Source organism: Undibacterium sp. CY21W (assembly GCF_014284265.1).
Lineage (GTDB): Bacteria > Pseudomonadota > Gammaproteobacteria > Burkholderiales > Burkholderiaceae_D > Undibacterium > Undibacterium aquatile.
In genome coordinates, this window is record NZ_JACOGE010000005.1 from 1 (window position 1) to 56738 (window position 56738).

General features: G+C 48.7%; 56 protein-coding genes, 2 tRNA genes and 1 other RNA gene (1 of these 59 running past the window's edge). 27 read left to right on the forward strand and 32 right to left on the reverse strand.

All coding sequences use genetic code 11. The features are described 5' to 3' along the window. Nucleotides 1–310: 310 nt before the first annotated feature. Nucleotides 311–1696 (reverse strand): IgA Peptidase M64, encoded by a 1386-nt coding sequence (locus H8K29_RS12355; protein WP_255423382.1) that lies wholly within the window; start codon nucleotides 1694–1696, stop codon nucleotides 311–313. Between the two features lie 222 nt (nucleotides 1697–1918). On the opposite strand from H8K29_RS12355, the gene H8K29_RS12360 reads away from it, so the two are divergent. Beyond that, nucleotides 1919–2335, forward strand: a complete 417-nt coding sequence (locus tag H8K29_RS12360; RefSeq protein WP_255423367.1) for a hypothetical protein — start codon at nucleotides 1919–1921, stop codon at nucleotides 2333–2335. Nucleotides 2336–2450: 115 nt separating this feature from the next. Beyond that, nucleotides 2451–2535: transfer RNA gene (locus H8K29_RS12365), tRNA-Leu, on the forward strand. Nucleotides 2536–2997: 462 nt separating this feature from the next. Here H8K29_RS12365 and H8K29_RS12370 read toward each other — a convergent pair. Both H8K29_RS12370 and H8K29_RS12375 read right to left on the reverse strand, forming a co-directional pair. Next, nucleotides 2998–4719: a glycosyltransferase family 39 protein gene (locus H8K29_RS12370; protein ID WP_186897843.1), complete on the reverse strand. Its 1722-nt coding sequence runs from the start codon at nucleotides 4717–4719 to the stop codon at nucleotides 2998–3000. Between the two features lie 97 nt (nucleotides 4720–4816). After that, nucleotides 4817–5083: a type B 50S ribosomal protein L31 gene (locus H8K29_RS12375; RefSeq protein WP_186885000.1), complete on the reverse strand. Its 267-nt coding sequence runs from the start codon at nucleotides 5081–5083 to the stop codon at nucleotides 4817–4819. Between the two features lie 324 nt (nucleotides 5084–5407). Between H8K29_RS12375 and H8K29_RS12380 the strand changes: the two genes are divergently transcribed. Beyond that, on the forward strand, nucleotides 5408–6037 hold the full coding sequence (locus H8K29_RS12380) for a trimeric intracellular cation channel family protein (RefSeq protein ID WP_370527185.1): 630 nt from the start codon (nucleotides 5408–5410) through the stop codon (nucleotides 6035–6037). 39 nt (nucleotides 6038–6076) lie between these two features. Here the strand turns inward: H8K29_RS12380 and H8K29_RS12385 are convergent, their stop codons facing one another. Next, entirely contained in the window at nucleotides 6077–6787 is a 711-nt protein-coding gene (locus H8K29_RS12385; protein WP_186897844.1) for a TetR family transcriptional regulator, read from the reverse strand. Between the two features lie 442 nt (nucleotides 6788–7229). Here H8K29_RS12385 and H8K29_RS12390 point away from each other — a divergent pair, with 442 nt between their 5' ends. The 3 genes from H8K29_RS12390 (at nucleotide 7230) to H8K29_RS12400 (ending at nucleotide 13198) form a co-directional block, all read left to right on the forward strand. Further along, entirely contained in the window at nucleotides 7230–8495 is a 1266-nt protein-coding gene (locus tag H8K29_RS12390; RefSeq protein ID WP_186897845.1) for an efflux RND transporter periplasmic adaptor subunit, read from the forward strand. A 102-nt stretch (nucleotides 8496–8597) separates the two neighbouring features. Next, on the forward strand, nucleotides 8598–11765 hold the full coding sequence (locus tag H8K29_RS12395) for an efflux RND transporter permease subunit (RefSeq protein ID WP_186897846.1): 3168 nt from the start codon (nucleotides 8598–8600) through the stop codon (nucleotides 11763–11765). A 2-nt stretch (nucleotides 11766–11767) separates the two neighbouring features. Beyond that, nucleotides 11768–13198 carry an efflux transporter outer membrane subunit gene (locus H8K29_RS12400; protein WP_186897847.1) on the forward strand — a complete coding sequence of 477 codons (1431 nt, stop codon included), beginning with the start codon at nucleotides 11768–11770 and terminating at the stop codon, nucleotides 13196–13198. 159 nt (nucleotides 13199–13357) lie between these two features. Here H8K29_RS12400 and rho read toward each other — a convergent pair whose 3' ends face one another. Further along, a complete protein-coding gene (rho, locus tag H8K29_RS12405) occupies nucleotides 13358–14620 on the reverse strand; it encodes a transcription termination factor Rho (RefSeq protein WP_186885005.1) in 1263 nt (420 codons plus the stop codon). Between the two features lie 214 nt (nucleotides 14621–14834). Continuing rightward, nucleotides 14835–15161: a thioredoxin TrxA gene (trxA, locus tag H8K29_RS12410; protein WP_186885006.1), complete on the reverse strand. Its 327-nt coding sequence runs from the start codon at nucleotides 15159–15161 to the stop codon at nucleotides 14835–14837. Between the two features lie 437 nt (nucleotides 15162–15598). On the opposite strand from trxA, the gene H8K29_RS12415 reads away from it, so the two are divergent. From H8K29_RS12415 to ybiB, 5 genes are all read left to right on the forward strand, one after another. After that, complete coding sequence (locus H8K29_RS12415) at nucleotides 15599–15823, forward strand: DUF904 domain-containing protein (RefSeq protein WP_223826996.1); 225 nt, start codon at nucleotides 15599–15601, stop codon at nucleotides 15821–15823. Nucleotides 15824–15834: 11 nt separating this feature from the next. After that, a complete protein-coding gene (locus tag H8K29_RS12420) occupies nucleotides 15835–16146 on the forward strand; it encodes a cell division protein ZapA (RefSeq protein ID WP_186885277.1) in 312 nt (103 codons plus the stop codon). A 77-nt stretch (nucleotides 16147–16223) separates the two neighbouring features. Then, nucleotides 16224–16404, forward strand: a non-coding RNA gene (gene ssrS / locus H8K29_RS12425) — 6S RNA. Nucleotides 16405–16495: 91 nt separating this feature from the next. Further along, on the forward strand, nucleotides 16496–16951 hold the full coding sequence (locus H8K29_RS12430) for an EVE domain-containing protein (RefSeq protein WP_186897848.1): 456 nt from the start codon (nucleotides 16496–16498) through the stop codon (nucleotides 16949–16951). Nucleotides 16952–16955: 4 nt separating this feature from the next. Next, entirely contained in the window at nucleotides 16956–17948 is a 993-nt protein-coding gene (gene ybiB / locus H8K29_RS12435) for a DNA-binding protein YbiB (RefSeq protein WP_186897849.1), read from the forward strand. 105 nt (nucleotides 17949–18053) lie between these two features. On the opposite strand, the gene H8K29_RS12440 is transcribed toward ybiB, so the two are convergent. Beyond that, nucleotides 18054–20297 carry a TonB-dependent receptor gene (locus tag H8K29_RS12440; protein WP_186897850.1) on the reverse strand — a complete coding sequence of 748 codons (2244 nt, stop codon included), beginning with the start codon at nucleotides 20295–20297 and terminating at the stop codon, nucleotides 18054–18056. Between the two features lie 464 nt (nucleotides 20298–20761). Between H8K29_RS12440 and H8K29_RS12445 the strand changes: the two genes are divergently transcribed. From H8K29_RS12445 to dnaG, 4 genes are all read left to right on the forward strand, one after another. Continuing rightward, nucleotides 20762–21958: an NAD(P)/FAD-dependent oxidoreductase gene (locus tag H8K29_RS12445; protein ID WP_186897851.1), complete on the forward strand. Its 1197-nt coding sequence runs from the start codon at nucleotides 20762–20764 to the stop codon at nucleotides 21956–21958. 287 nt (nucleotides 21959–22245) lie between these two features. Beyond that, on the forward strand, nucleotides 22246–22458 hold the full coding sequence (rpsU, locus tag H8K29_RS12450; RefSeq protein WP_005877634.1) for a 30S ribosomal protein S21: 213 nt from the start codon (nucleotides 22246–22248) through the stop codon (nucleotides 22456–22458). A gap of 127 nt (nucleotides 22459–22585) precedes the next feature. Next, the gene (locus H8K29_RS12455; protein ID WP_186885012.1) at nucleotides 22586–23032 is read left to right on the forward strand and encodes a GatB/YqeY domain-containing protein; all 447 of its coding nucleotides are present in this window, start codon (nucleotides 22586–22588) and stop codon (nucleotides 23030–23032) included. 50 nt (nucleotides 23033–23082) lie between these two features. Then, nucleotides 23083–24879, forward strand: coding sequence for a DNA primase (gene dnaG, locus H8K29_RS12460; RefSeq protein ID WP_186885013.1), 1797 nt, complete (start codon nucleotides 23083–23085; stop codon nucleotides 24877–24879). Nucleotides 24880–25003: 124 nt separating this feature from the next. Here dnaG and H8K29_RS17990 read toward each other — a convergent pair whose 3' ends face one another. Further along, complete coding sequence (locus H8K29_RS17990) at nucleotides 25004–25723, reverse strand: hypothetical protein (RefSeq protein ID WP_186897852.1); 720 nt, start codon at nucleotides 25721–25723, stop codon at nucleotides 25004–25006. Nucleotides 25724–25886: 163 nt separating this feature from the next. Between H8K29_RS17990 and rpoD the strand changes: the two genes are divergently transcribed. From rpoD to H8K29_RS12480, 3 genes are all read left to right on the forward strand, one after another. Next, a complete protein-coding gene (gene rpoD, locus H8K29_RS12470) occupies nucleotides 25887–28106 on the forward strand; it encodes an RNA polymerase sigma factor RpoD (RefSeq protein ID WP_370527196.1) in 2220 nt (739 codons plus the stop codon). A 169-nt stretch (nucleotides 28107–28275) separates the two neighbouring features. Next, nucleotides 28276–28353, forward strand: a tRNA-Ile gene (locus tag H8K29_RS12475). Nucleotides 28354–28359: 6 nt separating this feature from the next. Further along, nucleotides 28360–29808, forward strand: a complete 1449-nt coding sequence (locus tag H8K29_RS12480) for a DEAD/DEAH box helicase (RefSeq protein ID WP_186885015.1) — start codon at nucleotides 28360–28362, stop codon at nucleotides 29806–29808. A 67-nt stretch (nucleotides 29809–29875) separates the two neighbouring features. Here H8K29_RS12480 and H8K29_RS12485 read toward each other — a convergent pair whose 3' ends face one another. The 3 genes from H8K29_RS12485 to H8K29_RS12495 all read right to left on the reverse strand — a co-directional run bounded on the left by H8K29_RS12485 (nucleotide 29876) and on the right by H8K29_RS12495 (nucleotide 32098). Then, nucleotides 29876–30847 (reverse strand): ornithine cyclodeaminase family protein, encoded by a 972-nt coding sequence (locus H8K29_RS12485; RefSeq protein WP_186897853.1) that lies wholly within the window; start codon nucleotides 30845–30847, stop codon nucleotides 29876–29878. Between the two features lie 238 nt (nucleotides 30848–31085). Beyond that, complete coding sequence (locus tag H8K29_RS12490) at nucleotides 31086–31505, reverse strand: organic hydroperoxide resistance protein (protein ID WP_186897854.1); 420 nt, start codon at nucleotides 31503–31505, stop codon at nucleotides 31086–31088. Nucleotides 31506–31645: 140 nt separating this feature from the next. Continuing rightward, on the reverse strand, nucleotides 31646–32098 hold the full coding sequence (locus tag H8K29_RS12495; RefSeq protein WP_186897855.1) for a MarR family winged helix-turn-helix transcriptional regulator: 453 nt from the start codon (nucleotides 32096–32098) through the stop codon (nucleotides 31646–31648). Nucleotides 32099–32257: 159 nt separating this feature from the next. Here H8K29_RS12495 and pyrF point away from each other — a divergent pair, with 159 nt between their 5' ends. Continuing rightward, a complete protein-coding gene (gene pyrF / locus H8K29_RS12500; RefSeq protein WP_186897856.1) occupies nucleotides 32258–33079 on the forward strand; it encodes an orotidine-5'-phosphate decarboxylase in 822 nt (273 codons plus the stop codon). Between the two features lie 36 nt (nucleotides 33080–33115). Here the strand turns inward: pyrF and H8K29_RS12505 are convergent, their stop codons facing one another. The 8 genes from H8K29_RS12505 to H8K29_RS12540 form a co-directional block, all read right to left on the reverse strand. Continuing rightward, nucleotides 33116–33385 (reverse strand): hypothetical protein, encoded by a 270-nt coding sequence (locus H8K29_RS12505; RefSeq protein ID WP_186897857.1) that lies wholly within the window; start codon nucleotides 33383–33385, stop codon nucleotides 33116–33118. Between the two features lie 167 nt (nucleotides 33386–33552). Further along, nucleotides 33553–34305: a LytTR family DNA-binding domain-containing protein gene (locus H8K29_RS12510; RefSeq protein WP_186897858.1), complete on the reverse strand. Its 753-nt coding sequence runs from the start codon at nucleotides 34303–34305 to the stop codon at nucleotides 33553–33555. Continuing rightward, the gene (locus H8K29_RS12515; protein WP_186897859.1) at nucleotides 34302–35375 is read right to left on the reverse strand and encodes a sensor histidine kinase; all 1074 of its coding nucleotides are present in this window, start codon (nucleotides 35373–35375) and stop codon (nucleotides 34302–34304) included. The genes H8K29_RS12510 and H8K29_RS12515 overlap by 4 nt, the downstream gene beginning before the upstream one ends. Nucleotides 35376–35390: 15 nt before the next feature. Then, on the reverse strand, nucleotides 35391–36086 hold the full coding sequence (locus tag H8K29_RS12520; RefSeq protein ID WP_186897860.1) for a LiaI-LiaF-like domain-containing protein: 696 nt from the start codon (nucleotides 36084–36086) through the stop codon (nucleotides 35391–35393). A 33-nt stretch (nucleotides 36087–36119) separates the two neighbouring features. Next, nucleotides 36120–36473, reverse strand: a complete 354-nt coding sequence (locus H8K29_RS12525) for a hypothetical protein (protein WP_186897861.1) — start codon at nucleotides 36471–36473, stop codon at nucleotides 36120–36122. A gap of 283 nt (nucleotides 36474–36756) precedes the next feature. After that, on the reverse strand, nucleotides 36757–37128 hold the full coding sequence (locus H8K29_RS12530) for a hypothetical protein (protein WP_186885026.1): 372 nt from the start codon (nucleotides 37126–37128) through the stop codon (nucleotides 36757–36759). A 176-nt stretch (nucleotides 37129–37304) separates the two neighbouring features. Beyond that, nucleotides 37305–38234, reverse strand: a complete 930-nt coding sequence (locus tag H8K29_RS12535) for a transferase spermidine synthase (RefSeq protein WP_186897862.1) — start codon at nucleotides 38232–38234, stop codon at nucleotides 37305–37307. A 22-nt stretch (nucleotides 38235–38256) separates the two neighbouring features. Then, nucleotides 38257–39102: a hypothetical protein gene (locus tag H8K29_RS12540; protein ID WP_186897863.1), complete on the reverse strand. Its 846-nt coding sequence runs from the start codon at nucleotides 39100–39102 to the stop codon at nucleotides 38257–38259. Between the two features lie 313 nt (nucleotides 39103–39415). On the opposite strand from H8K29_RS12540, the gene H8K29_RS12545 reads away from it, so the two are divergent. Both H8K29_RS12545 and H8K29_RS12550 read left to right on the forward strand, forming a co-directional pair. Beyond that, complete coding sequence (locus H8K29_RS12545) at nucleotides 39416–39661, forward strand: hypothetical protein (protein ID WP_186898064.1); 246 nt, start codon at nucleotides 39416–39418, stop codon at nucleotides 39659–39661. Nucleotides 39662–39677: 16 nt separating this feature from the next. Further along, the gene (locus H8K29_RS12550; RefSeq protein ID WP_186897864.1) at nucleotides 39678–40523 is read left to right on the forward strand and encodes a PA4780 family RIO1-like protein kinase; all 846 of its coding nucleotides are present in this window, start codon (nucleotides 39678–39680) and stop codon (nucleotides 40521–40523) included. A gap of 147 nt (nucleotides 40524–40670) precedes the next feature. Here the strand turns inward: H8K29_RS12550 and phaP are convergent, their stop codons facing one another. Further along, nucleotides 40671–41678 carry a phasin family protein gene (phaP, locus tag H8K29_RS12555; RefSeq protein WP_186897865.1) on the reverse strand — a complete coding sequence of 336 codons (1008 nt, stop codon included), beginning with the start codon at nucleotides 41676–41678 and terminating at the stop codon, nucleotides 40671–40673. Nucleotides 41679–41966: 288 nt separating this feature from the next. On the opposite strand from phaP, the gene H8K29_RS12560 reads away from it, so the two are divergent. Further along, complete coding sequence (locus tag H8K29_RS12560) at nucleotides 41967–42338, forward strand: nucleotide pyrophosphohydrolase (protein WP_186885031.1); 372 nt, start codon at nucleotides 41967–41969, stop codon at nucleotides 42336–42338. 29 nt (nucleotides 42339–42367) lie between these two features. On the opposite strand, the gene H8K29_RS12565 is transcribed toward H8K29_RS12560, so the two are convergent. Then, entirely contained in the window at nucleotides 42368–42838 is a 471-nt protein-coding gene (locus tag H8K29_RS12565; protein ID WP_186885032.1) for a hypothetical protein, read from the reverse strand. Between the two features lie 131 nt (nucleotides 42839–42969). Beyond that, nucleotides 42970–44241: an MFS transporter gene (locus H8K29_RS12570; RefSeq protein ID WP_186897866.1), complete on the reverse strand. Its 1272-nt coding sequence runs from the start codon at nucleotides 44239–44241 to the stop codon at nucleotides 42970–42972. Between the two features lie 383 nt (nucleotides 44242–44624). Between H8K29_RS12570 and H8K29_RS12575 the strand changes: the two genes are divergently transcribed. Continuing rightward, nucleotides 44625–45203, forward strand: a complete 579-nt coding sequence (locus H8K29_RS12575; protein WP_186897867.1) for an outer membrane beta-barrel protein — start codon at nucleotides 44625–44627, stop codon at nucleotides 45201–45203. A gap of 241 nt (nucleotides 45204–45444) precedes the next feature. Continuing rightward, entirely contained in the window at nucleotides 45445–46077 is a 633-nt protein-coding gene (locus tag H8K29_RS12580; protein ID WP_186897868.1) for a glycine zipper 2TM domain-containing protein, read from the forward strand. 245 nt (nucleotides 46078–46322) lie between these two features. Here H8K29_RS12580 and H8K29_RS12585 read toward each other — a convergent pair whose 3' ends face one another. After that, on the reverse strand, nucleotides 46323–46796 hold the full coding sequence (locus H8K29_RS12585; RefSeq protein ID WP_186898065.1) for a hypothetical protein: 474 nt from the start codon (nucleotides 46794–46796) through the stop codon (nucleotides 46323–46325). A 343-nt stretch (nucleotides 46797–47139) separates the two neighbouring features. On the opposite strand from H8K29_RS12585, the gene H8K29_RS12590 reads away from it, so the two are divergent. Beyond that, nucleotides 47140–47574 (forward strand): Hsp20/alpha crystallin family protein, encoded by a 435-nt coding sequence (locus H8K29_RS12590; protein ID WP_186897869.1) that lies wholly within the window; start codon nucleotides 47140–47142, stop codon nucleotides 47572–47574. 162 nt (nucleotides 47575–47736) lie between these two features. Here H8K29_RS12590 and H8K29_RS12595 read toward each other — a convergent pair whose 3' ends face one another. The 6 genes from H8K29_RS12595 to argP all read right to left on the reverse strand — a co-directional run bounded on the left by H8K29_RS12595 (nucleotide 47737) and on the right by argP (nucleotide 52574). Next, entirely contained in the window at nucleotides 47737–48162 is a 426-nt protein-coding gene (locus H8K29_RS12595; RefSeq protein WP_186897870.1) for a DUF6691 family protein, read from the reverse strand. A 13-nt stretch (nucleotides 48163–48175) separates the two neighbouring features. Beyond that, nucleotides 48176–48604 carry a YeeE/YedE family protein gene (locus H8K29_RS12600; RefSeq protein WP_186898066.1) on the reverse strand — a complete coding sequence of 143 codons (429 nt, stop codon included), beginning with the start codon at nucleotides 48602–48604 and terminating at the stop codon, nucleotides 48176–48178. A gap of 126 nt (nucleotides 48605–48730) precedes the next feature. Beyond that, a complete protein-coding gene (locus tag H8K29_RS12605) occupies nucleotides 48731–49105 on the reverse strand; it encodes a glutathione S-transferase N-terminal domain-containing protein (protein WP_186897871.1) in 375 nt (124 codons plus the stop codon). A gap of 254 nt (nucleotides 49106–49359) precedes the next feature. Continuing rightward, on the reverse strand, nucleotides 49360–49713 hold the full coding sequence (locus H8K29_RS12610; protein ID WP_186897872.1) for a FlxA-like family protein: 354 nt from the start codon (nucleotides 49711–49713) through the stop codon (nucleotides 49360–49362). A 399-nt stretch (nucleotides 49714–50112) separates the two neighbouring features. Then, nucleotides 50113–51573 (reverse strand): aminoacyl-histidine dipeptidase, encoded by a 1461-nt coding sequence (locus H8K29_RS12615; RefSeq protein ID WP_186897873.1) that lies wholly within the window; start codon nucleotides 51571–51573, stop codon nucleotides 50113–50115. A gap of 113 nt (nucleotides 51574–51686) precedes the next feature. Continuing rightward, nucleotides 51687–52574 carry an HTH-type transcriptional regulator ArgP gene (gene argP / locus H8K29_RS12620; protein ID WP_186897874.1) on the reverse strand — a complete coding sequence of 296 codons (888 nt, stop codon included), beginning with the start codon at nucleotides 52572–52574 and terminating at the stop codon, nucleotides 51687–51689. Between the two features lie 104 nt (nucleotides 52575–52678). Here argP and H8K29_RS12625 point away from each other — a divergent pair, with 104 nt between their 5' ends. Further along, a complete protein-coding gene (locus tag H8K29_RS12625) occupies nucleotides 52679–53281 on the forward strand; it encodes a LysE/ArgO family amino acid transporter (RefSeq protein ID WP_186897875.1) in 603 nt (200 codons plus the stop codon). Nucleotides 53282–53385: 104 nt separating this feature from the next. On the opposite strand, the gene H8K29_RS12630 is transcribed toward H8K29_RS12625, so the two are convergent. From H8K29_RS12630 to H8K29_RS12640, 3 genes are all read right to left on the reverse strand, one after another. Next, on the reverse strand, nucleotides 53386–54234 hold the full coding sequence (locus tag H8K29_RS12630) for an alpha/beta fold hydrolase (RefSeq protein ID WP_186897876.1): 849 nt from the start codon (nucleotides 54232–54234) through the stop codon (nucleotides 53386–53388). An 82-nt stretch (nucleotides 54235–54316) separates the two neighbouring features. Further along, nucleotides 54317–55291 (reverse strand): PHB depolymerase family esterase, encoded by a 975-nt coding sequence (locus H8K29_RS12635; RefSeq protein WP_186897877.1) that lies wholly within the window; start codon nucleotides 55289–55291, stop codon nucleotides 54317–54319. 37 nt (nucleotides 55292–55328) lie between these two features. Further along, nucleotides 55329–56021 carry an energy transducer TonB gene (locus tag H8K29_RS12640; RefSeq protein WP_186897878.1) on the reverse strand — a complete coding sequence of 231 codons (693 nt, stop codon included), beginning with the start codon at nucleotides 56019–56021 and terminating at the stop codon, nucleotides 55329–55331. A 244-nt stretch (nucleotides 56022–56265) separates the two neighbouring features. Here H8K29_RS12640 and H8K29_RS12645 point away from each other — a divergent pair, with 244 nt between their 5' ends. After that, on the forward strand, nucleotides 56266–56738 hold the 5' portion of the coding sequence (locus H8K29_RS12645; RefSeq protein ID WP_186897879.1) for a TonB family protein. Its footprint extends 244 nt past the window's final position; only the first 473 of its 717 coding nucleotides appear in the window; the start codon lies at nucleotides 56266–56268; the stop codon falls past the right edge of the window.

Here is a 56738-nt window from a genome sequence, read left to right on the forward strand (position 1 = left end):
TGCTTCGTTTCTTTACCTTCTTCTTCAGTCGCCACTCCTTATTCAGCCGTCTTCTGCTCTTCGCTCTTACTGACCAGCGGTCACTACGCCGGGTAAAGAAAAAGGAGCCCGCAGGCTCCTTTGTTTGATCTTGAGTGTCACTTCCAGGAGGGGGGGCTGTCACTCTTCGTTTTATTCCACAGTGTCGCCTCCGTTAAGTCCGTATCAGATCAGAGGCGCTTTCTGAAGCGGTGATGTATTAATCGAACATCAAAACACAACTTCACTCTTTTTATTCGTGGATAAATTTGTTGTAGTTGCGTAATCAGACTTAATTTTTTACTCCTGATTGACTATACAAATCAATAATGTCGTTGATTGCTTCGTTGCAGACGTCACAGAAAGAGTCACTACGATCGAACATAATGCATTGCATTTGCGGACGGAAATATCCAGTTGACTCATAATTCGCCCCTTCGTAAGCGCCAACATCGTTTTTATGCGACGCATTGGAAAACAATTGGCGATTAAATTGCAGATCCTTCTTAAACAAAGCGCTCATTTCGGATTCAGGTCGATTTTGTGCGCGTAGTTGTATTCGTGTTTGCTGGTATTCTTTTGCATGCTGATCAAACACAGTTTTAGGCCATGGAGTTGGTAATGGCGTCCCCGGTCTTACCTTGTGTTTCCACTTCAGATTAGCCGCGTCGCGCATGGCTGTTGCATTCGGCTCCCATGGTTCTGGCAATACCTCACTACTTTGATACGCGACAGGCGATGTGTAGTATTCATCAGCGAGGCCGGCAAAATGATGGCCAAATTCATGCACAAACAGATATTCAGCCCAATCATTTTTTGCTGCCGCAGTACTGAATTGTCCGAAAATACCGCCGCCACCATAAGTCTGATTATTAACGAGAATTTCAATGAATTCGTAAGGAGCATTCTGGGCGATGTCTCTCAACGCGCGATTATCTGTTGTAAGAATATAGCGTTCACTGCCAAAGATATCGTAACGTGTGCCGAGTGCAGATGCATGATGTACTCCGGTCGAAGGGCGTGAAACTCCCGAGTCGCTTGTTGGAACGGCGATTGCCCAGACGTTAAAGTCTTGGGCACGTTCTTTAAATGGTGAAACCTTAAAAAGATGTGCCGATAAACGACGTGCATCTGCGATAAATTTCTTCATTTCCGTGGCACTGTAACCATCCCCAAGAATTAATAAATCCACCTTTTCCGGCGACGGACCGTTGACGATTATAGGCACGGGTTTGGCGATAGCTCGCGGTTGCTTGCGTATAACGTCCTGTGCGTCTGTATCGATGTCAACGCTCCATACAGGCACAAATACATTGTTCTCATCTCGTTTCTGTATGGTGACGCGGACAGGCTTGTCCGGCTTGGGAAATCGCACCGACTCTTCAAAGCCACGATTTAACTTGCTTGCTTCATCTGTACTTTTCCATTCACCAAAAATCGTTGAAAACCCCCTCGAATAAATGAGTTCACCCGTTTTCAGGTCGCTCACTTCCACCTTATTAACTCCGCGGTTAGATGTGTCAATATTTTGTTGCAGATTGCCAGGCCAAGGCAGTGGTTCTATCAAGACGCGGCTTAAAGCATACTGTTCAGTTTTAGCATTGCCAGTATGCATATAGTCCAGCCGCACAGTTGCAGGCGTCGCTGCAAGACAAATGTTTGAAAAACTCAGCAACATAGCAATGACGCCATGCTTTAAAAAAGAACTCATTTACTCTCCCGTGATGTTAAAAAATTTGACCACCAGTTTTAATCAAGATTCATATCAGCAAAAACAGACTTGATTGTAAATTGTTCTTGCATTTCGTATAAACGGAAAATTTGAGCTCAAGCGTAATCCAAGGTTATTCCGGGATTTTCCCGATTATCGGTATGCCTAGTTTCTGGCTTCGCATTTACAATGACGAATGAGATTGCAGAACACGCAATCAGTTTATTTTTTAAGGTAACAATGAATAAATCTGAAGCTATATTGATCGCTAACGAGTCTTTACGTGCAAACATACTTAATGAGATGAATACACAGTTTTCTAATGTTGTCCGTTACGCGGGCGATGAAGGCTGGTGGCTCAATATTCCTCTGACTCACTTCCGCAAAGAAATTCATTTTCTTATTTGTAGCGATAAAGCGAGAATCATTCGTCACTTAACGATTAAGGCGAATAACATCCTGAGCCCCGCGACCAAGTTTCGTGTTAAAGATGGTGTCGCTGATATCTTTATCTCTGCGGCGAATCCCAAGCGATTGGTTGATGCGTTACAAGGTGGGACAAAATACAGCTTTAACAAGCATCTTGTTGATGAGTATAGATATTAATCGAGCGCGATTCAGTTCGCGGTAATGAGATTTATTTTTGCAGATCAGAACAAGCCTGATTGGTCGTGCGTATTGCAAGTTTTGCCTATTAATGTCATAATCCTGCTTATGCGTTGCCGAGATGGCGGAATAGGTAGACGCACGGGACTCAAAATCCCGCGCCGCAAGGCGTGCCGGTTCGATTCCGGCTCTCGGCACCAAGAGCTTGTTTAAAGCAGTAGAAAGTAGTCCAATGACCCGTGTTACTCACTATGAGAACGCGGGTTTTTTGTTTTATGCATTTCGTGATGTATCCGTTGGTTCGTCTGTAAATTTTCACAAATTGCAGCTACCAACGCTGAGAAGAAATGCATGTGCTTTTGTTGATGACACAAGACGTATCTTTGAATAGTTGCTGATCATAAAAATGTGGGGTGCGCTGATATTACCCGCAGCGTTAATTAGAATTGCCCCATGCTGTCCTTCCACGGGCTCAAGCGTTTGACATATTCAAAACAGCTATCTCTATCGCCAATTGCAGGAGGATTCAATTTTTTGATTGCATTGAGCCAGCGTTGGATAAGTAAGAGCGCGATTAACGCTGCTGAATATCCTAGGTACGCATCCCTGATCGTAATGAGCATACATGGTTGTGAATCGCCCGAAATGCTTACGCTATGTCATTACTGCAATTTGCGGCGATACAATATAAACAGTTCATCTTTATCGGCAGCGCGGTGCCCACTCCAGACGGGTTCCCATTGTTCAGCGTCAACGTGAGCTGGCATAACGGGTGTGGTGGTTTGCTTCCGGCTATTCTGCACCATCAGATAGCCGCAGTCATGGTCCGAGAATCCGGCAAATTGAATTTTGCCGAAGTAAGCAAAAGTACTTCGTTGCGATGGCCCGATATATCCCTCGATACAGTATGCTTTATTCGGTAGTTGCTGGGCGAGGTCTTCGGCAACACTGGCGTACGTCACTCGGTGATTAATCCACGGCAGCCATAATGTCAGCAGCAGCAACCAGCATAAAATAAGTCCGCCACTCGACAGTACGACTGCCCGCCAAAGAACCGATGGTTGCCGCGAAATACGCCAATAAACCAGAAGGAACCAGGCAAACGTAGCGATGAAAGCGAGCATAAAAACGAACGGATTAAAGCTTGCTTCGAAACCCGGAGCCAGCCTCAGGATTTTAGCTCCCAGGTTGCTTGGGAAGCCGGTTTGCTCTGCTATCCAGCCCAGCCAGATAAAGCCCGCAGTGCCTGTGAGTACGGTCACTGCAAACCAGTCAACAGCGTTGATCGCACTGCGCTTCATTGTTGGCAGGCCGAATGCGGCAAGAATTGCCATTGGAGGCAGCAGCGGAAGTAATAAACTTTCCTCTGCGCTTTGACTCATTAAGGCCAGAATGATAAATCCGAACAGGAATGCAACTGGTAACGCGATATGCAGCGCTTTTTCTTGCCTCCGCCACGCATAAATAGCCCACGCAGCAAAAGGCCAGGCTGGCCAAGCAAACCAGATGCTATATTTAAAAAAGTAGCTGACGCTATCGATGCCTGGCCAGTTAATCTGACGATAATTCCATAACATCCAGGCGGGGACCGGGCTGCTGTCGTATGGATGGTTAACGTGTATTGCGAGCAGCCAAATAGTTGTTGGAAGTAGTGCTACCGGTAACGCTGCAACAATAAATTTGATGTGCTGCGTTTGTTGGCGATAGACGCATAGTGCAATCAGTATAAAAAATAAGGTAACCGGCAGCACCCAGCCTTTCGTCAGTACGAGCAGACCGAGGCTAAGTCCTAATTGAGCACTAAGAGAAATTTTCGGCGTATCGAGCAGGCGGACGCAAACATACAGAGTGAATGCCACCAGTGAAATTTGCAGGGTTTCAGCACCAGTTTCATGGCTACGTATCAGTAAGCCCAGGCATCCGAGGTAGATGAGTAAAGCGCCGTCGGCAAGTGTGCGGCCGAAATCTTTGGGATCCGGTTGCCCCCCAAACGCGAGTTTCAGTGGCTGGGCTTCTGCACGGCGCCCGAGCAGATAGGTTGCATACCAGACCGAAACTGATCCGAGTAAAAAGAAAAAACCAGTAGACAGTCGAGCCGCCATAGGGGCGCCAACAATACCGCCGAATAGTTTGATGCAGATCGCACCGATCCAGAACGCCAGTGGTCCTTTTTCTGCCATGGGCAGGCCAACGATATGTGGCCACAGCCAGTCGGAAAGCGTGCCTTGTGCCATCGTCCACATGATGCCGAAACTGGTTGCATCATCGCCTTTCCATGGATCTCGTCCAATCAGGCCTGGCAGGATGTAAAGCAGACAGAGTGCCAGTATTCCCCAGCGAGGAAGGGCGATGGTGGCGGATGCAGGAAGACGAACTGGCTTCATAGCTTTAAATGTGGGTGGAAAGCGTGCTTATTGTAAGGAAAGAAGAAGTAAAAAAGGCAGCCTGAGCTGCCTTTTTTTATTTAAATCATTGCACGAATTAGTTAGCAACAGAAGTCTTGGAACCAACGCTGCCGAACTTTTTACGGAATTTGTCAACGCGACCAGCGGTGTCAACGATTTTATGTTTACCAGTGTAGAAAGGATGGGATTCTGCAGAAACCTCGATCTTAACCAGTGGATATTCTTTACCTTCAAATTCAGCTTTGTCTTTTGTGCTGATAGTTGAACGTGTGATGAATTTGAAATCGTTAGAAACGTCGTGGAACAACACTTCGCGATAGTTTGGGTGGATGCCTTCTTTCATGCTTGCCTCAATATAAAGTTGGTAGCCAATCAGCACTTCGTCGGTCGTCTCGCTTCTTGACCCGATTGCGTATCACTTGCCAGAGTTAAAGTAATTATGGATTTTGCGATTGCAAAATGCCAAGCTCGCGATTATACAATAGGATCGGTCGTTGGCGCCATATCGGATTGTTTTTCCATGTTTACTAATCAATCAATGAATGCAGGGGTGTTGATTGATTTCTTAGTTTTGTTTATCTCTATAGCGTTGCTGTTTTAGTTTTATGCAATGAATTAGCCGGACTACAGTTAAAATTTGGCATTGATTGAATGACGTGAGAAGAGTATGGCAGGAAGCTATGTAGGAATGAACGCAATGTTGCACACCATAGAAGTGGCAGGTGTCGTGGCTTTTGCCTGTTCCGGATTTATAGAGGCAAGGCGCAAGCGTATGGATCCGGTCGGTGTGTTTACTGTTGCCTTTATTACTGCTTTCGGTGGCGGCACGCTGCGTGATTTGTTACTCGATCGTCGACCGCTGTTTTGGGTGGAAAATCAGGAATATCCTATATTGATTTTTTTACTGGCATTGATCGCCACACCTTTGTTTCGTCATTTGCGCCATGCTGTTACTGAGAGTGCGATCGAGTGGGCTGATGCTCTAGGCTTGGGCTTATTCAGCGTGACAGGAACGTCGCTGGCACTGGAGTTGGATATGCCGGCTTTTGTCTGCGCCATGATGGGCGTTATTACCGGTATTTTTGGTGGTGTATTGCGGGATGTGATCTGTAATGAGATACCGATGGTGTTCCGGCGCGGGCAACTTTACGCCACCTGTGCTTTCACGGGGTGCTGGGTTTATCTCGGGATGACTTACCTTCAGTTTAACGATGCGGTAGCCTTACTCGCCGGTATTATCAGTACTTTCGCGTTACGGATGCTGGCAGTAAAGTTTGATCTGAAGTTGCCCGCTTGAATACGAGTAATACTGCCAGTAGCTGCGCTTACCCTGTACTTAGGCAGACGGGGGATTTTTTTTAAGCGGAGGGCGTGTCATTAATCCGCTTAAAAACATATCCACCATATCCTCTGCGTGCGTGTTGATGCAGTATGCATTTGGGTCCTCAAGCCATTCGCCGATGAGACCTACCAGGAAACTATGATTCGCGTGCATGGCGATCCATGTATCAGTTTCCGGGGGCAACTGGCCTGAAGCTACTGCATTGTCGATAATGACCTGCACTTTATTCAGGCATTCTGTGCGTTTTTCTTTTTCAGTTTCGAAGTAGGGAAGGTCAACATTTTTTTCGCTGCGATGAAAAATAATGTCGAATACCTTGCGTTGACGGGAATCACTGGATACCAGCTTCAGAAAGTGGATATTCAACTGGCGTAGCGCTGCGATGGGATCTTTTTGGGGAGCATCACTGATTTCGTTCAATAAGGCTTCCATAGGCAGGAAGGCGCGATCACACATCGCCTGAAACAGCGCGTTCTTATCTTTAAAGTGCCAATAGATAGCGCCGCGCGTCATTCCTGCTGCACATGCTACGTCATTCAGCGTTGTGTTGGTCACGCCTTTGGTCGAGAAGACATCTTCCGCAGCATTTAACAGAGCCGTGTGGGTTTCCTGTGCTTCCTCTTTCGTCTTTCTTGCCATGATTTTCCTTGCTAAGTCCATATCTGCCGTCCGGTCGCCGAAGGTAACCGGAAGCGCTGATATCACTCTGTCTGATGCGTCCCCGTTTTTTATAAAGAGGCGCTTTCCTCTTTTTGGTCGGCATCTTAAGAGGGGTGCGCAATTATCGCAATACCAGAATGACTCTATTTCCACGAAGTTTGCGGTAGTACACTTCTTTTTACGAAAAATTCATACTTTGTTACATGAGAAACAACGCTATCCAGATAATAATAACGGGCTCAATCTTGGTGTGCTTGTTGAATACAACCTGCCGTTAATTTCGATGATTTCACGATTCGTAATCAAGTTGTCATCGTTATCTGTGAATGCCTTGCTAATCTATAGGGTCATTTCAGAATTTCATTTACAAACATTCGTGTATGTATATAATAGCACACCGTCCTTTCATTTATAAGAAAGAATTTCTATGTACTCCTCAGGTTTCCCTTCGTCCCAGTCCTTGACCCTGTCATCACAGATATCACAATTGTTCACTCGCCGCGCAGCCAGTGCGCTGGCGATCAGTTTGTCTTTAATTGTGTTGACTGCGTGCGGCAAGCAAGCTGGGCAAAATGCTGGTCCAGGCAATATGCCTCCGCCAGAAGTCAATGTAGTTGCGCTGGAAAGTCGTGATCTTGCAGTGGATTTTGAATATGTGGGCCAGACTGCAGGCTCGAAAGAAACAGAGATCCGGGCGCGTGTTCCTGGAATTCTGGAAAATCGTTTATACGAAGAAGGCTCCCGCGTGAAAGCAGGCACAGTCTTATTTCAGATCGACCCAGCAACTTATCAGACGCAACTGGCCTCCGCCGAAGCTTCTGCTGGCGTTGCAGAAGCGAAGCTGAATCAGGCAAAACGTGAATATGCGCGTCTGGCACCTCTGGCGACAGAAAAGGCGATCAGTCAAAAAGAATTTGACGATGCGAAGTCAACGTTGGAAACCGCAGAAGCGAGCTACAAGCAAGCGCGTGCGCAGGCCAATGAAGCAAAACTGAATCTGGGCTATACCAAAGTCGTGGCGCCAATAGACGGCGTGACTGGCATGGCGGCTAAGTCGAACGGTAGTCTGATCACCAGCGCAGACAGTTTATTAACCACGATCGTTCAGACCGATACTTTGTATGTCAACTTCAGCATTCCGGAATCAGATTACCTGAAAGTTTCCAAAGAGGTGAATGGCGGCAAGGTTGCTGTACCAGGAAAAGCCGCTAAAAATGGCAGCATAGGCTTTGATGTGAAGCTGAAACTGGCCGATGGCAGTATGTTCCCGACGACGGGCAAAATGAATTTTGTCAGTGAGCGTATCAACGCTGCCAATGGCGGTTTTGATGCGCGTGCGCAAGTGGCTAATCCTGACGGTACGCTGCGTCCCGGACAATTTGTTCGCGTCATGTTGTCAGGGGCGAAACGTATAGGGGCACTCGCTGTACCACAACGCGCTGTGATTGATGCGCCGATGGGCAAGATTGTTTTTGTGGTGACACCAGATAACAAACTGGCACCTCGTCCGGTTGAGCTTGACGGCTGGTCGCACGGAGAATGGATTGTTACCAAAGGACTGAAAGCCGGTGAGCGCGTGATGGTTGACGGCGTGATCAAAGCACATGATCCTGGTATGACAGTGAAGCCAGTGCTTATTTCTGCACAGGCAGCCAATGCCGCACCAGCGCCAACAGCAGCTCCGGCTGCCGCAAAAGAAGGCGCTTCTGCATCTGGTGCTGCATCTGCCGCTTCGGCTGCCAGTGCTAAATAAATGTGTCGATACGCATTGAGAGATGCGTAGCTTATTGTTGATAGCACTCCATTCTTTATGAACATCCCACTTCTGACAGAAGCGGGCGACAAGGAATAATTCATGTTCTCTAAATTTTTTATTAACCGGCCGATTTTCGCGACTGTCGTTTCGCTGATTCTCGTGCTGGCTGGTCTGGCCGCATTACGCGTCCTGCCAATTTCTCGCTACCCGGAAATTTCTCCGCCGGTAGTTAATGTGACTGCCGTTTACCCAGGTGCTTCTGCCGAAGTGATTGAGCGCACCGTCGCCGCACCGATTGAAGAACAGATCAACGGTGTCGAACATATGCTGTATATGGATTCTGTTTCGTCAGCAGATGGTCGCGTGTCAATTAACGTGACGTTCGAAGTCGGTACTGATCTCGATATCGCTGCGGTGAACGTGAACAACCGTGTGCGTCAGGCTGACGCCAAGTTGCCGCAAGAAGTGCGTCGTCAGGGCGTGACAGTTTCCAAGAGCTCGTCGAATTTCCTGGTGGTTGCAGCTTTATATTCGCCTGACAATCGTTACGATGCTTTGTATCTTTCTAATTACGCGACGCAAAATGTGCTGGATGCGATCAAGCGGATTCCGGGAACAACGAACGTACAGATTTTCGGTGCGAAAGACTACGCAATGCGGATCTGGATGCGTCCTGATCGTATGGCGCAGCTTGGTGTCACGGTGGCAGATATTTCTAATGCGGTGAATGAGCAAAATGCGCAGTATGCTGCAGGTAAGATTGGTGCGACGCCGAATAATACCGAAGAGTTGACGATGACCGTTACCGCCAAAGGGCGTTTGCTTGAGCCGGAACAGTTTGCCAATATCATCGTGAAGTCGGATAAGAGTGGTGCCACGATACGCATTAAAGACGTGGCGCGTGTCGAACTGGGTTCAAAAGATTACAACCTCTATGGTCGTATTAATGGACATCCATCTGCCAATATCGGTGTGTTCTTGCAAACCGGCGCAAATGCGCTGGAAACACGTAAAGCGGTTGAGAAAACACTGGAAGACCTGAAGGCCAAATTCCCGGAAGGAATGAGTTACGCAACACCATATGACACGACACCGTTTGTGACCGAGTCTATTTATGAAGTACTTAAGACTCTGGGCGAAGCGATGGTGCTGGTGTTCATTGTCGTGTATCTGTTTCTGCAAAGCTGGCGCGCAACCATCATTCCAACTTTGGCAGTGCCAGTTTCATTGGTTGGTACGATGGCGGGGCTGCATCTGCTGGGATACAGTATTAACACGTTAACGCTGTTCGGTATGGTGCTGGCGATCGGTATCGTTGTTGATGATGCGATTGTGGTGTTGGAAAACGTTGAGCGTCTGATGAACGAAGAGGGCATGACCCCTAAGGACGCGGCAATTGAAGCGATGCAAGAAGTGACCGGGCCTGTGATTGCGATTGTGCTGGTGTTGGTGGCGGCTTTTGGTCCGATTGCTTTCCTTGGTGGCCTTGCCGGTGAATTATATCGTCAGTTCTCTGTCACGATTTCGATCGCGGTAGTGTTGTCCGGTATCGTTGCTTTGACTCTGACCCCGGCTCTGTGTGCGATTTTATTGAAACCCGGAGCAGAAAATCACCATCCGTTTTTCTTGTGGTTTAACGCGGCTTTTCTGCGTTTCACAAAACACTACACCAATGGCGTCAGCTTTTTCCTCAAGCGAGCCGTGTTAGGCGTTGCGTTAGTGCTCGGCATGGTGGCTTTGACTGGTGTCCTGTGGAAAACCGTCCCTGGTGGACTGGTGCCTGATGAAGATCAGGGCTATTTCATCGGCGCGACTATTTTGCCGGATGGTGCATCGCTTGATCGTACCGATGCCGTCGTCAAACAAGTTGAAGCGGCAATGAAAACGAATCCGGATATCGACACCACATTTGCGTTAGTTGGTCTGGATTTCCTTGGCGGTGGTGGTCTGAAATCATCCGCAGCGACGATGTTCTTCCCGTTGAAACCGTGGGAAGAGCGTAGTAAATCTGCGCAACAGCTGGTTGGCGAAAGCTATATGAAAACGGGTGGCATTAAAGAAGGCTTACCTTTATTTTTTGCTCCGCCAGCGATTCAGGGTTTAGGTCAAACCGGTGGTTTCGAGTTCTATCTGCAGAATGCTGGTGAAGGTGGCGTTAAACGTCTCGCAGAGATTTTGCCTTTGCTGATTGCAGAAGCGAACAAACAGCCAGAACTCGCAGGTGTGAAAACATTATGGCAAGCGAATTCACCACAATTGTACGTGGATGTGGACAATGAAAAAGCCAAATCGATGGGCGTTGCGCTGGCCGATGTTTACAGCACGCTGGCTGCTACGATGGGTAGTTACTATGTGAACGACTTCAATAAAAACGGTCGTATCTACACAGTACAGTTACAGGCAGAAGGCCAGTTCCGCGCTAAACCAGACGATATTGGCGGCATGTATGTGCGCGCTGCCAATGGTCAGATGGTACCGATCCGCGCATTTACCACGATCAAGTTCATTACCGGACCTGACTCGGTAGAACGTTTCAATGCCTTGCCTGCGATTAAACTCATGGGCGATGCTAAACCGGGCTTCAGCTCTGGTCAGGCGATCGCGGCGATGGAACGTGCAGCGAAAAATGTGTTGCCATCGGATGTCGTGTATGACTGGGGTGGTGCATCGTTCCAGGAAAAACGTAGCAGCAACGCCGCAGGTTTGGCATTGGGCGCGGGTGTCTTAATGATTTTCCTGATTCTGGCTGCACAGTACGAAAAATGGTCGCTGCCGTTCTCGGTATTGCTGGCGATGCCTTTCGGTATCTTCGGTGCGCTGCTGGCAGTGTATCTGCGTCACTTTAATAATGACGTGTACTTCCAGATCGGCTTGGTCACCTTACTTGGTTTGTCGGCGAAAAATGCGATTCTGATTGTGGAGTTCGCGGTGATGAAAGTGCACGAGGGTTATGCGCCGGTTGCAGCAGCGGTGGAAGCAGCACGCTTGCGTTTCCGTCCGATTCTGATGACGTCACTGGCGTTTATTCTGGGTGTGGTTCCGCTGGCATTCTCACACGGTGCGGGTGCTGCGGCACGTCAATCCCTGGGGACCGGTGTTTTGGGCGGTATGCTGGCAGCGACTTTCCTCGCGATCTTCTTTGTTCCTTTGTTCTTTAAACTGATTAATGACAAGCGGTTTAAAACATTCCCTGAAGACTTCCATCATCCTGATCACATCCCTTTGGGGCAGCTGATTAAAGAAAAAAAAGTAGAAGGGAAGGAGTAATTATGTTGAAAACTCAATTTGTCCTGAGCACTATTGTCGCGAGTCTGGCACTGGTGGGTTGTGCATCGGTCGGGCCTGATTATCAACGTCCTCAGCTTGAGGTTCCTGCCAAGCTGGAGGTGACTGGTGGTAAAGCGGCCAATACTGATTTTGTGCAATGGTGGAGCGCATTCAGTGACCCGGTTCTGCTTGATCTGATACAGGAAGCGGCAAAAAATAATCAGGACTTGCTGCTGGCGACAGGGCGTATAGAAGAGGCTCGCGCTCTTGCTGTTGGCGCGAAGTCGAACCGCTATCCTAGTGTTGACGCAACACTGAGCGGCTCTAAAGTCCGTACCAGTGAGACTGCCGGTAAGTTGGCCGCTGGCGCTGAGCCAGTCAGTAAAGATTTCCAGCTGGGTTTGACTGCGTCTTATGAAGTCGATTTCTGGGGGAAACTGTCTCGTGCAGATGAGGCCGCGAAAGCAAGATTATTCGCACAGGAGTACAACCGTACGACGGTGCAAACCAGTTTGTTCAGTAATCTTGCACAAAGTTATTTCGCCTTGCGTGCCGCTGACGCGCAACTGGCGTTAGCGCAGGCTACTTATCAGACGCGTACGGAAAATTTGCGTTTGCAACAGAAACGCTTTGCATCTGGCGCGACAGGCGAGCTGGATTTGCATCAAGCCGAATCTGAAGCTGCCGCGGCAGAAGTCAGCGTATCGCAAGCGAAGCTGGCTGTCTCCAATCTTGAGTCAGCGATAGCAGTGCTGCTTGGACGTAGCCCTGCAGCAGTCGCGCAGCCCGTGATCGCACGTGGGAATGATATCCAGGCGTTGTACCAACATCTGAGCTTACCTGCTGATTTGCCATCCGATGTGTTGAATCGCCGTCCTGATATTCTGGCGGCGGAACAAACGCTGGTGGCGGCGAATGCGGATATCGGACAAGCGAAGGCGGCGTATTTTCCTAGTCTGAAGTTGACGACGGGCATAGGTTACGAGTCGCGCGTATTCAAAGATCTGGTTGACCCGACATCGTTGCTGTGGAATCTCGGCGCCAATCTGGTGCAGCCGGTATTCCGTGCCGGGGCGATCGGTGCAGTGGTCTCTGGCGCTGAAGCCCGTAAAACGCAGGCTACCGCGCAGTATGTGCAAGCGGTACAAGGAGCCTTCCGCGACGTACATGATGCGTTGAGCAGCGCTGAATCGAATGAGCAGATTTATCGCGCGAATCTGAAACGCGTCAAGGCATTGAAAGATAGTCAGCGTTTAGCGGAGTTACGCTATAAAAATGGTTACAGCAGCTATCTGGAAGTGTTGAACGCGCAACGCGATCTGGCTGCCGTTGAAACAGCGTTGATTGACACTCAGCGGGCACATCTCAGCGCTGTTGTCAGCTTGTATAAAGCGGTTGGCGGTGGTTGGGAAGTGAAAGCTATCTCACAGTAAATTGTGCGCTTAAAGAAAAAGGCTTCCTGATGTAATTCAGGAAGCCTTTTTTATTTTCATGAAATTGATATCAGACAGTAAGACGAAAAAAGAGCCGACAATTTTCATTGTCGGCTCTTTTAAGTACATTCATCGCTCATTCAACAGCGATGGCCGTACTCAACCACCACGACGCATCATTTCAAAAAACTCTGCATTATTTTTGGTGGCTTTCATTTTATCGAGAATGAATTCCATCGCTTCGATCTCATCCATCGAATACAGCAATTTACGCAGAATCCAGATTTTCTGAAGCTGATCTGGTTTGATCAGTAATTCTTCACGACGTGTGCCAGATTTATTCAGGTTAATTGCCGGATAAACGCGTTTTTCCGCCAGGCGACGTTCCAGATGCACTTCCATATTACCCGTGCCTTTAAATTCCTCGTAGATCACGTCGTCCATACGGCTGCCAGTTTCGATCAGTGCGGTGGCGATAATGGTTAATGAACCACCTTCTTCGACATTACGTGCCGCACCGAAGAAGCGTTTTGGACGCTGCAATGCATTGGCATCGACACCACCGGTCAACACCTTGCCTGATGCCGGAATAACGGTATTGTAGGCGCGCGCCAGACGGGTAATCGAGTCGAGCAGAATGACGACGTCTTTTTTCATTTCGACTAAACGCTTGGCTTTTTCCAGCACCATCTCGGCGACCTGAACGTGGCGCGTTGCCGGTTCGTCGAAAGTGGAAGCAACGACTTCACCACGCACGGAACGCTGCATTTCGGTCACTTCTTCAGGACGTTCATCGATCAGTAAAACGATTAATGTTACATCCGGATGATTGGTGGTGATCGCATGCGCGATATGCTGCAGCATCACGGACTTGCCAGATTTTGGTGATGCAACTAGCAAGCCGCGTTGACCGCGCCCTATTGGTGCAATCATGTCGATAATCCGGCCTGTTGTATTCTCTTCGCCGCGCATTTCGCGTTCCAGCGTCAGCACCTTATTCGGATGCAGAGGCGTCAGATTTTCAAACAGAATACGGTGTTTCGATGCTTCTGGTGATTCACCGTTCACCTTGTCTACTTTCACCAATGCGAAGTAGCGTTCGCCATCCTTAGGAGTGCGGACTTCCCCCTCAATCGAGTCACCGGTATGCAGATTGAAACGACGGATTTGCGAAGGCGAGATATAGATATCGTCGGTCGATGCCATGTAACTGGCATCGGGCGAGCGCAGGAAGCCAAAACCGTCAGGTAATACTTCGAGTGCGCCATCGCCAAAAATTTGTTCGCCTGCTTTTGCACGTTTTTTCAGAATCGCAAACATTAACTCTTGTTTGCGCATACGTGCAGCGTTGTCAATATCAAGCCCAATAGCCATTTCCAGCAATGCGGATACGTGTAGGGCTTTTAATTCAGATAGATGCATGGTGAGTGTCCCGGGACGGGAATATGAGGTGGGGGAGTGAACAGAGGAACTGCGGAATAAACAGAATCGTTATTTGTCTTTTGAGGTCAGCGACCTGTTAAGCATTCTTTATGTATTTGTGCTTTGTGCTCAATGCGCTTACAGCGCCGGATTTTATTTTTGAAGGATTGTACACCATCAGAAAGAATATCCAGCGCAGTTGGTGAGCAAATTTTCAGATATTGCTATCGATAAAAGAGATCAGCTGACCTTTAGCCAGTGCGCCGACTTTTTGTGCGGCGACTGCGCCATTTTTAAACAGTATCAGTGTCGGGATGCCACGGATGCCAAATTGAGCAGGAACTGCCTGATTTGCATCAACGTCCATTTTTGCGACAATAATTTTGCCATCGTATTCTTTAGCAACTTCTTCCAGAATCGGCGCAATCATTTTGCATGGACCACACCATTCGGCCCAGAAATCGACCAGGACAGGTTTGTCAGATTTTAATACATCAGCTTCAAAAGAAGCATCGCTTACGTATTTGATGTTTTCGCTCATGGAATCCTCATCGAGAGGGAAAAATTAAGGGGTAACAGCGCCACAGAATATCGGTCGGGCAGTTGGGAACTCGCCGTATTCAGAGGTTGGATCTGGCGGCGATTGGCTTAAATTCAATAGCGGAGATTTATTTCTCACCTTGAATATGCCAATGAAGAACCAAGCGTGGTTAGCTATGCGTCAAATAATAACCTATTTTCAAAAAAAGTGTGATGCTAAGCGCCAATTTGTATAATTCGGTACGTAAAATCCCGGGAATGCATTCTGATTTTTCTGGATTTAAGCAGTGCGCTTTTTGTTTGAGAAGTGTTTCTGGATGTTGAATACATCGTTCAGACACTGAATTTACGTGTTTAGCTTTGATCACGATGCTGATGCCGAGGGTTTGCTCGTATAATAAGAAGTCAGGTTTGTCGCGCCCCAATACACATAAACATATGATGATTTCCGATTTCGAATTGCTTGCTGAAAAAGTAGCCAAGCTTGCTGAGCTTACCCACGCCTTGCGGGTGGAGAACGCTGCCTTGCGTAATGAGGTGACCGCGTTAACGACGCAGAATCAGGATGTCAGGGAACGTATGCAACAAGCGCATGAACGGATTACTGCTTTACTGACACAATTACCAGCAGAAGTCCTGAAGGATGAAGAGGTGTCAGCATGACTGATAAAAAATTGATTCAGGTTGACGTCAATATCATGGGACAAGCTTACAAGTTGTCCTGCAAAGAAGGTGAAGATCGGGCGTTGCGCGAAGCGGCTGCTTATCTTGATGCGAAGATGTGTGCAATTCGTGATTCTTCCCGGGTCAAAGGTACTGATAGAATTGCTGTGATGGCGGCGTTGGGTATGACAACGGAATTGCTGGCAACGAAATCTCCCGAAGGTCCCTTATCTGGATTGTCTTTGTCGGAAGTAAAACAAAAGATGACGCAGATGCATGAGGTGATGGATCAGGCGTTGACTCCGCAAGAAAATCTATTTTGATTTTTAGAGTTATTACTTAATTTAATCAAAAATGAGCAAAATAGTTCTCGCTTCAATCGCATTTGAGAGTAAACTTTAATTCCCTGCCGTGTTCGCCAATGCCATATATTCCTTGAACCATTTATGTGCATAGGCTGTGGGATATTGTTTGATGGGTGTGAGCGTCGCTAGTTCGATGAACCCGAAATTGAACTGACCGTGGCCAACTTGAACCGCTTAGGTTCAGGATGCCGGCATAGCGGCATCGGTGGGGACTTATTCTGAAACGACTGTCATTTCTGACAGTCGTTTTTTTATTTGGCGCGTCTGAATGTGCGACAATTTATTTTTACCTTCCTCTCAAACGACGATGAGTTATTGGCTAATGAAGTCAGAACCTGAAGAGATCAGTATTGATGACGTGCTGGCGATGAAGAGCGTGCCGTGGTTTGGTGTGAGAAATTATCAGGCACGAAATTTTATGCGGGATGCGATGCGAATCGGTGATGGCGTGTTGTTCTATCATTCCAGTTGCGCCCAGCCGGGCATTGCCGGTATCGCGGAAGTGAGCAGCACATCGTATCCTGACCATACGCAGTTTGATCCCGACAGTAAATATTTCGATCCTAAGTCGACCAGAGAAAATCCGCGCTGGATGATGGTTGATATTAAGGCCTTGCGTAAAACACGCTTATTCAGCCTCGCAGAGTTAAGATCAGTACACGGGTTAGAGAGTATGCTGGTACTGCAAAAAGGCAGTCGCTTATCGATAACGCCGGTGACTCCGCATGAATGGGAAACCATATTAGCTATTCTGGATAAATAAACTGATGACCGACGATCTGACTCAAACAGTTGCAACAGCTTTTCCAGCCGCCAGATTCATTAAGGAAATTGGCCGGGGAAAAGATGGTGCCCGCAGCATGTCATCTGAAGATGCTGCAAGCTTATATACCGCAATGCTGAATGGTCGCGTCAGCGACCTTGAGTTGGGTGCAATTTTGCTGGCGATGCGTATCAAAGGCGAGTCGATCGATGAGATCGCTGGTTTTTTACACGCGGCCCGCCCGTTTATGCTGGCGCTGGAAGCTCCGCTCAGCAACAACTATGTTCCGGTATTGATACCGAGTTACAACGGCGCACGCAAAAAAGCGAATCTGACGCCATTACTCGCCATCTTGTTGGCCCGTCGTGGCGTTCCTGTGCTGGTGCATGGCGTTAGTCATGACCCCGGTCGCGTGACGACTGCCGAAATTTTTTCTGTGCTGAATTTTCCCGTGTGTAGTAATGCCTCTGATATCAGCCTTGAAATGTCTTTATCGCGCCCGGCTTTTATTCCCGTTGAATTGCTTGCTCCAGCCCTCGCACGTTTGCTAGCTTTACGAAAAATACTCGGTGTCCGTAACTCGACACACACCTTGGTGAAGTTGCTGCAGCCTTTTACAACACCGGCCTTGCGTCTGACTTCTTACACTCACCCGGAATATCAGCAGATGTTGCAGCACTACTTTAGTCAGCGCGCACCGCATGAGGCTGGCGATGTCTTTTTGATGCGTGGAACCGAAGGGGAAACGGTTGCCAGTACCGGGCGTGCACAGCAGATAGACTGGATACACGAAGGTGAGGTGACAACCTTGGCTCACACCCAGTCTGTGATTGTCGGAGAGATTGAAAATATTCCAGAGCAGTTCCATGCTGCGACCACCGCAGCATGGATACAGCGCGTATTAAATGACGAAATTCCCGTACCAGTGAATATTGCGGCACAGGTAGAGCATTGTGTGCTGGTGTCGCGCCTGATTCATCAGCGATTAGCGAGGTAATTTGCCGGAGATATATTTGCCGGATATTGTGCGAAGGCACCGCTAACGATTAACGAAAAAAAACGCCGGACGATGAATCCGGCGTTTTTTATGTGCGATGGTGTATCAGAAGTTTGCTTTGAACTGCACGCCATAGCTGCGTGGTTCATTGACGATACCTGTCAGATTGTTGAAGTCGATTGCGGCGATGACTTGTTGCTTATTGGTGATGTTACGGCCATAAGCTGCGAGTTCATATTTGCCATCGGCCCAGACGTAACCAACGCGCAGACCACCTTCCAGCATAGACTTTGCTTTGTACTCTTTTGCTTCGTACAGGAACATGTTGTAGCTGTCTTTGTAAGCCCAGTCCGTATTCGCATACAGAGTACCGGCACCGATTTGCGTCGAATATTTCAACGAGAAATTTCCTACCCATTTAGGCGCACGTGGCAACGGGTTGCCGCCGATTAAAACTGTACCGGCGACAGGGCCTTTCGTATTTGTTACAGTACAACCGTTGCCACATGGAGCGACGAACAGTTTGTCATCTTTGATTTCAGTATCGTTATAGCTGACACCTACCGTCGTTTTCCAGTTGCGGTTCAGATTCGCTTGTAAATCCAGTTCAAAACCCTGACCAACGGCTTTATCTGCGTTAACCAGTTTGTTTTGATTGACGCTGCCGCTACCAGCAGTGAGCTGCAAATCTTTTGCTGTGTAATGGAATACTGTCGCGCTCACACGGGCCGTATTGTCCAGAATATCCTTTTTGATACCTGCTTCGAATGACAAGGTTTTTTCTGATTGTGCGACGGAAATAGTGTCGCCGAAAAGAACCCGGCCTTGAACGCTGGGAGCACGATAGCCGGTTGCTGCGCGGGCAAATAAAGATGTTTCTTTATCCAACGTGTAATTAGCACCCAGATCCCAACTAACGTTAGTGGAAGACGGATGTGCTTGCAGGAAATCGGTATTTTTCCCACCAAATGGCGTTTGCGTTCTCTGTGCGTCAAAATCTTTTTTATCGCTGGTGTAGCGAACACCGCCACGCAGTTTCAGTTTTTCGTTAACTGCATAATTCAGAGTACCGAATGCGGCCCATGATTTTGCGTTCTGATGTTGCACTGCATAGCCATTTTGTGGGTTGCCAGCGCTCATGGAATCAAAGTTGAAACTGTCGACTTGCAGATCTTCGCTGAAATAATACAGTCCGGTGATCCATTGCAGAGGATCTTTGGTATTGGACTCAACGCGCACTTCCTGAGTGACTTGTTTCAGATTTGGAAGGCCATCAGCAGTTTCGGATGCGAATGGAATAAATCCCGGGCCGGAAGTTGCTCCGGCGCTGTAACCACCATCAACGTCAGCGCGGCTATAGAATTTTGCTTTGTCATACGCCGTGATGGAGTGAACGCTCATGCCTGGCAAATCCCAGCGCAGACGCAGGCTGGCACCGGAGGAGGTCAGGGTTTGGGTGTTCAAACCATCGGTAGGGTAGGTTCCGTAATCAAAGCCAGGCACCAGATTGTTCGTGCCTTTCTGGATGATATTGGCGCGGAATAAGGTCGCGTTACCAGACATATCGCGACCATGTAAATTGATCAGAGCGCTGAAGTCAGATGTTTTGTAAGAGAACTGCAGGCGCGCAGCATTGTCGCGGTAGCCTTCCAGATTTTTTTCACCGGTAGAGCGTGGATTGGTCACGCGGTCATCGCGGCTTTGTGCCTGACCTGAGAAGCGCATCGCCCATTCTTTGCTGAGCGGCACGTTGATGGCACCTTCCAGATTCACCGCATTATTGTTGCCGTAACCGAGGCTGCCGTAACCTTCGAAGCGGTTCGTTGGTTTTGCTGAGTCGAATTTCAGTACACCAGCTGGCGAGTTGCGACCAAACAGTGTGCCTTGCGGGCCGCGTAAAATTTCAACCTGATCGACGTCAAAAACCGGGAAGCCTTTGAGAATAGGGCTCTCTTGTACGACATCATCAAAAATAAGTCCGACAGGTTGCGATGCATTCAGATCGAAATCAGTGTTACCCAGGCCGCGAATATAAAACCGAGGAAAAGAGCGACCGAAATCGGATTCGATATTCAGACTGGGTACGCGCGCTGAAAGGAAGCGGATATCCTGACCGCTGGCGTTATAAGTATCAAGCGCCTCGCCTTTAATGGCAGAAATGGACATCGGCACTTCTTTGATGTTTTCAGCGCGGCGGTTTGCGGTAACGATGACTGTTTCCAGTTTCGTTGTATCGTTGCTTGCTTCCTGCGCCCATGCAGCCTGCATAGGAAACGCAGATGCGATTGCTAATGTAATCAGACTGCGAGCTTGTACTTTCAGTACGGAATGAGAAGATAATTTTTGCATGAAGGGAGTCCCCGTAGTGGTTGATCAGTGACCAGATTGAGTGCATTAATGAGCCAGAAGTGTGCGTAGCGACGATGGTGTTCTTTGTTTGATCGTCGCTGCGCAAACGTTTGCTTGCGGCTGCAATTAGTTATCTCTTTTGATGTAAATCAAGTCAAGTGTTAACTCTTTTATGACAAAAATAAGTTTAGATATGAGCGAAATCGTGTGGTGAATTTCAAACAGTCGGGTACTCCGCGATCAGCAACCTCAGTTTTCTGTATTTGCAGAATCCGATGGCGCGATTTTTACGATGAGGCGATTTTGCACTGTAAAGCAGCATCGCTGGTTGAACCGCACAATCAAGCAGCTGACGTGTTGGCGTCGTCGTGTGATAGCGCCATTCTGATTCGTATTGCTGATTGTTATTGTCCGTAGCTGAAGTGGATTCCGCTACAATCACGCCTGAATTTTTTGAGGCTGCCATGAATAAACAATTTGATGTTGCTGTAATCGGTGCCGGCGCGGCAGGAATGATGTGTGCGGCGGTGGCCGGGCAGCGTGGCAAACGTGTTGTGTTGATTGATCATGCCAGCCGTCTGGCGGAAAAAATCCGCATTTCTGGCGGCGGCCGTTGTAATTTTACGAATCTGCATGCCAGCCCCGTCAATTTTTTGTCAGAAAATTCGCATTTCTGTAAAAGTGCTTTGTCGCGCTACACCCCGCAAGATTTTTTGTCTCTGATGAAGCGCTACAACATCGCTTGGCATGAAAAACACAAAGGCCAGTTGTTTTGTGATGACAGTGCCGAAGACATCATTCGCATGCTGAAGGCGGAATGTGATCTGGGTAAGGTGCAGTGGCGCATGTCTTGTGCCGTCACTGATGTACAAACGGCCGATGCTGGCTTTGTCGTGCAGACGTCGCAAGGCGACATCATGGCGGCGCAGGTCGTCGTTGCTACTGGCGGGTTGTCGATTCCTAAGATTGGTGCGACCGATTTCTCACACAAGATTGCACGTCAGTTTGGTTTGAAAATCATAGAGACCAGACCCGCTTTGGTGCCGTTGACGTTTGATGCGGCTGCGTGGGAACCGTTTGTGCCGCTGTCTGGCATTTCTCTTGAAGTCGATATTGAGACCGGCGACAAGAAGAACAAAGCGCTGTTCCGTGAAGATTTGCTGTTCACGCACCGGGGCTTGTCGGGGCCGGGCGTATTGCAGATTTCAAGTTACTGGCAACCGGGTACGCCTATCCGGATTAATCTGTTGCCGGAAATCGATCTGGCAGAAGATTTGATCGCGGCTAAAACGACGACAAAAAAGAATCTGGCAAATTATTTGTCACAATATTTACCGGTACGCCTGATTGATGGCCTGCTGACTGCCCATGCATTCGATGGCAATCTAAAAATCGCGGATATGCAGGATAAGCGTTTGCGTTTGCTGGCCGAAAAAATCAATCGCTGGGAGCTGATTCCTAATGGTTCTGAAGGTTATCGCAAGGCTGAAGTGACGCGCGGCGGAGTGGATACGCGAGAGTTGTCGCAGCAGAGCATGATGGCGAACAAAGTTCCCGGACTGTATTTTATTGGAGAGGCGGTGGATGTCACTGGCTGGCTGGGAGGTTATAACTTCCAATGGGCATGGGCTTCGGGCAGCGCCGCCGGAATGGCAGTGTGATCCGGTTCGCCCAATCTGAAGTAGCGAGAGCAGAGGCAATCTGGGAGAGGCTAAATATACTGGGGGGAGTATATTTTAAACCCCAGATTTAACGCGGACATTTATTCGTTTTTGCCGGATACTCCCCATTTTTCTTAAAAAATATGGATTGGGGTGTTGACTTCTTGTTGTTTTTTGCTAGGGCGAGGCAAGTTTTTTGCGTAAGATTTAATCATCGTCCTTCCCATATCTGCAAAAGCCTGCTAATATCTCGTTCTTCTATAAATCTTTCATTGGTTTGAACTTACATGACCACAATTCGCCTTAAAGAAAACGAGCCGTTCGAAGTCGCCATGCGCCGCTTCAAGCGCACTATCGAAAAGACCGGTCTGTTGACCGAATTGCGCGCTCGCGAGTTCTACGAGAAGCCAACTGCAGAGCGTAAGCGTAAGCTGGCAGCAGCAGTTAAGCGTCACTACAAACGTATTCGTAGTCAGCAATTGCCTAAGAAAATGTATTAATTCCGATTTGGTGTCTGGCTTAGTCAGATACTTTCGGTATTGCATTGCTTAGGTATTGCATGCCCGCTCCGGTCAGCCGCAGCGGGCTTTATTATTTTTATCTGATTCAGTTACTCAGGGGGAAGTCATGAGCTTAAAAGAGCAAATCACCGATGATATGAAAGCCGCGATGCGTGCCAAGGAAGCTGGCAAGCTCGGGACTATCCGTTTGTTGACGGCAGCAATGAAGCAAAAAGAAGTCGATGAGCGCGTTGAGTTGGATGATGGCATGATCCTCGCCATTATTGAGAAGATGATCAAGCAGCGTAAAGATTCGATTCAGCAATTCGAAGCGGGTGGCCGCCAGGATTTGGCCGATATCGAAAAAGCGGAATTGGCTGTGCTGTCGACCTATATGCCTGCAGCTTTATCTGACGAGGAAGTTCAGGCGGCGGTTGTTGCTGCGGTTGCCGAGACTGGCGCTGCAGGTCCGCAGGATATGCGTAAAGTGATTGATGTGTTAAAAGTGAAGCTTGCCGGCCGCGCTGATATGGGAAAAGTATCAGGTTTGGTGAAAGCAGCTTTGAGCCGTTAATTTTGTATTTTATTTGTCAATTGCAGCGGTTGAAAAACCGGTAAGCAGACTTGATTCCACAAAGCTTTATTCAGGATTTACTCGCCCGCGTTGACATCGTTGACGTGGTGGGTAAATACGTCCAGCTGAAAAAAGGTGGCGCAAACTATATGGGTTTGTGCCCCTTTCATAATGAAAAATCCCCTAGTTTTACCGTAAGTCCGACCAAGCAGTTTTATCACTGCTTTGGTTGCGGTGCGCATGGTAGCTCCATCGGGTTTTTGATGGAATATTCAGGGTTAAGCTTTGTCGACGCCATTCGTGACTTGGCGCAAAGCAATGGCATGGTTGTTCCTGAAGAAGATCGCATGCTGCCAGCGCAACGGGCGGAGGTGCAGGCTAAAAGTCTGGCCTTGTCAGAAGTCATGACCAAAGCCGGGGAGTACTACAAACAACAGTTGCGCTCGGCGCCGCCAGCGATTGCGTATCTGAAAAAGCGTGGTCTGACCGGGGAGATTGCCGCTCGTTTCGGTTTAGGTTTTGCGCCGGATGCATGGGATGGTTTGCGCTCTGTCTTTGCGGACTATCAGGCGCCTGAGCTGGTTGAGGCTGGACTGGTCATCGATAAAAGCGACGAAGAGGGCGGTGGACGCAAACGCTATGACCGTTTCCGCGATCGCGTGATGTTCCCGATTCGCAATACGAAGGGGCAGATCATAGGTTTTGGCGGGCGCATTATGGAGCAGGGCGAGCCTAAATATCTGAACTCCCCTGAGACGCCGCTATTTCAGAAGGGCTACGAACTCTACGGTTTATTTGAGGCGCGCCAGGCGATTCGGGATGCTGGTTATGTACTGGTCACCGAAGGCTACATGGATGTCGTTGCGCTGGCGCAAATGGGTTTTCCGCAAGCCGTTGCGACGCTGGGAACGGCTTGTACGCCAACTCACGTACAAAAATTGTTGCGGCAGACAGATCATGTTGTATTCAGCTTCGATGGTGATACTGCCGGCCGCCGTGCTGCCCGGCGTGCACTCGATGCCTGCTTACCTCATGCGAATGATGATAAATTTATTAAGTTTCTGTTTTTGCCTGCCGAGCATGATCCTGATAGCTTTATCCGTGAATTCGGCGCGGACGCGTTTGAGCAGCAAGTACATGAGGCGATGCCGTTGTCCCAGTTTTTCATGCGGGAGATGATCGCTGATCATGATCTCAATTCGGCAGAGGGGCGCGCAAAAACGCAGTTTGACGCTAAACCCTTGCTGCAAACGATGCAGCCTTCTGGGTTGCGTTTGCAAATGGTGCGCAATCTGGCGCAGGTGACGCAGACGACTCCCGCCGAGATAGAGGCTTTGTTTGAGCTTTCCCAGCCAGTTGCCCGTCAGAAGCTTGCTCCGCCACGGTCGAAACGCAGTGCGCCGGTTGGCCTTGAGCGCCAGATTATGCGGATACTCGTGGCTTATCCAGCCTTAGCGCTGATGCTTGACGACGTTGCTCTTGCTGAGGCGGCATTGTTGGCGCCGGATGGTGCAGAGATGTTGATGCAGTTAGTCGGTATTGCGAAAGAGATGGGCGAGGGGGCGCAATTTGCAGCGCTGGCTGAGCGATTGCGTGTCGTTAGTTCCGATTTCGATGGTTTGATCGCGGAAGTGGCAGGCCAGACCGATGCTGATGCCGAATTGGTCAGGCTGGAATTGCTTGGTGCCATCCGACAGATTCGCTCTCAGGCGCTCAAATATGAGGCAGAAAGATTGGTGGCATCCGGTTTGCGCACTGAAGTAGAAAAGGCGCGCTGGCGTGAAATTATGCAGTTGCAGGAAGATTTGCGCAAAGAGGCGGCCGCAGAAGCTGGAAGCCGCCAATAAACTCACTACAATTTTATTAATTAATTTACAATTTTTTCGTCTGAATTTGTTCCGGGTATGTCCGTGACGATGAATGGTTTGCCTATTTTTTTATCAATTTAGTTGTCGTTACTCTGGCTTTGGGCTAGAGAATGTGACGCTCGCGTGGTATAATTAAAGGCTTACGATTCAAGGTCTTAGGTTGTTTCATTTTGCGTAAAATCATTTGATTGTCGCAAAATGTGTTGTTTAGGTGAGCGTAATGCTCCTCCGAGTAACCCAAAACACTGGCGCTGAGACTCGGGAAGTCTGAAGCAAAAATGGTTTGCTCCGCATACAGATCATCTGTCTGATGCAGGAGTATGTCTTTTTTGCAAAATATGTCAGCAGGCGACTTCCTCAGTTCCGGATGGTTTGATTCAATGGCTAGCGCAATGAAGAAACCCTCGAAAACCCTGATGCCTACAACGGTTAAAAAAACTACGGCAAAGGCATCTAAAAATGCAGGTGTCAGCACCGCAGCAAAAACGGTGAGTAAGGCAGTTGTAGCCAAAACAAAAACTACCAGCCCGAAAGCGCCGTCCAAAGCCATCAGTAAGCCTGTCGCTGCCAAAGCACCGAAAGTAGTCGCGCCAGTTAAGGCTGTCGCAAAAGCAAAGGCTGCAGTAACTGTTAGTGTGGCGGGTAAAAAAACGGGGGCAAAAGATATCAAAGCGCCTAAAGTAAGTAAAGCGGCAGCGTCCGCGCCGGCAGTCAAAAAGACGGTCTCAAAGTCGGTTGCTGCAAAAACAGATATAAAGAAATCAGTTAGCGTCCCATCTAAAAAAACGACTGTGAAAACGACTGTAAAGCAGGTTGCAGTCAAGGCGCCACCGAAAGCAAAAAAAATTGATGAGAAGCTGGCGGAAGGTGCAGTTCATCAGGCTGAAGGTAAGCAAAAGCGAGTGACAACGGAGTCGTCCCGAGCTAAATCAGTACCATCCGCAACATCGAAAGCTTCCGTGACAACTAACAAAACCGATTCAAAGATAGTGACCAAACCTACCAAGAAATCAGCGAAAGCTGCTGCACCTGAAGTTCAGGAAATCAAGACCGGATCTGCGCCTACCGTCAGTCAGACTACAGACGCTGCCGTACTTGCTGCTATCGATACGTCCGGCTATGTTTTGCCCGGAGTAAAGGTGCCTGGACGCCGTGGCCGCAAACCAAAAGAATACCAGCCGGAAAACGAAGAAATTGCAGCATTGAATGCGGTTGAACGCGCGGAAATGAAGGCAATCGATAAGGCGAAGGCAAAAGATCGCAAAGCAAAAGAGAAAGCGTTATTGAAGGACGCGTTTTCCTCTGACCCAGAGGCGACAGAGGAAGAGCTCGAACGTCGTCGCCAGAAGCTGAAAACACTGATTAAGCTTGGTAAAGATCGCGGCTATCTGACATTTGCTGAGATTAACGATCACTTGCCGGAAAATGTTGTTGATCCTGAAGCGATCGAAGGCATCATCAGTACCTTTAACGACATGGGCGTTGCGGTTTATGAGCGCGCTCCTGATGCTGAAACATTGTTGTTGTCCGATAACGTCGTTACTGTCACGACGGATGATGATGAAGTGGAAGCGGCAGCCGAGGCTGCATTGTCAACTGTTGATTCTGATTTCGGACGTACTACCGATCCGGTTCGCATGTATATGCGTGAAATGGGCTCGGTTGAATTGTTGACTCGCGAAGGCGAGATCGTTATTGCGAAGAAGATTGAAGAAGGCCTGAAGGATATGATTCAGGCGATTTCAGCATGTCCTACGACCATTGCAGAAATACTGGCAGCGGCCGACAGAATTGCCGCAGACGAAATAAAAATCGATGAAATCGTCGATGGTCTGGTCGATCCAAACGCGACCGAAGACGCGCCTCCTGCTCCAGCTGTCGTTGCTGCCGCAGAAGAATCTGATGAAGATGAGGACGAGGAAGAAGATGAAGAGGAAGAAGATGAGGATGGCGGTGCAGCTGCCGCTGCCGCAATTTCTTCTGAACAGTTAGAGCAAATGAAGCGTGAGGCACTCGCCAAGTTTGAAATCATTGCTTCTAATTTTGAAAAAATGCGCAAGTCTTATGAGAAAGAAGGCTATAACTCTAAGACTTACGTCAAAGCTCAGGAAGCTATTTCGAATGAGCTGCTTGGCATTCGTTTTACTGCCAAAGTAGTTGAAAAGCTTTGCGATACTTTGCGTGGACAGGTTGACGAAGTTCGTCATATTGAAAAACAAATTCTGGATGTGGCAGTGAACCGCTGTGGTATGCCCCGTTCGCATTTCATTAAAGTTTTCCCCGGCAATGAAACCAATCTGAGCTGGGTTGAGGGCGAAGTGAATGCCGGACACTCCTATAGCGCGATTCTTGGTCGTAATGTCCCTGCGGTTCAGCAATTGCAGCAGAAATTGATTGATTTGCAGGCGCGCGTGGTATTGCCATTGCCTGATCTGCGTGGCATCAATAAAAAGATGTCGGCTGGTGAGATGAAGGCGCGTAAAGCAAAGCGTGAAATGACTGAAGCAAACTTGCGTCTGGTCATTTCTATCGCGAAGAAATACACCAATCGTGGCTTGCAATTCCTGGACTTGATTCAGGAAGGTAATATCGGTCTGATGAAGGCCGTGGATAAGTTTGAATATCGCCGTGGTTACAAATTTTCCACTTATGCGACATGGTGGATACGTCAGGCGATTACCCGCTCGATTGCCGATCAGGCGCGTACCATCCGTATTCCGGTGCATATGATAGAGACGATTAATAAAATGAATCGTATCTCGCGTCAGATTTTGCAAGAGACAGGTGCTGAGCCAGATCCGGCAACGTTAGCGATCAAGATGGAAATGCCTGAAGATAAAATCCGCAAGATCATGAAGATCGCGAAAGAGCCGATTTCGATGGAAACACCGATCGGTGACGACGATGATTCTCATCTTGGCGATTTCATCGAGGATAATCACACGCTGGCACCGGCAGATGCAGCTCTGCACGCATCCATGCGCAATGTCGTTAAAGATGTGCTGGATTCTCTGACGCCACGTGAGGCGAAAGTATTGCGTATGCGTTTTGGTGTTGAAATGTCGACTGACCATACTTTAGAAGAGGTTGGTAAACAGTTCGACGTGACACGTGAACGGATTCGTCAGATAGAAGCAAAAGCATTGCGTAAGTTACGTCACCCATCACGTTCAGATAAGCTGAAGAGCTTCCTTGAAGGTAATTAATGTTATATAATTGGCGCTGATTTTTTTCAGCGCCCGTTAATATATTGAGCTGAGTTTTCAGCGCAATGTTTTGCAGGCGGCAGCATCGGGCTTTTCCTGCAAATCCTGAAGTGATTTCCAAACCTGGATTAACCTCAGATTACAGCAGGCAGAGCTTGCAGAAAGAATTGGGCCTCTAGCTCATGTTGGTTAGAGCAGCGGACTCATAATCCGTTGGTACCGTGTTCGACTCACGGGAGGCCCACCATTTACCATGACTGATATTAAGTCCATCCCCAATTCCCCTTCCGACCAGACTGAACACAAAGTGAAGTTTGAAGATTTCGGCTTATCTCCTGATATTCTGCGTGCTTTGACTGAGCAGGGTTACGTCCACCCTACGCCAATACAAGCGGAAGCAATTCCTGTTGTATTGCAAGGCAGGGATGTGATGGGCGCCGCACAAACGGGCACCGGTAAAACAGCAGGATTTTCTTTGCCGATTATCCAACGTTTGCTCGCTCATGCGAGTACCAGTGCCTCGCCGGCGCGCCACCCTGTCCGTGCTTTGATACTGACGCCAACGCGTGAACTCGCGGATCAGGTTGCTGAGAACGTCAAGGCATACTCTCGCTTCACACCGTTACGTTCCACAGTTGTCTTTGGTGGCATGGATATGGCGCCACAAGTTGCCATGTTGCGTTCAGGCGTGGAAATCGTGATTGCAACACCGGGGCGTTTGCTTGATCACGTTCAGCAAAAGACGATTAATTTATCGCAGACACAAATTCTGGTGATGGATGAAGCTGATCGTATGCTTGATATGGGTTTTTTACCGGATCTGCAACGCATCATCAATCTGTTGCCTAAGCAGCGACAAAATCTGATGTTTTCAGCGACTTTTTCTCCTGAAATTAAAAAGCTGGCAGCCAGCTTTTTGAACGATCCGCAGACGATAGAAGTGGCTCGTAGTAACGCAACATCCGACAACGTTACCCAGATTTTGTACAAGGTCGCGGAAGATGAGAAGCGCGATGCGGTTTCCTTCATTATTCGTGAGCGTGGTTTGAAGCAAGTGATCGTTTTCAGTAACACGAAAATCGGTGCGTCACGTCTCGCCGTCCATCTGGTTAAGCAAGGTGTGAAAGCGTCTGCGATTCATGGTGATAAATCGCAAAATGAACGTATGGTCGCGCTGGAAGATTTTAAACGCGGTGAAGTGGAAGTGCTGGTAGCGACGGATGTGGCTGCACGTGGTCTGGACATATCCGAAATGCCTTGCGTGATCAATTATGATCTTCCGTATAACGCCGAAGACTATGTTCACCGTATTGGCCGTACCGGGCGTGCTGGTGCTAAAGGTGACGCAATTTCTTTGTACACGGATCAGGACGAGCGCTTGCTCGTCGATATTGAGAAGCTGATCAAACAGAAAATTGTCAGATTGACTCTTGCTGGTTTTGTCCCTGTTACCCATCAGGTGGAGCGCAGTCGTCCAGCGCGCGATAAATCTGAACGTACTACCGAGCGTGCTGAGCGTAGCGAAAAACCTGCGCGAGGTTATCAGCCGCCAAGAGAAAAAGTGGACCCGTGGTTCTTGAAGCCTTATGAGCCGGCTGTATCCTCTTCCCTGAAAACCGGTAGCTCTGCTAAAACCAGTGAAAATACCGACGTGAAGCCACAAAAACGTGCAGCTTTACTGGGTGGCATCCCTAAAGTCTGAACGCTCCTCAATGACAACTGAGGTCACGTATAGCGGATTTCAGTTGACGATTTCATTGTTGAAAAACTCAGACAGATGCTTTTTCATTAGCTTCCTGCTGGTGAGATTGCCAGACGAGGTTCGCGGCACACAAATCTTGCAGAGCTGTTCCTACTGACTTAAATACCGTCACTTCCTGTTCCGATCGACGGCCGGTATGTCTTCCAGAGCAGAGATCGGCAAGCTCGGCAACAATCGCTTCTTTCTTTAAGCTGCCACTTTGCAGCGCCTGCAGAATATCGCCGGCCTCTGCTAATGCTCCCGTGAACGTATCCACGAAGACGACAGACTTTGCCATCAGTTCATCGTCAACTTCCCGCATATCCGGTTTGAAACCGCCAACCAGGTCAAGATGCGTACCTGCTTGTATCCATTCTCCTTTGATGATGGCTTGTCTGCTTGTTGTTGCGCAGGTGATGATATCTACAGACATGCAGGATCCGGCGAGATCGCTGGTTACTTCAATCTTGATCCCCTTTGGTAAATCTGTGAAAGACGTTAACGTCTGACGGCAACGTTCTGATTTTTCTGCAGAGCGGCCCCAGATCGTGATTTTATCGATCGGTCTGGTATGGCAATGTGCGAGTGCCATATGCGGTGCAAGACTGCCGTTGCCGACGAGAAGTAAATGACTGCTGTTTTTTCTGGATAAAAAACTGGAAGCGAGCGCCGATGCTGCTGCAGTTCGTTTTTGCGTTATTTCCTCACCATCCATGAAGGCCAGCGGTACGCCAGTGATCGAATCAAATAAAATGAATATCGCATGCACCGTAGGAGTGTCTATATTTTGTGGCGCAAACGTGACTAATTTCACACCAGTATGACCGGACGGATTCCATGCTGGCATCAAGAGCAAACTTGAGTTGGCCTGTTCCGATAGTAGATGTGCATGTCGTTTGGGGGTAATGATCTCTTGCTGAAAAGCTTCCCGTAACGCGTGTATTAGCTGCGGATATTGCAATGCCTGCCGTACTTTTTCTTTGCTGATAAATGGAATCATATAGATAGAATCACAAGAGACTTCTGGTAAGAATCAAATGCACATCATATCGAGTCGGCAAAGAAGAAGAGGTGAAAAATATGCATTCTTCCCCGAAGTTAAATTTTGGGGTGCATACCGTGAAAGTGTGCGCCTGCCCCCGGTTATTGTGCGGAAAAACCGGGGGGGGGGCAGGCAGCGTGTGGTCGTTTTTATCTTGTCGTTGTCAGGTTGATTTTCCCTGGCAAGAGCGATGTTATTACAATATGGTCAGTGTTACTTCAATGTTGCCGCGAGTTGCGTTCGAATAAGGGCAAACTTCATGCGCTTTATTGACCAGATCTTCAGCTAACTGACGATCCATTCCCGGTAACGAGATATTCAGTGCAACCTGAATACCAAAGCCACCCTTGCCATTGGGGCCGATACCAACGTCCGCTTTGATTGAAAGATCTGCTGGCAATGCAGTCTTACTCGCCGCAGCGACGAACTTCAGTGCACCGATAAAACATGCAGAATAACCCGCAGCGAATAATTGTTCCGGATTCGTACCTGCGCCGCCCGCGCCGCCTAATTCTTTTGGCGTCGTGAGTTTAACATCCAGTTGATTATCACTGGAAACAGAGCGGCCATCGCGGCCACCGGTAGAGGTTGCACTTGCTGTGTAAAGAACTTGCATAAGATTTCCCATTTAAATTGACTGCATGAAGAATATTTTCGCTACGACCCAATGAGTCGATGGAAGAATGATATTACACAATTTAATTGTGCGCAATTTAAATGGCGATTATTTTTTTCTATGCACTCGATAAAGGAATTTTATTTTTCTGTGAGATTTGCTCTCAATTCTGAGAGTTGGCTGCGTAGTTGCATCAGTGTTTTTTGGTCTTGTCCGCTGGCACAGAGGATTTTGAGTGGAATTTTTTTTGCTGCCTTTTTCAACTCTTTTCCACTGTTCGTGAGAATAATTCTGACCTGTCGTTCGTCAGCGTCGTCCCGCTGGCGCTCCAGTAAGCCAGCTGCTTCCATGCGTTTCAACAGAGGCGTCAGTGTGCCAGAGTCAAGAAACAGGGCGCTTCCAATATCTTTAACGAGAATATGATCCTGTTCCCAAAGTACCAGCATGACCAGATACTGCGGATACGTCAGGCCGAGTTCTTCTAATAATGGTTTATAACTTTTGGTGAGTGCCAGCGACGCAGAGTACAGCGCAAAGCAAAACTGGTTATCAAGTGCCAGTAAGTCCGGTTCTTTTTTTACAGATTCGTTCATATGACACTCAAAAAATAGAAACTAAACAGAAATAATAATGATTGCCTGACATGATAATCAAATTCGGTGCCACTTGTCTTTGATCTTCGGGTCTATCAGGCCTGAGTCTGCACGGTATAATGCTGAATTAATGAAAATCCGTATACGCAGAGGTAAGTTGTGACTTTTATCGAGAAATTAAATGCCGCCTGGGCTGAAAATCAATCACTGCTTTGCGTTGGACTCGATCCTGATATCAGTCGTTTTCCGGCCGAGTTAGCCGGCAAACCTGATGCCATTTTTACTTTTTGCAAAGCGATGATCGATGCCACTGCCGATCTTACCTGCTCATTCAAACCGCAGATTGCTTATTTTGCTGCATTACGTGCAGAAGATCAGTTGGAAGCCCTTTGCCGCTATATCAAAACGACTTATCCCGCGATTCCCGTCATATTGGATGCAAAGCGGGGTGACATCGGCGCCACTGCCGAGCAATACGCACGCGAAGCATTTGAACGATATGCCGCCGATGCGGTGACCGTCAATCCTTACATGGGATTCGACTCTGTCGCACCGTATATGGAATGGAAAGATAAAGGCGCGATAGTTTTATGCCGCACATCAAACGCAGGCGGATCTGATTTGCAATTCCTGGACGTCGGTGGACTGCCTCTGTATCAGCATGTTGCCAAACTGGTTGTAGAAAAGTGGAATACCAATGGGCAATGTGCACTGGTCGTTGGCGCGACCTTTCCTGATGAGTTAGCGCAGGTACGCAATATTGTCGGCGATATGCCATTGCTGGTGCCTGGCATTGGTGCGCAAGGCGGCGATATTACTGCAACTGTCGCGGCAGGCAAAACAGCGAACGGAACAGGAATGATGATTAATTCGTCGCGCGCAATTCTGTACGCAAAAACTTCAGGTAATGAAACCTTTGCAGAAGCTGCCCGACGCGTCGCGATTGAAACTCGTGACGCGATTAATCAGCATAGAGCTTAACTGAAACAGTATTCATTTTTACAGTTAGTCATGACGCTAAAGAATTTGCTTTACGGAGCCGCGTCGTGTTTTTCTGACTGCAAAAATAATAATTACGCTGAATATTTTCAATAAAAGAAAAATACAAAAAAGACTGATTGCCAACGGGAGCACAGTGAATATCAGTGCGATGGCGATGCAAGCGATGAAAATGCTGTGCAGTGGCAAACTGGCAATCAGGTAAGCCGCTTTTTTGATCAGGTAAATAAATTCATGCCGGCTTTGGCGGAAAAATGCTGTCACTTCATCCAGATTTATTGAGTTCATCTTCTTTCCTCGGTTGTTTGTCTGAAGCAGAAAGATAGACTTAATTTCTTTGCTTTGCACAGGAGCTGCGATGAACGGAATTATTCTGGGTTCAAATCAACAAAAAACGAGAATGACTGGTCGTTGTCGCCGACTGATTCACGGACAGCGAATGTGGTTCAAGTCGATCAATTCAATCTCGTTTTCAGGCGCTCATAGCCCGTGCGGCTGACTGGAATTTTTATACCACTGCGTAGCACGGCCACCTGAGTATCTTTACTCTGGCGTTCTATTCCTGTTAATGCCTTAATCTGCAAAAGATAAGAGCGATGGACTCTGACAAAACCGGCTGACGAAAGCTGTTCCTCGATGTCTGACAAACTCTGCGTTTTCATCACTGTTCTGCCTTGTGTGTGAACCAGAATGTAGTCATCCTGCGCCTCGATAAAATCAATTTCCTCGAATGGCAGCACATGTACTTTCTCTCTGTCGCGTATCGTCAGGCGCTGCGATTGTTGCACACTTGATGTAATCAGTTGTTGCATACCGATTGGAGGTGAGGCAACGACCTTATCTTCCTGTATGAGTTTTTTCGCCTTCTGCAGTGCCTCATTAAAACGCTGTTGGGAAAATGGCTTTAAAAGATAATCTATTGCGTGTAAGTCAAAGGCTTTCACCGCATATTGGTCATACGCGGTCGTAAAGATAATGCCGGATTTTCTGCCAGTGGCATCCAATACTTCCAGTCCGGTTAATTCCGGCATTTGTATATCTAAAAAAATCAGATCGGGTTGATGCGCAAATATCGCATCAACTGCTTCAGTGCCAGTCTCACATTCACTGATAACGATGATGTCCGGATGAGAGCGCAGATACTCACGGATCAGGCGGCGCGCAAGTTCTTCATCATCAGCAATTAATACTCTGAGGGAATGATTCATATCGTGTCAGCTTGTCGTTTTAACTCTATTGGTAACGATATTTCTACAAAGAAGAGATTTTCCGTGCGTGACCAGTGCACCCGGGCACGATCACCATAAATCGTATTAAAACGCTCGCGTAAATTTGTTAATCCCAGGCCGATACCGCTATCCGAGATGACTTTATCTGAAACGGGATTTTCTACCCGGATATGTAGCCATCCGTCTTGGCCACAGATACTGGCGCTAATCAAGCCGCCTTTGGGTAATTGCCGTACGCCATGTTTGATCGCATTTTCAAATAAGGGTTGCAAACTCATAGGCGGTATTAATGCAAGATCAGTATGATCAACTTGTATATTGACTTGTAATTTCTGGCCGTAACGGATTTTTTCTACTGCCAGAAAATGCCCGCATAGATCAAGTTCTTCTCTGACAGTGATTGTTGTATGCTCAGACAAGGCCAGCGTTTTTCTGAAAAAATCTGCCAGCGAAATTGCCATGTTTCTGGCGCCAGCAGGATCAATGCTTGTCAGTGCACTGATGGAGTTGAGGCTGTTGAATAAAAAGTGAGGATCAACTTGTGTACGTAAAAGCTGTAATTCTGCATCACGGGCAAACAGGCGGGAAGCAGCCTCACGACGTTCCGCTGCTCGTAAATTATCAAAGCTAATAAGCACATCGTAAGCCAGCAGAGCAAGCAAATACAGTGCGAATCCGGTAGCGAGAATAATCGCTGCGAGCTGGTTTGATATAGCGAGTACCGCTTCCTGACCGGTCACGGAAATGAGAGCCATATTCCAGATTTCGCATATTCCTAACAGCAGGATGCCTGAAACCATCGCACTGCTGCCGAACATCAGAAACGTCAGGAAAACAGAACGTCTGGATAAGGGAAGTGTCCTGCAAATGTAATACGATGACGTCGCCACAAAACCGAAAATCAGTGACACTGGCAGAGCAAAAGTCAGGGCGTAAATCGATTGGCACAATCCAGCGGAAACCAGGAGCCTGGAAAATAAAGCACCTGCTAACAGCCAGATTGCGACATACCAGAGAAACCGGCGGAAACCGGACAGAATCGGATGCATGCGAGTTCTCGAACGTCAGTTCTTCACTTCGACGCCGCCCATGATCGCATATCCTTGCAGGTATAATTTTTTATCGCGTACCATCGGCGGTACGGTCTTATCTTCGAACCCACCCAGAATGGGGACTCCCTGAGAAATGACTGTCCAGTCGTGAGGAATTTTTAATTCTATTCCTCCCCACATAGCAAAGACATTTAAGGTTGCTTCGTTTTGCAAACCGGCATTACGCAGATCAAGTTCGATACCACCCATCACCGCGGTCAGCTCGCCACCGCGGAAGTCCGGCGTTGAGTTCTGCATTTTTGCGCCGCTCATAATTGCAGAGATATTGCTTTCCGCTTGCTGATTGCCGCTTCCTGTAGCCGGATTGGAATAAGATGTACTGGTATTCATCTTATCCTTGAAAATAATCATCAGACCTGCAGCGATAATAAAAACTGGCCACCAGTCACGCATTCTTAAGTAAACGATACCCAGATGTTGCAGCGTCAGCAGCGCGCCTAAGGCAACGAAACCTGCGCCGATAAGACGACCAGAGGTATTCTGACTGCGGGAAATTTTGAGCATGCCAACCAGAATAAATACCATGGGCCAGAATTGGAAAAACTGACGTGTACTGAAAATATCTAAATTATCTACCAGTGCTAATGCACCGAAAATTAATAACAGAACGCCAAAGAATACCTGGGTTTGCGGTTGTCGCTTACTCATGATGTGAACTCCACAGATGAACGAATAATAAAATTACTGACGTGTCGAAAGCAGGCCGGCGACGATACTTTTGATACCAACGGCAATCAAAACAACTGGCCAGCTAGTGGAGAATGTCCAGCCCCACAGATTTTCTACAGATGCGTATATCCAGAAAGCCAGAATCACGGTGCAGCAACCATTCGCAATATTCTGGGGCTGGCGTGAGCTAAGTATTTCAATCAGACCAAAACATCCCGTCAGCGCTGGCATGATGTACCAATAATCAGCCAGATCAGAAACACGCATTTTTTCTGCAAGAAACAGAACGCCTATCGTGACCAGTACGGTACCAAGCAAAAAGTTTTTTCTGTGTCGAGTTTGAGGCTCTTCATGTTGTCGGCTCATCTCAGCTCCTTGATCAATATTTCTTTAGACAGAGTAAAGATAAACCGTATCACGATGCTTGTCGCATATTTATCGGTGAATAGCGCTGCTTTGTCGGTGAATGACGATCTTCAGATTTTATATCGTCAATAGCAGGCAGAATAGAGAGGGCGCAGTATCTATCGTTGATGCTTAGCGCAATACCTGAGTCATTGCCGTTCGCTGGTTGCCATGCGCAGAGCAGCGCCAGAAAGAGAAGGCAAAGTAACGCAGATGGACCGGGAATACTGAAAAGTGTAGCGACTTAACTGAGCAGTTGGTTGAAGTCGTCGGCTTTTCTGACAACGCGTCGGGATGCGGTGCCGAATATATTGTGGGTCTCCTCGACAACGTATTCGTTCGATCCCCGGGTACAGTACATTAAGCCGCGAAAATTAGTTCCTAAGTAGGCGAAGGGAGCAAGCTTGGTCTTTACCGGAGAATCGTCGCCCAGCAATGCCCGCAGTTTGCGCTCGACATCGTACAGGCTTCTCTCATTGAGCGATACTTTGGCGCCTTTGGGCGTCGGAAAACTGGTCACAAAGGACGGGTTTTGCCCCATGGGATTGGTGAAGGTGATTTTAATTCCTAATTTCAGAAATTTGGAAATCGCGGAAAAATCATTTTCATCATACATAGCAACTCTCCCTGAACCGATGTTCTGTACTTGTTCTTCTCAGAAGTGATATTCAAAGCTTGCCAGAAATCCCCTGTTTTTACAATCTGCACAGAATAAAAAAGCAGCAACCTATGATGTATCGCAGAAGTTATTTCTCTGTCTATATCGTAGGGGCAAGCGACATGTTCATGCGGTCACGCCTGCACAGATAATTTCCATTCTGCATAGCTTTGCGGCACATTCGGATCGGTGACCAGTATCCCGCGCAGACTTTGTTTGATGGCGTCGATCATGTCCTCACTGCCAGGCGCTGATGCCGTTATCTGTTGCCAGTGAAGGGGAATCTTTGTCAGCCTCAGACTTTCATGCGCGCCGTTCAGCCTTTTGGCGTTGGTGATCAGTTGATCCTGTCCGGTCTGTTGTTTGCTGGCGAATACAATCAGGTTGTAGCTGTCGTAGGATTTCAGCCAGCGTAACTGATGGGCAAACTGGGTGTACAGCATTTCCAGCATTGGCGATAGCGTGCTTGGCTTTCCCCATACATTGGCAATGAGTACACCGCACGCATGTAAATTCCGGTAACAGTGTGCGTAAAATGCGGCGTTATTCAAGGCTGGTACCAGGCCTTCGGTGTCGTAGGCATCCAGAAAAATCACATCGGCCTGTTCGGTTTGCTGTGGTAACCATTCAGCCGCATCAGCATGAATCACCGTCAGGCGCTCATCATCGGGCGGCACAAAAAATTGTTCCCGCATCGCGATCACGTCAGCGTTGATTTCGATTACAGTGATACGGCAATCCGGCAGATGGTGGTAGCAGTATTTGACCAGTGAGCCACCGCCAAGACCGATCAGAATAATATGTTTCGGTGCCGGATTGAACAGCAGAAACCCCATCATGATTCGGGAATAAGCACAGAGTAAGCGATGCGGTTCATCCAGCTTCATCGCGCTTTGCATGCACGTCGGTGTCAGATACATCATGCGCAGACCGTCATCATCGAGAATAAACGGTTTACCTTGATGCTGATCTGAAAGTGCTTGCAAATGCTTGCGATGGATCACTTCATCCGCCGGTGGCTTATTCAGAAAAAGGCGGGACAAACTCTGACGTGGCTTCGACATGATTATCCTGCAATTCTCGGTATTAGTTCGTCGCTGTCGCTGCCGACAAGGCTGCATTCAACTGTGTAATCTTTTCTATGAGCGCCGCGTTTTCGGCTTCGAGTGCTTTAATCCTTTGCTGAAGAATGACAGATTCGCTGACCTGATCCATCGCTCCGTTAGCGGTATCAGGCGGATTTTCCGCCTCTTGAGATTCGGGAACCTTGTTCATTTTTGCCGGTGCTTTTTGCTCGCGTATTTTTTCGCGGACCTGTTTGGCGGCTTGTTGCAATTCTTTACGTCCCCCGGCGACTGCGGCAGCTTGCTCATTGCTTGGCAGTGTCGCGACGGCCGCCGCAGCGCTGATGGAAATAGTGCCATCGCGCACAGCCTGGACCAGTTCCGGTGCTGCTGCACGCTGAATTTTTTCTATCTGTAAAACAGCGTTGCTGCTGATACCGGCAACCCGCGCGATTTCCTGACGACTTTGCGTAGGTTTTACTACGGGAATAGCGACGTCTGTTTCTTCATTTCCCGATGTGTCGCTTTCATCTTGTGCTTTGATGCGCATAGAAATAATTTCTTTTTTTCGCAGCGCTAACATGCCGCGCTGAAAATCGGAAACGCTGCGGCGAGCCAGATGATTATCGATCATCCATAACTGTACATCTTCGATATCTTTAAAATGATCGTTTTGTATCGTTTTGAACGGAATGTTGTGGCGCTGGCAGATCGCATAACGATTGTGCCCGTCAATCAGAACCTCGCCCCAGAGCACCAGTGCATCACGGCAGCCTTCGGTGAGTATGCTGCGTTCCAGCGCTGCATATTCGTGTTCAGTCAGAGGGTCAATATAGGCGCGCAGCCCTTCGTGAATAATGATGCTCATAAAACCAGCCTTGCAGTGTTTCGGGAAAGGTCGCATTGTAGCCGAGAAAAAGCATTGATTTCCGCTTGTCGATCGCGAGTTCTGGCGAATGTTTGCGCGGCCTCACGTGTACAATGCGGTCTGAAACAGTTGCCACTTGGATGTGGCTCTGCATCCGGGCAGATGCGCGTTAATCCTGCGGTGATCCTGATCGTGTGCTGACTCACTGCTGACGCTGATGTCTGGCGCTGTACATCAGTGCACTGGGTGACATTCAATAAATATAAATAATATACATTGCGCGACAAGCGCTTTTCCCAAGGGTACCCTTATGATGACCTATGAAGAATATCTGGATGAAGTCACTACGTTGATGACAGAAAAATTTGATCTCACTGATGAAGCTGCGATTAAGCACGTGATGCGCGCGCAGGCGAATGATTTTTTTACGCTGCACGACGATCATCCTGAAATGCGGACGCAGGAACGCGCGGAACAGGACGCTCAGACCATTTACGATCAGCGCAACAAATCACGTCCGCATACGCCGCCGCAACGTACCGGCAAACCGCGTAAGTGAACATGACAGCGATGGCATGAAAACACCAAAAAGACTACAGCCTCTGATCGAAGAGGGGCTGATCGATGAAGTGCTGCGGCAGTTGATGAGTGGCAAAGAAGCCACTGTCTATGTTGTCCGTAGCGGCGAAGATATTCGCTGTGCAAAAGTCTACAAAGAGGCGAGCCAGCGCAGTTTTAAACAGGCAGCCTCGTATCAGGAAGGGCGTAAGGTAAAAAACAGCCGTCAGGCAAGGGCGATGGAAAAAGGCACGCGCTACGGACGTAAGATGCAGGAAGAAGTCTGGCAAAACGCCGAAGTCGACGCCCTTTATAAGTTAGCTGCCGCCGGTGTGAAAGTCCCAACGCCTTATATTTGTTTTGAAGGCGTGTTGCTGATGGAACTGGTGACGGACGCTGATGGCAATGCCGCTCCAAGGCTGAATGATATTGCCTTGTCGGCTGAGCTGGCATTGCAATATCACGCACAATTATTACATCAGGTGGTGCTGATGCTGTGCGCAGGTGTTATTCATGGTGATTTATCAGAGTTCAATATTCTGGTCGATGGCGATGGTCCTGTCATCATCGATTTGCCGCAGGCGATTGATGCGGCCAGCAATACCGAAGCGGCAGTGATGCTGGAGCGTGACGTGGCGAATCTGGCATCGTATTTCGGGCAGTTTGCACCGCAGTTGAAAGACACCCAATATAGCAAAGAAATCTGGAAGTTGTATGTTGCAGGTCAGCTGACACCCGAAACGCCGTTGACCGGGCATGTCACAGCCGATACGCGTCCGGTGAATGTGGGCGAAGTGATGCGTGAAATAGAGTCGGCTATTCTGGAAGAGCAGGAAAGATTAAGACGCTTGGCTGAAATGTGAAAACAGGCGCTTAGTCTGATTGCAAAGATTCACAATGCTTCCGTACGCCTGACAACGGCGGAATAAATGGAATAAAAAAAATCCCGATAGAAATGTATCGGGATTTTTTTATGTGCCCATTAATTTCACAGGCCTAGCATCTGGCTGTTATTGACGTACACGTTTTTTCGCGCCGGTTGCAGGACTGGCTTTACCTTTGTATGCTGGTCTGCCACCTGCTTGTGGAAATGCAGGTTTATCGCCTTGCAGATTTTTAGTCGGTGGGAAAGGAAATTTCACCGCTGATTTTTTTTCCGGAACTGCGGTCTTTGGGGATGCCTCTGCTGCTGTATTTGCCGTATTTACTGCCGCTACTTCCTTTATTTGTACCGGCGTTGTAGATGCAGCAGGCGCGGTGGCTGGGCTTGTTTTCTGTACTTCTGCCTTGGCTGATTTTGCTTCAGCCTGAGCCGTGGTCGCTTTTGTCGCTAATGCTTTTTTGGATGCTTTAGGAGCTGGCGCTTTTGTTGCCGGAACAGCAGTTTTTGCCGGCGTCGCTGGAACGACCTTTGTACTGACCGATTTTGCCGCCACTTTTGCTACCGTTTTAGTTTTGCTGGTCGCTACCGATGTTTTTTTTGTTTCTGCTGGCGGCAGACTGACCGTCTTTTTGCTGGCACTGACTTTCACATCCGGTTCTGGTAAAAGTGAAATTTGCTTAGCGCTGGTGCTGCTTTTGATTTTTACTGGAGATACCGTTTTTTTACTGACCGGGCTTGCGTTCAGGGATTTTTCTGTGACAACTGGTAACGCCTCGGTATTTGTGATTTTCACCGAAATCAGATTATTTTTACCTGCGTTGGCAAGATGCAGAAATGCTTCGCGCGTAGCGCTGGAGATGGTCGCCAGTTCTTTGCCATAGGCGAGCAAGCTGTCGATCTGAGGTTGTCGCTGCGTTTGTGCCAACGCTAATAATTCTTGAGGTCCGCTGCTTGCCAATACCTGGCGAGAACTCGCGGTGACTTTCTCCACGGTGTCTTTGATGGTGGCGAAGTTGAGCGCAATCATTTTTTCAAGACCTTGAAAGGCGGTGTTTGAGAATGATTGTAAAAGTTCCAGCTGTTTGCTCAACTGTTCTTGTGCAACGACGGAAATTTGTGTTTGAATCAAAGGCATGAATCTCTCCTTAAAGGTGGATAAGACGTTTCAAGCGTTAATTTTGATCAGGAACGCCTGGTAAAGTGATTGCACAAATGAATCTTGAGATCGGTAAAACTGATCGCTAACAACGCAGCAGGAACAACAGTTTCTGTTTACCTTAGCTTTGCGCATTACCCTTGATCCGGTAGTTCTTTAAAAATGGCGCAATGCCGCAAACCGCATTTTAACCTTGGATGTACGTCCCTGCCATTAAAAATATTGCAGTGCAATAAAACATCTTTTTTACGTTTTATGGAAAATGACATGGCGAATGAATTCGCAACGACAGATAGCCTGAATGATTTACGTGCGCAATTGCGTCAATTTACTGCTGAACGCCAGTGGGAACAGTTTCATACCCCAAAAAATCTGGCGAGCGCCCTGATTGTAGAAGCGGCTGAATTACTTGAACCTTTTCAGTGGCTGAACAATGGCAAAGCCGATGAACTCGGTGCGGAAAAATTACAGGCGGTGCGGCATGAAATGGCCGATGTTATGGCATACCTGATCATGCTGGCAGATCAGTTAAACATCGACCTGATTGCTGCGACGAATGAAAAAATTCAGTTGAATGCGCGGAAGTACCCGAGTGATATCGTTCGTGGAGATGCTCGCAAGTACAACGAGTATGAGTGATCCGATTGCGTCGCCAGATGCAGTAGGCCTTAAGCAACTCTGAAGAAGCTACTCAGTGGGTCATTTTCCAGCGTTCTTTTGGCTTTTTCTAAAAATGCCGTGTGCTGAAAATCCTGTATGGAAAATGGGAAACCTTTGGCCGTCAGCCATGCGCAAGCCTCTTCTGTGGTCGTGCAGACATAAAAATCATCACCTGGAACAACACCGGAGTTACGTTGCACAATATCCAGATGAAACCTGCTTGGGCACACGAAAGCGATGCACTGACAGCCATGGGCAATGGCCCAGTCACGCATCGACGTATACGCCTTTAAAGCGGCGGTGGGAGCCATTTCCCAATATTCGCCTTGCGCCAGACTTGCCCATGCCACGCCGGTCGGAGCGATTGCTTTATAGTCTTCAAACATGGCTCTGACACCCTGTTCATTAAAATTGCCTGCAAAAGCGCGTACAACCACGTTACGTACCTGACTCACTTCCCACTCGCCGTGTATCTTCATTATTTCACCTGTAAAGCCAGCTGGAATTTTAATATTGAATTGAGTTCACAGAACGAAAACAATCGTTAAGTAAGGTAAATGTGAAAAATAAAAACAGCATTTCCCTTATTCCAATCACATTCAAGGCAATTTCAATGTGCTGATGGCATATTTCCGGCTTGCCGATAGAGTTGAGGAATTTTATTTTTACTCAGAATCACCATGACGATACTGGCAAGCGCCAACAAGAACCAGTTGAGGCGGGGGCTGTCGAAATGCTGCGAGAGATCGAAAAGTATTCCGCCGGCAAGACTGCCGACCATATTTCCCATGCTTTGATACAGCATTTGTTTCGACATCAGTTTTCCGGTATCTGCGCAAGTTTTGTCCGCAAAACGCGCGGTCAGCACGTCTAAGGATGGGCCATAAAATACTTGTCCGAACGAGAGCAATACCGCTGAAACGATAACGGCGGTGGCAGAGTGCGTAAATACAAGCATGAGTAAAAAACTCAGGAAAAGACAGCCATAACCGATTTGTAGAAAACGGAAATGATCTCTGATTCTGATCGCACGTTTAGAAATCGGAATCTGAAAAAAGATGATCACCAGTGCGGATATCCAGAATGGTGTCGATACCGGAATATCTGGTGTGAATTTAGGAATGTGCAGACTGAATCCTATCATCGGCTGTATGGCAAAACACCAGAACATCGCGTTGGACAGATAGAAAAGGATGGGCAATTCGGTCGTTCTTTGTCCTGTTTCAGCGATGTCTTGGCTGGCTGAATTTGTCTGTCGTGTTGATGTCTTTTTTTCCTGTTGCGCCAATGTCGTATGCAAGGCCAGATATTGTTTTTCATGTTCAGAAATTGCCCGCATGGCGATCAACATAAATATGCCATAAGCAATGAAGGTGACGAGGACGATCAGAAATACTAGGCGCAGGCTTTCATGCGGCACCCAGCTAGCCATCAGATAACCGCTGACCAAACCCATCCGTATAGCAAACGCCAGGCGACTGAATAATGCAGACTGATCCAGATCACGGAGTTTCAGCAGATAATTTTTTAAGCCCGGAAATGACAACCCGCTGCCGAAACCAGCGAGAACAGCAAACAGCGCGAGCGCCCATGCCTGCTGCAGAAATGCCATGCAATACAGCGCAATTCCTTCGAGAAAAATATTCCCGCAAACCATGAGCGGATGATTGACTGCGCGTGAAAACCGGCTACCTGCAAATGAACCAATAACGCGACCCAGATTTAATCCGAAAAGGATAGACGCAGCCCAGAAACCAGAAAAATTTTTACCTGTTTCAGAGACGATGAGTGGCGTGTACAAAGCGACGCCGCCGGAAGCAATGGCAACACCGATGTAGATCAAATATGAATTTGCCAGCGAGTTAAATTTCTTGTTGTGCATACTAAAAGCCGCAGCTTTGATGAATGGTTTTTTTACCGGGTTGAGGCAGATATCTGCAGAAGTGCGGAATGCGTAGCATCGGTTATTTTGATGCCCGCCAAAGCCGTTATTGTACGCTGCGACTGACTTGAATATGCCGGATTTCATTGCCAGAAGTCGTCGCGATGATGTCGCTCCCCCGGCCTTTTGTAACGAATTGAAAGGTCGCAGATTCCGGTACCTGCTGTTTCATCACGGGAGACTATCAGAATTTTTATTTCAAAAAAAATTTCCCACTGCCAGACTGTTTCCACACTTTAAGCACAACTTGTCGTGCTGAGGCTGAGCTACATAGTCATTGTGTAGCAATGAATTGTATGACGTTGGATAACCTGAGGAGTCACATGATGTTGAATAAAAAATTGGTTGTTGGAATGATTGCTACTGCTGGTTTTATGCTGAGTGCGGCAGCATCTGCGCAAGTGTATGTTGGCGCGACTGTCGGTAAAGCACATTGGAATGACGATTGCAAAAATGTCGTTTCATGCAGTACCAGTTCAAACACCTACAAGTTATTAGGCGGTTATAACATCGACAAAAACTTTGCAGTTGAAGCGAGTTATTTTTCTCTGGGAACCATTTCTGCAACCGGTAATGTCAGCGGTACGAATGTATCTGCTGATATGAAAGGCAAGGGCTTTGAAGTCTCCGGTTTATATAAATATGAATTCACTCCTGAACTGAGCGGGTTTGCTAAATTGGGTCTGGCGAGTATCAAGGCTGAAGGCAGCGGCGCGGTTGCAGGCGTGGGCGCCTACAACGACAGCACCACATCAACGCAGCCAGTATTTGGTTTTGGTGCGAGCTACAAACTGACGAAAGAGCTTGCCTTACGTGGTGAATTTGAAACCCGCAAAATCAAATTCAGCGGTGACAAAGAGGCTGTCAATAACGTCTCTGTAGGCTTGCAATATTCGTTTTAATTATTAAACCTGACAACGGTGCCGTAATGCACTGTTGTCAGGAAAAAAGGGACGTACATTCTTTGCGATGTTGCTGCCCGTTGGCAGGAAAACTGAAATTATCCTGATCTTTGTTTTGACGTAACTGACCCGCTGTTGTTACATGTACTTACGATTAATACGGCAGTCGGGTCAACTTGATGAACACATGTTTCGTTGAGATATCCATACTTCTGTTTTAATTTTTTAATGGATCCGAGCTATGTCAGATAATCAAACAAATAAACGTATTCATCCACTGGTTGCAGGTGCCGCGGTATCAGTAATGCTGGTCAGCCTGATCGGTGTTGCTGCAATGACCGGGGTATTACCTAACTCTAACAGCAAGACCGTACCGGACAACGCCAATGCCGTGGCGACGAAAGATGCCGGTATCAATAACCAGACTTCCTTCTCACCATCAAATGAGCCTGTGCAAAACACAGCTAAACAGGGTTACCGTTCTGGAGGTTACGATAATTCAGGCACGACAACGACAGCGGAACGTAAGCTGGCTGTTTGCGATAATTGCGGTGTCGTTGAATCGGTGCGTGCGATTGAGCAGCAGGCTTCACAGGGCAGCGGTGTTGGCGCTGTTGCCGGGGCTTTACTTGGTGGTGTATTGGGTAATCAGGTTGGCGGTGGCGATGGCCGTAAACTGGCAACCGTAGCGGGTGCAGTTGGCGGTGGTTTTGCCGGTAACGCTATCGAGAAACGCACCCGTACCACGACCGTTTATGAGGTGCGGGTGAAAATGGAAAATGGCCATGTGCGTACTTTCCATCCTTCGGCTCAGCCTGGATGGCAATCCGGTGATCGCGTCAGAATCGTTAATGGCAATTTGCAATCAGCATAATCTGTTTGCCCAACTGAGTGTCATTTCATCTCTCAATATACATGCGCTTGCCAGCATAGAAATGCTCTGGCAGGCGCATCAGATATGAGAGATTGCGTGGAATTTGACTGCGGAAATTCTCAGTACAAATTTTCAGTATAAATTCCGACCAGCGATTTGCTGTGCAGATTCACATCAGCGTAGCAGCAAAAATCAACATCGGCTTGTCGTCGATTTTTTTTGGGTGGGGCTCTTTGGGGCCCCGTTCAATCCGGTCGGCGAAACTCATTCTCTATCCACCGCAAGGCGTTTTTTCTGTCCAGCTTATAGTTCGCAGCAACTTTCACTTTTGCCAGTTCTGCACCATCTGCATCGCAGGCGCTCAGATACGCATACGGATCATCGTCATCCGGCACAATATCCAACATGATTTTATAGTCAGCCTCATCCGTGCTGACCAGCAGATTCTTGTGCAGCAGCGCGTGTAATTGTTGTTCATGACGGCGGATCACTTCTGACGCAGTTTTGACCAGCGTACCGAACGCGTTGGCATCTAAAGGTTTAGGATTTTTTTTGTCGCGTCCCATCGTCCAGGGACCAACCAATGCCGGTTCAGGTTCACCATCTTTCAGCATTGCCACTGCCCAGCCTTCGTCGTCATCGTTTTTGATGACTTTGGCTGTCCAGCCTTTATCGCGCCACAGGCGAGCTTCAAAAATTGGTTGGTCTTGTTCTGGCATAGTCTCTTCAACGTCATCGAAGTGATCGCCGGTGTTTAGATGAGTGTGTTGCAAAAGAAATTCTCTGTAAAAGCAAATACAGACGACATCCTACACGCATAGCGGCAACGTGGCAGATCTGATGCCGTTTCTGAGCCGAAAACCTGCGCAAAGGCGCATGCTATCTCGCCTTGATTTGACGTTTGACGAAGATCAAATCTGAAAAAAACGGGCTTGTTTTTTGGATAGTTTATTCCTATCTTATGGATGGAATCAGGGAGCATGTTACCTGAAACTGCATCAGGTGCATGCGTGTCAGATATGTTTATAAAGACGATTGCAACGACATGATAAGGAGAGAAATATGGGTGCACTAACACCGCGTGGCAGTGGTTTCTTTGATGATTTTTTCCGTGATCTGAGTCCGGCTTTTTATGTCAAACCTCTGCACGGTGATCCACTTCCCAGTCCGGCACAAATCAAGATTGACGTACAGGAAAATGAGGGCGCTTACACGGTGCAGGCAGAAGTACCCGGCGTTCCTAAGGACGATATCCATGTTGCTCTGGACGGCAATGTCGTTACCTTACGCGCTGAAATTAAGCAAGAAGACAACAGCCGGAAAGACGACAAAGTGCTGCGTAGCGAACGCTATTTCGGCGAAGTGTCACGGAGTTTTCAATTGCCTGTCGAAATTGATACCGCATCGGCGAGCGCAAAATATGATAACGGCGTGTTGAGTCTGACTTTACCTAAGAAACGTCCCGCAGGTGGTGTGCAGAAACTCAAAATCGAATAGTTTCGCTAATGGTGGCACGCGTATGTGGCATTACGCTTTTACCACTAACGGGCAGTGTAAGCCTGAGTGCCATAAAAAAGCCTGCACAATTTTGCAGGCTTTTGATTTTTATATGAAATATTCAGCGTAAAAGTGATACTACGTTCAGCAAACTGCCTACTGTCAGTCCGCTTTTCTATTCTTATCGAAACGGTCAACCAGTAACATACCAACGATCATCGCCAGTAAAAATGCAGCGCCTTTGGCGATGCCCGCTCCCAGCAATACAACTGCTGGACCCGGACAAATACCTGCCATGCCCCAGCCTATGCCAAATAACAGGCTACCGCCAACCAGACGCCAATTGATTACCGAGATCGTTGGGAACTGCATAGGTTCTCCCAGCAATGAAAGCGAGCGTCGGCGCAATAGCGTGAACGGAATAATAGCGACGCCGATGGCACCGCCCATGACGAAGGCCAGTGAAGGATTCCAGAGTCCGGCCAGATCAAGAAATGCGAGCACCTTTGCCGGATTGGCCATTCCCGCGACGATCAGACCCAGACCAAATATTAAGCCGCAGAATGCGGCGGCGATCAGTTTTTTCATGTTGTCATCTCTCTCAGAATAAGTGGCGAACGACATACACGGTCAGAAAACCGCTGCTCATAAATGCGACTGTCGCAACGATAGAACGCGGCGACATGCGTGCCAGACCGCAGACACCGTGACCACTGGTACAACCTGAGCCGAGGCGGGTACCGATGCCGACCAGTAGACCGGCGATCAACAATGTGAACCAGCCCGTATCCAGCGTGATTTCAGGCAGCGCCGAAAATTGACTATAAGTCAGCGGTGCGGCGATCATTCCCAGCGTGAACAAGGCACGCCATGCCCAGTCGCCACGCACCGGACTGAACAGGCCAGCAACGATACCAGTGATACCGGCAATGCGCCCCAGTCCGGCCATCAGCATGACCGCTGCCAGGCCTATCAGTACGCCGCCGGCTAAGGACGTTATCGGGGTAAATTCATTCCACGCAATCTGCATCACTATTCTTTCCATCTCTGAGGTTCAAACGGAGTCCCTTTATTTATGCGCTTGCTGGCAGAAAAATCGCTGGAAAGGCTTATCTGTATTGAGACTTTATACCTGTTGCTCGCCGCATCAGGAAAATCAGGCAAATTGCTGTTGCAGATAACGGATGATATCGCTCGATTCATACAGCCAGCGGACCTTGCCCTTGTCATCGGTGATTTGCAGACACGGTACTTTCGGGCTGCCGCCCTGTGTCAGTAAAGCCTGACGGTGTTGTGCTGATTTTTGTGCATCGCGAAATTCCACTGTGAGCGATAGTCGCCGCATTTCCTGACGAACCTTGATACAAAACGGGCAGGTCGTGAATTGATACAAGGCCAGTTTCTGGCAGGCTGCATCGACTTTCGCCTGGTCTTCCGGAGCGCGGACGATGCCTTGCGGTCTGCTCAGACGTTCTTTGAGCAGCATGAAAGGGCCGAGTATGGCCCGCAATAATCTGAAAAAAAGCTTCATTAGTTCTTTCCGTGACGGTTTGCTGGCATGCAGCAAGAAGAGCGCCATTGTAAGTCAGAACGGCAGGTATCTGCTGACGCTTACAGGCTGAAAGAGTGAGTTGGATACTGACTTTTACGGGGAATAGCAGTGTGGAATGCGGTCGATGCAACAAATTTAAGGCAGTGAATCATCCGGCACAGACAAATGCGCTGACACAGCGCCGGTAGTTGCGATGATCTCTTACTACATCGTTTAAATCGACTGTGGGCAGATTAAATGTACTGATCGATACGGTTGCCTAGCGTTTCCGTCGGATGTGCAGCGGGCGTGGCATTCTGGGTGTCCTGAACATCTGAGGTGGCATTGTTGCTTGCCGCCTCATTGATGGCTTGCGACTGTTCCAATTTCAGACGGGCTATTTTTTGTTCAACTTCAGCAATTTGCAGCCTGAGTTGCAGCATTTGTCGTTGCGACGCTTCGGTCGTTGCTGTTTTTTCTGCGTCGGTCAACTCTTTTTGTAATGTTGCAAGTTGTCTTTGCAGTGCGGCGATTTGCGCATGACTGGCTGCGCTGATGGCTGAGGTGCTGCCGACGGCGGTGGCGGCATCGACTGGATTGACAGGCATATATCCCTCCGGCGAGATTGAACTGTATTTCGATTAACGCGCGTTGCTGGTTGATCGCAGAGTCGGTTCGCAAACCATCGACTGTCCGCTTCATGACGTTAACGGCACAAAAAGCGTCAACCTCAGGGGAAGGAGCAAAATAAGCAAAAAAACAACACTACAGGCGAACAGCTTGGCTGATTTGCGGGATCGTGGAAGGTTAATTTGTGGGATATAAGCGGGATATATGTGACATAGCGATGGGATATGTCTCTGTCTTCTATATTTGATGCGGCTTCTGGCCTGAAAACCGGCTGCAAGCCAGAAACAATAAGGAGGTGAGAAAACGAAGTGATGCAAGTTAACGCAGACGCATGCCGGGTGGATCGCATGCGTCTGTTGCGGCAGATTTGCGGCAGATTATTTTGCCGGGATGCGTTCCAGTACCGCCAGCAACAACGTCCAGTATTGACCAACGGTTTCGATATTCACCATTTCGTCAGGGCCGTGCGGATAACGGATGGTCGGGCCGATGGAGACCATATCCAGTTCAGGATAATGCTTTTTGAACAGACCACATTCCAACCCCGCATGGATGACCATGATCACTGGTTCTTTGTGATAAATGCTTTGATAGGTATCTTTGACGATCGCCATCACCGCAGAGCTGGTGTCAGGCTTCCAGCCCGGATAGCAACCGGAAAATGCTATCTGTACGCCCGCCAGGTCGCTCAGCGATTGCAGCGTGCTTTCGATATTTTCACGACCAGTATCGATCAGCGAACGGATCAGGCACAGGATGCTCACTTTGTCTTGCGAGGTACTGATCACGCCGACATTCAGCGAGCTCTCGGTGACGCCGGTGATTTCGTCGCTCATGCGGATCACGCCGTTCGGACAACTGTTGATCAGGTTAATCAGTGTTGTCTGCGTTGCTGCGTGCAAGACCTGCGCAGGCAATGGTGTACTTTGCAGACTGAGTTTTAATGCGGGTTCCACGACGGCCAGCTCGGCTTGCAATATCGCCTGATATTGCGCGACGCGTTGCTCTAACAATGCAGCTTGTGCAGCGGCGATCGTAAAGCTGCACTGCGCTTCGCGTGGAATCGCATTGCGCAGCGAGCCGCCTTTGACGTCGGATAAAGATAATCCGAGTTCCTTCGCATGCCCGGCAAGGAAGCGGGCAATCAGCTTGTTAGCATTGCCGCGTCCCAGATGAATATTCACGCCGGAGTGACCGCCTTTCAGACCTGCGATGCTGAGCGTGAATGCTTGCTGATTTGCTGGCGCTGGCTGCCATTGCAAAGCGACGCTGATTTCGGCATCGACACCACCGGCGCAACCCATGTAGATTTCGCCTTCCTGTTCGGAGTCGGTATTGATCAGGATTTCAGCATCCAACATGCCCGCCTGCAAGCCGAACGCGCCTGTCATGCCAGCTTCTTCATCGACTGTCAGCAGCACTTCCAGCGGGCCGTGGCGAATATCGTCAGAACCCAGAATCGCCAACGCGGATGACATACCGATACCGTTGTCGGCACCTAATGTTGTACCGCTTGCCTTGACCCATTCGCCGTCGATCCACGGCTGTATTGGATCGGTCGTGAAGTCATGGTCTTTATCGGCATTCTTCTGCGGCACCATATCCAGATGCGCCTGTATCACGACAGTTTTACGGTCTTCCATGCCAGCGGTGGCTGGTTTGCGGATGATGAGGTTGCCTACATGATCGACGACCACCGGCAGGCCACGTTGTTTTGCCCATTGCTGGATAAATTCGCTGAGTGCGGCTTCGTGCTTGGATGGGTGTGGAATTGCACAGATTTGTTCAAACCATTGCCATAAAGGCTGAGGGAAAAGTTGATGAATTGCGGTTGTCATGATTGTCCTGTGTAGCCTTTTGCGCCCATGTATATCCATGTGTCCGCTTGTTTACGGCTGAGGGCAAAAGTTTAACATAGGCATCATCCTGAGCCGATAGCAGTTCATGCTCCTCAGCGCAAGGCATGTCGCGCTGTTTTGACCAGCTTCGCAGACAAGCGCGCCAGACGTGGCGACTGTACTTTCCAGCGATGCCAGTACAAGGTGGCATCAACCGGGTGGGCCGGCGCGAGTCTGACGAGTCCGGATTCGCCCGGGATCTCTTGCAACATCAGCTCGGGAATCATGCCCCAGCCCAGTCCCAGCGCAATAGCACGGTTATACGGCGAGGTGGCGGGAATGTAGTGACGGGGAAACGCGTTGTCAGATAAACCGAAATGTTCAAGCAAAAACTGCGATTGCAATTGATCTTTACGATTGAATGTCAGCACAGGGGCGAGGCGTGCGCTGTCACGTTGCATTCCCTGTGGAAACCAGCGTGTGCAAAAAGCTTTGCTGGCAACCGCCTGATAACGCATGTTGCCCAGCACTTCTGCCTCGCAACCCCGCATCGCTGCTTGTTGTGCGGATATACAACCAAGCACCGTGCCGTTTTCCAGCAACGTATGGGTGTGCTCCTGATCATCAATACAGAGATCCAGCAAGATATTTTCTTTGATCAGAAAATCCGCCAGCGCAGGCAAAACCCAACTGTCCAGACTATCCGCGTTGACCGCCAGCGCAATGCTGACGGGGGCATGCGGCTGATCGGAAAACGTATCGGATAAATCCTGCTCCATTTCCGCGACGCGCCGCAGGTGCTGCAAGAATCGCTGTCCGGCAGGCGTGGCGCGGCAAGGGCGGCTACGAATAATCAGTGTGGTTCCCAGTTGTGTTTCGAGGGCGCGGATTCTTTGCGACAGCGCTGATGCGGTCAGGCTCAGCTGTTGCGCTGCGGCTTCAAAACTACCGTTGTCGATCACGCTCATCAGCGCTGCACATTGGCGGGTATCGAATTTCATTATGAAAAAATTTTAATGTAATCGTAAATAAATTAAATTTACTTCAGCTTAGCCGTGAAGCGCCGCATCATGCAAGCTTATTCATTGCAGCAGGAGCGCTAAAGATGTTCACGTTTTTCTTAAAAGGCATGGGGCTCAGTGCCAGCCTGATTATGGCTATTGGCTCGCAAAATGCCCATGTGCTGCGCATGGGCTTGCGGCGAGAGCATGTCGCTTTGACGGTGCTGGCTTGCGTGGTCTGTGAAGCGGTGCTGATCGCCATTGGCATTCTGGGTATGGGAACTTTGCTCAGCAATAACCCGCTGTGGATGCGTATCGCCAGTTGGGGCGGCGCTGCTTTTCTGTTCTGGTATGGCGTGCGAGCCATGCGTTCGGCGATGCAGTCACACAGCCTGCGGGTGAGCGGTAGCGAACAAACTATGCACTGGCGACCTGCGCTGGCAGCCGTGCTGGCGGTGACGCTGCTCAACCCTCACGTCTATCTGGATTTACTGGTGTTGCTGGGCGCTGTGGGGGCGCAACAACCCGGAGACGGAAAATTCTGGTTCGGGCTCGGCGCTTTATGTAATGCCGCGCTGTGGTACGGCTTACTCGGCTACGGTGCCAGATTGCTTGCTCCCTTATTTGCCCGTCCTCTGGCATGGCGCATTCTCGATGCCGCCATTGCCGTCATGATGTGGGCATTGGCCATTCAATTGCTGATGTAATGAAGAGATTTCGCTGATGCCGTGTTGGCTTGACGCTGATGTCAGTTTGAGTTGATCACCGCCGCAGACTATGCGAATACCTGCGGCGGTGCTTGCTAGTCAGATCAAAACTGACCGTTTAAGAAATCACGATACGCTTTCAGTGTTTCCGGCTTACTTAATGCGTTCATATGACCGGCATTGGCAACTTCTTCATAACGTTTATTGCTGCGCGGAATACTGGCAAATAATTCGCGCGCGGTGGCTGCCGGGGTCTGTACATCGTTGACACCGTTAATGATCAGCACCGGACCAGCGTAGTTACGCAAGGCGGCGCGATTATCGACGGCGGTTAACTCTTCATCAAGATTGATTTTGACGAAAGGTTTTGCAAACCACGGCACCATATTGTCGGAATAGGCGAGAGCGGTGGTTCCTGTGCCTTCCAGTACCAATGCGTCGACGGCGCGTTTGCTCGCCAGTCTTGCTGCGACAAAACTGCCAAAAGAATGACCGTGTACGACCAGTCGGCCAGGTACCATTTTGCGGGCATAGTCATACAGCGCGAGCGCATCGCTCTCCAGCTCGATCAGACTATGCGGCTTGCCGTTTGAATCACTGCGCCCAAAACCACGATAATCAAAGCTGATCACATTGGCGTTCAGTTCGGTAAACGCTTTTGCAAAACTCGTACCGTTGGCATCTACGCGAACACCACTGCCCATGAAATACAGCACCGTAAAATCAGCGCCAGGTTTGCGGATGTAAACGCCACGGCTGATCGCACCATCGGCTTGCTTGTATTCGATATTCTCAAGCTGATACGCAGGCGCAATGCTGTGTAATAAACTGATTTTCCCCGGATCTTTCGGCACGAATTGCTGTGCAGTGTAATTGACCGTCGTGCAGGCGCTGAGCGACAGCACCGACGCAAGTAATAGCAAACGCGGTGTGGTGAGGCTATATTTATTCATGCGATCTTTCATCATCGAGTACATCTGTTGGTAGGAGGTGTGTTTGTGTTGCTGATGGCAGAGTTGGTTTTGCGAAATGAATTTATTTGTTTTTATCGGATGTTGTTTCAGGCAAGCTGTTGCCGCCAGCATCTTTGCAGCGTTTGTCTTTGAAAAATGCCCATGCTTCCTCGGCAATATCGATATCTGTATTTTGTGCGCCGACCAGTCTGCTCAGAAACCACGGGTAAAACTGACTCCTGCTGGGTTCCGCATGTCCACCGCCATTGATTCTGAGTAAAACGACTTGAAGTTGTTCTGGATTGTCGCCCCAGGTGATTCGTGTGCATGAGGTCGGATTGCTTGCAGCAGATTTCGGAATATCGACGCTCTTTCCGGTTGCTGGCAGGTTCGCCAGCATGCGCCAGATATCGACGGTGTCGTTGATGCTTTTCATCGGGCTTAGCAGCGGCGTGTAAAAATATTTACCACCGCCATAAGGTACCAGCGGATCGCGGGTGCTGGCGACGATCAGAGCGGATATCGGCGTCACGGGAGCCGCGCACACGCTTTGCTGCGGCATATTAGCCAGGACGCTGGCAAACGCCGCCAACATCAATCCCAACTCTGTCGCCAAACGGTATGCCATCATGCCGCCCTTGGAAACGCCAATCACATAAATGCGCTGCGGGTCGGCCTCATGCGCTCGTATCATGTGTGCGATGAGGTTACGAATCATGCCCGTATCATCGGTCTCTGGCTTATTTCTGACATGGGCAAAGCTATCATTCCAGCCTTTTTTACTGCCGTCCGGAGCGACAACCAACAATTGTTCGCGTTCAGCAATTTCTAACCAGACGGATAAGGGCGATACCGGAAAAGCCAGCCCCATTACTTGTGCCGCAGAAGCCCCCGCTCCATGCAGAATAATCACCAGCGGACGCAAGTTCGCATTTTGTTTCCGCGGTGTTGCCATCAGGTAATGACGCGGACCGTCGGCCGTGACAATCGTGTGAGCGGTGATCACTGCTTGCCCGGGACGTTGCCGCATTTGTAGCGATGTGTTTTCGTTTGACATACTTCACTATATCCGCTGGTGATGTTCTTAATTCGCCTCAGAATTCCGAATAATCGCGATGTATTTTGGACTTCACATCAGCGATCAAACGTATGGAAATCGCGGATTCCAGCGTCTTTTTTGCGTCCTGTGCTGGTAAGAACTGACAGCTCTTGAGAAGACGGATTGCCTCCATATCCGAAGCGGTACCGCTGCTCCATTCCAGAGTCATTTTTTTGACCACTCCTTTTTTATCCAGATAAACACCGATCACAATGCCGCGTTCTTTTTCTTCGTCAGAGGCAATATGCACCGCATCTGAGGCTGCACAACTGGCGGCGATCAATTGCGGCGGCTGGTAATCAATGCCACTGATACGCCATTTGAATGTGCCTTTCAGAGGCGTTTTTTCCATATCAGGCTGATCCAATACCTTGCAGTTCTGTACGGCTTGCAGCACAGCGTCATCCAGTATGCGCCAGCCGCTGCTGTGGGCGATTTCTGCAGACATGACTTTGCCATCGGCATCGGCAATAGCGGAAATCGTGGTGTCGCCTTGCAACTCATAGCGCAGCGCATATTTGGGATAGTTGATTGGGGCGCAACGAAGAAACAGCAGCGGGTAAGACTGGCTGTCAGGGGCGTTGTCCGCCGGCGAAGCACTGATCGGGTTTTCCTGCGCAGGTGGCGTAGCGAAAGACAGGCTTGCGAATGTCAGCAGCAGACTAAAAAGTAGCGCGATTTTTTTCATATCAGTACAGACCTGTCAGAAAAGGGGATGGGGGAAATATGTGCCGTCTTGGTTGTGATACGCATCAAGCGCTACGATTGTATTCAATATTTATTTAAATTGCTTGATTGAAAGATATTAGTCTAATTACAATCTCGCGACACGATTTGTGTTTTTAATTCCGCACATTTGGTTCACACCGCGACAGCAACGACGCTGTAGAGATGTTGCGCCACTCATCTACTTCTTTTTGAAAAGGTATCGCATGCGTCAATTTTCCAGAGCAGTTTTGTTGTGGATGCTGTTGCAAACTTTGATGTCGCCCGCCGCGATAGCCAGAGACGCGGTACCGGCAGAACCGGTTGTGGTGCCGGCATCAGGCGCGGCGTCTGCGACCAATGTCAACGCAGATTCTGTGACGCCGAAAATCAATGATATGAAAATTGATATTGCCACTGCGTGCGCGATTCCCACGTATCCCGAAGCTGCCCTTCGCTATGGTATTCAAGGTGACACTGTGCTGAAGCTGATGATCGATGAGAGCGGCAAAATCAAGGCGTTTCAGTTAGTCCGCAGCAGCGGCTGGAAAATGCTTGATCTGACCGTGATGAACGCGATTATTGGCTGCCAGATACTACCCGAGGGTCGCTGGGTGCCGAGTGAAACTTATACCGCCTATCGCTGGAAGTTTGATCAGGGCTATACCAGCCCGGCAGTGCTGGAAGCGAAGACCTGCAA

What these genes read in the sequence shown, in the direction of transcription:
- H8K29_RS12355 (WP_255423382.1), bottom strand. Translation starts at nt 1,696, where the DNA reads ATGTTGCTGAGTTTTTCAAACATTTGTCTTGCAGCGACGCCTGCAACT.
- H8K29_RS12360 (WP_255423367.1), top strand. Translation starts at nt 1,919, where the DNA reads ATGACGAATGAGATTGCAGAACACGCAATCAGTTTATTTTTTAAGGTA.
- H8K29_RS12370 (WP_186897843.1), bottom strand. Translation starts at nt 4,719, where the DNA reads ATGAAGCCAGTTCGTCTTCCTGCATCCGCCACCATCGCCCTTCCTCGC.
- H8K29_RS12375 (WP_186885000.1), bottom strand. Translation starts at nt 5,083, where the DNA reads ATGAAAGAAGGCATCCACCCAAACTATCGCGAAGTGTTGTTCCACGAC.
- H8K29_RS12380 (WP_370527185.1), top strand. Translation starts at nt 5,408, where the DNA reads ATGGCAGGAAGCTATGTAGGAATGAACGCAATGTTGCACACCATAGAA.
- H8K29_RS12395 (WP_186897846.1), top strand. Translation starts at nt 8,598, where the DNA reads ATGTTCTCTAAATTTTTTATTAACCGGCCGATTTTCGCGACTGTCGTT.
- H8K29_RS12400 (WP_186897847.1), top strand. Translation starts at nt 11,768, where the DNA reads ATGTTGAAAACTCAATTTGTCCTGAGCACTATTGTCGCGAGTCTGGCA.
- rho (WP_186885005.1), bottom strand. Translation starts at nt 14,620, where the DNA reads ATGCATCTATCTGAATTAAAAGCCCTACACGTATCCGCATTGCTGGAA.
- trxA (WP_186885006.1), bottom strand. Translation starts at nt 15,161, where the DNA reads ATGAGCGAAAACATCAAATACGTAAGCGATGCTTCTTTTGAAGCTGAT.
- H8K29_RS12415 (WP_223826996.1), top strand. Translation starts at nt 15,599, where the DNA reads ATGATGATTTCCGATTTCGAATTGCTTGCTGAAAAAGTAGCCAAGCTT.
- H8K29_RS12430 (WP_186897848.1), top strand. Translation starts at nt 16,496, where the DNA reads ATGAGTTATTGGCTAATGAAGTCAGAACCTGAAGAGATCAGTATTGAT.
- ybiB (WP_186897849.1), top strand. Translation starts at nt 16,956, where the DNA reads ATGACCGACGATCTGACTCAAACAGTTGCAACAGCTTTTCCAGCCGCC.
- H8K29_RS12440 (WP_186897850.1), bottom strand. Translation starts at nt 20,297, where the DNA reads ATGCAAAAATTATCTTCTCATTCCGTACTGAAAGTACAAGCTCGCAGT.
- H8K29_RS12445 (WP_186897851.1), top strand. Translation starts at nt 20,762, where the DNA reads ATGAATAAACAATTTGATGTTGCTGTAATCGGTGCCGGCGCGGCAGGA.
- rpsU (WP_005877634.1), top strand. Translation starts at nt 22,246, where the DNA reads ATGACCACAATTCGCCTTAAAGAAAACGAGCCGTTCGAAGTCGCCATG.
- H8K29_RS12455 (WP_186885012.1), top strand. Translation starts at nt 22,586, where the DNA reads ATGAGCTTAAAAGAGCAAATCACCGATGATATGAAAGCCGCGATGCGT.
- H8K29_RS12480 (WP_186885015.1), top strand. Translation starts at nt 28,360, where the DNA reads ATGACTGATATTAAGTCCATCCCCAATTCCCCTTCCGACCAGACTGAA.
- H8K29_RS12485 (WP_186897853.1), bottom strand. Translation starts at nt 30,847, where the DNA reads ATGATTCCATTTATCAGCAAAGAAAAAGTACGGCAGGCATTGCAATAT.
- H8K29_RS12490 (WP_186897854.1), bottom strand. Translation starts at nt 31,505, where the DNA reads ATGCAAGTTCTTTACACAGCAAGTGCAACCTCTACCGGTGGCCGCGAT.
- H8K29_RS12495 (WP_186897855.1), bottom strand. Translation starts at nt 32,098, where the DNA reads ATGAACGAATCTGTAAAAAAAGAACCGGACTTACTGGCACTTGATAAC.
- H8K29_RS12505 (WP_186897857.1), bottom strand. Translation starts at nt 33,385, where the DNA reads ATGAACTCAATAAATCTGGATGAAGTGACAGCATTTTTCCGCCAAAGC.
- H8K29_RS12510 (WP_186897858.1), bottom strand. Translation starts at nt 34,305, where the DNA reads ATGAATCATTCCCTCAGAGTATTAATTGCTGATGATGAAGAACTTGCG.
- H8K29_RS12515 (WP_186897859.1), bottom strand. Translation starts at nt 35,375, where the DNA reads ATGCATCCGATTCTGTCCGGTTTCCGCCGGTTTCTCTGGTATGTCGCA.
- H8K29_RS12520 (WP_186897860.1), bottom strand. Translation starts at nt 36,086, where the DNA reads ATGAGTAAGCGACAACCGCAAACCCAGGTATTCTTTGGCGTTCTGTTA.
- H8K29_RS12525 (WP_186897861.1), bottom strand. Translation starts at nt 36,473, where the DNA reads ATGAGCCGACAACATGAAGAGCCTCAAACTCGACACAGAAAAAACTTT.
- H8K29_RS12530 (WP_186885026.1), bottom strand. Translation starts at nt 37,128, where the DNA reads ATGTATGATGAAAATGATTTTTCCGCGATTTCCAAATTTCTGAAATTA.
- H8K29_RS12535 (WP_186897862.1), bottom strand. Translation starts at nt 38,234, where the DNA reads ATGTCGAAGCCACGTCAGAGTTTGTCCCGCCTTTTTCTGAATAAGCCA.
- H8K29_RS12540 (WP_186897863.1), bottom strand. Translation starts at nt 39,102, where the DNA reads ATGAGCATCATTATTCACGAAGGGCTGCGCGCCTATATTGACCCTCTG.
- H8K29_RS12545 (WP_186898064.1), top strand. Translation starts at nt 39,416, where the DNA reads ATGACCTATGAAGAATATCTGGATGAAGTCACTACGTTGATGACAGAA.
- H8K29_RS12550 (WP_186897864.1), top strand. Translation starts at nt 39,678, where the DNA reads ATGAAAACACCAAAAAGACTACAGCCTCTGATCGAAGAGGGGCTGATC.
- phaP (WP_186897865.1), bottom strand. Translation starts at nt 41,678, where the DNA reads ATGCCTTTGATTCAAACACAAATTTCCGTCGTTGCACAAGAACAGTTG.
- H8K29_RS12560 (WP_186885031.1), top strand. Translation starts at nt 41,967, where the DNA reads ATGGCGAATGAATTCGCAACGACAGATAGCCTGAATGATTTACGTGCG.
- H8K29_RS12565 (WP_186885032.1), bottom strand. Translation starts at nt 42,838, where the DNA reads ATGAAGATACACGGCGAGTGGGAAGTGAGTCAGGTACGTAACGTGGTT.
- H8K29_RS12570 (WP_186897866.1), bottom strand. Translation starts at nt 44,241, where the DNA reads ATGCACAACAAGAAATTTAACTCGCTGGCAAATTCATATTTGATCTAC.
- H8K29_RS12575 (WP_186897867.1), top strand. Translation starts at nt 44,625, where the DNA reads ATGATGTTGAATAAAAAATTGGTTGTTGGAATGATTGCTACTGCTGGT.
- H8K29_RS12580 (WP_186897868.1), top strand. Translation starts at nt 45,445, where the DNA reads ATGTCAGATAATCAAACAAATAAACGTATTCATCCACTGGTTGCAGGT.
- H8K29_RS12585 (WP_186898065.1), bottom strand. Translation starts at nt 46,796, where the DNA reads ATGCCAGAACAAGACCAACCAATTTTTGAAGCTCGCCTGTGGCGCGAT.
- H8K29_RS12590 (WP_186897869.1), top strand. Translation starts at nt 47,140, where the DNA reads ATGGGTGCACTAACACCGCGTGGCAGTGGTTTCTTTGATGATTTTTTC.
- H8K29_RS12595 (WP_186897870.1), bottom strand. Translation starts at nt 48,162, where the DNA reads ATGAAAAAACTGATCGCCGCCGCATTCTGCGGCTTAATATTTGGTCTG.
- H8K29_RS12600 (WP_186898066.1), bottom strand. Translation starts at nt 48,604, where the DNA reads ATGCAGATTGCGTGGAATGAATTTACCCCGATAACGTCCTTAGCCGGC.
- H8K29_RS12605 (WP_186897871.1), bottom strand. Translation starts at nt 49,105, where the DNA reads ATGAAGCTTTTTTTCAGATTATTGCGGGCCATACTCGGCCCTTTCATG.
- H8K29_RS12610 (WP_186897872.1), bottom strand. Translation starts at nt 49,713, where the DNA reads ATGCCTGTCAATCCAGTCGATGCCGCCACCGCCGTCGGCAGCACCTCA.
- H8K29_RS12615 (WP_186897873.1), bottom strand. Translation starts at nt 51,573, where the DNA reads ATGACAACCGCAATTCATCAACTTTTCCCTCAGCCTTTATGGCAATGG.
- argP (WP_186897874.1), bottom strand. Translation starts at nt 52,574, where the DNA reads ATGAAATTCGATACCCGCCAATGTGCAGCGCTGATGAGCGTGATCGAC.
- H8K29_RS12625 (WP_186897875.1), top strand. Translation starts at nt 52,679, where the DNA reads ATGTTCACGTTTTTCTTAAAAGGCATGGGGCTCAGTGCCAGCCTGATT.
- H8K29_RS12630 (WP_186897876.1), bottom strand. Translation starts at nt 54,234, where the DNA reads ATGAATAAATATAGCCTCACCACACCGCGTTTGCTATTACTTGCGTCG.
- H8K29_RS12635 (WP_186897877.1), bottom strand. Translation starts at nt 55,291, where the DNA reads ATGTCAAACGAAAACACATCGCTACAAATGCGGCAACGTCCCGGGCAA.
- H8K29_RS12640 (WP_186897878.1), bottom strand. Translation starts at nt 56,021, where the DNA reads ATGAAAAAAATCGCGCTACTTTTTAGTCTGCTGCTGACATTCGCAAGC.